Below are 46,625 nucleotides of genomic sequence, written 5' to 3' on the forward strand. Positions count from 1 at the left end.
ATTCCGGCACGCCCGCGGCCCCCACCGCGCCGGCGCCGGCGTCGGCCCCTGCCCCGCGCCCTGCTCCGGTGCCGGAAGCGCCGCCCGAGGAGCCCAGCTTCCTCGACACCCTGCTCGAGAACCCGCTGCTGCCGATCGCGGGCGGCGGGCTGCTGGCACTGCTGCTGGGCTACGGCGTCTACCGCTCGGTGCAGAATCGCCGCAACCGCAGCGCGGTGGACAGCTCCTTCCTCGAGAGCAAGCTCCAGCCCGACTCGTTCTTCGGTGCGAGCGGCGGGCAGCGCGTGGACACGGCCAACAGCCAGATGACCACCGGCTCGTCGTCGATGGTGTATTCGCCCAGCCAGCTCGATGCCGGCGGCGACGTGGATCCGGTGGCCGAAGCGGACGTCTACCTGGCCTATGGCCGCGACCTGCAGGCCGAGGAGATCCTCAAGGAAGCCCTGCGGCACAGCCCCGACCGCATCGCGGTGCATGCGAAGCTGGCGGAGATCTACGCCAAGCGCCAGGACCGCAAGGCGCTGAACGCGGTCGCGCAGGACGTGTTCCGGCTCACCGACGGCCTGGGCCCGGACTGGAACCGCGTGGCGGATCTCGGCCGCGGCATCGATCCGGAGAACCCGCTCTACCAGCCCGGCGGCCGTCCGCCGGTCCTCGGCGACGAGCCGGCCTATCCCGGCGAAGGTTTCGCGAGCACGCTCACCGACGGCCGCACCGCGGGCATCGCGGGAGCCGCCGCGGCGGGCGCTGCCGCGGGTGCCGCAGCGGCCTATGCGGCCGCACCGGCCACCGTGCAGCCGCCGGACCTCGACCTGGACCTGGACCTCGACCTGCCGGACGATGCCCTGACCGAGGCGCCGGCCGCCCCGGGCGCGTTCGCCGCCTCCATCGCGCCGCCGCTCGCACCCGCCGAGGAACCCGATCCGGCCGACGAGCCCCTGGCCTTCGATCCCGAGCCCACGGCACCGACCCCGATGGCGTCCCGCGCGCCCGAGGAGGCACCGCAGGCCCCCGCGCTCGACTTCCCCGATGCGCTGTCGCTCGAAGACTCCACGCGCGCCGGCCTCGAACCCGAGGCGGCCCCGGAATCGGCGCCGGTGCCCCTCGAGTTCGACCTGGGCGATCTCTCGCTGGACCTGGACGCCGACACGGCACGTCCCGGCACGGGCGCAGGCATGGGTGCCGGCGCGGAGCCGCCGGCCTCCTCTTTCGGCGCCGATGCGGGCACGGCGGAAGACACTCCGGACTCCCTGGAGCTGCCGGACGATCCGCTCGCCACCAAGCTCGCGCTGGCGGAAGAGTTCAACGCGATCGGAGATGCCGAAGGCGCCCGCACGCTGGTCGAAGAAGTGATCGCGGAATCCTCCGGGCCGCTGAAGGCCCGGGCGCAGCGCCTGCTGGCCGACCTGGGCTGATGGCCGGCGGGTTCGCGCGCGGCCGGCAGGGCCGTGGGGGGCTCCGGCCATGAGGGTGGCACTGGGCGTCAGCTACAACGGCTCGGCCTACCGCGGCTGGCAGAGCCAGCCCGGGGGCCTCACGGTGCAGGACCGGCTCGAAGCCGCCCTGGCGCGCTTCGCCACGCACGAGGTGTCCACGGTCTGCGCCGGCCGCACCGACGCGGGCGTGCACGGCCTCATGCAGGTGGTGCATTTCGACACGCCGCTGGAACGCACGCCGTTTTCCTGGGTGCGCGGCACCAACACCTTCCTGCCGCCGGACATCGCGGTGCAGTGGGCGCGCACCGTGCCCGACGCCTTCCACTCCCGTGCGTGCGCCACGGCGCGCCGCTACGCCTACGTGCTGCTGCAGTCGCCGGTGCGGCCCAGCGTGGAGGCGGGCCGCGTGGGATGGGTCTTCCATGCCCTGGACGGCGAGGCCATGCGCGACGCGGCGGCCCACCTGCTCGGGGAGCACGATTTCACCTCGTTCCGGGCATCCGCCTGCCAGGCCAAGTCGCCGGTCAAGACCCTGCACCGCATCGACATCACGCGCCGGGGCCTGCCGCAGGCGCCGCGCGCGGAGGGTCCGGCCAGCCGCGACGACGTTCCCACCTGCTACTGGCGCTTCGAGTTCGAGGGCAACGCCTTCCTGCACCACATGGTGCGCAACATCATGGGGTGCCTCGTGGCCGTCGGCCAGGGGCAGCATCCGCCCGGCTGGATGGAGTCGGTGCTGGGCGCCCGCTCGCGCGATGCGGCGGCGCCCACGTTCTCCCCGGACGGCCTGTATTTTCTCGGTCCGGTCTACGATGCCGCGTGGGGACTGCCCACGCGCACGGCTGCGTATGATTGGCTGCCCTGACGGCCCGCGCGGCGGCTGACTCGCGCGGCCCGCCGCGTGGGGCGGGCGGCTCCGCGGGCCTGCGGATTCCGCCGCCTCCCGCGGCGCGGCCCTGCCTTCGTCCACGCTCCAGACATCCCCCACTGCCGCGATGACCACACCTCCCGCTCCCTCCGCCTCCGCCAGCCGGTCCGCCGGCGCCGCCCAGCGCACGCGCATCAAGATCTGCGGACTGACCCGCGAGCAGGACGTGGACGCGGCCGTGCAGGCCGGCGCCGATGCGGTCGGCTTCGTGCTCTATGCGAAAAGCCCGCGGGCCGTTACGCCCGCGCGCGCGGCCGAGCTGGCCCGGCGCCTGCCGCCCTTCGTCACGCCCGTGCTGCTGTTCGTGAATGCCGATGCCGCCGAGGTGCAGGCCGCCTGCGCGCAGGTGCCCGCCGCGCTGCTGCAGTTCCACGGCGACGAAACCCCCGAGGCCTGCCGCGCCGCGGCCGATGCGGGCCGGCGGCCCTTCATGCGGGCGGCCCGCATTCCCCTGGGCGCGCATGCCCCGGCGTTCGACCTCGTACAATTCGCAGAGCAATACTCACACGCCCAGGCCATCCTGCTCGACGCCCACGTCGACGGCTATGGCGGCGGCGGCAAGGCATTCAATTGGTCACTCCTTCCACCAAGCGTCGGCTCTCACCTCGTTTTGTCTGGTGGACTCACGCCTGCAAACGTGACCGATGGCATCTTGCAGGTGCGGCCGCGCGGCCTCTCGCTCGCGGTTGACGTCAGCTCCGGCGTGGAAGCCGAAGGCCCCGACGGCCTTCCGCTGCGGGGTATCAAGGACGCCGGCAAGATCCAACGCTTCATCGCCGCCGTGCGCGCGGCCGATGGGCATTTTGCGAAGAACGATTGATGCTTTCCTACCAACAGCCCGACGCGTCGGGCCACTTCGGCCGCTACGGCGGCAGTTTCGCGAGCGAGACGCTCACGCACGCCCTCACCGAACTGCGCGAGGCCTATGCCCGCTACCAGAACGACCCGGAGTTCCTGAAGGAATTCCACAGCGAACTCGCGCACTTCGTGGGCCGGCCCTCGCCGGTCTACCACGCCGCGCGCATGAGCCGCGAGATGGGCGGCGCGCAGATCTTCCTCAAGCGGGAAGACCTCAACCACACGGGCGCGCACAAGATCAACAACGTGATCGGGCAGGCCATGCTCGCCCGCCGCATGGGCAAGCCGCGCGTGATCGCCGAAACCGGCGCCGGCCAGCACGGCGTGGCGACGGCCACCATCTGCGCGCGCTACGGCCTGGAGTGCGTGGTGTACATGGGCGCCGAAGACGTGAAGCGCCAGAGCCCGAACGTCTACCGCATGAAGCTCCTGGGCGCCACCGTGGTGCCCGTGGAATCCGGCAGCCGCACGCTCAAGGACGCACTCAACGAGGCCATGCGCGACTGGGTCGCGAACGTGGACGACACCTTCTACATCATCGGTACCGTGGCCGGCCCGCACCCCTATCCGATGATGGTGCGCGACTTCCAGAGCGTGATCGGCACCGAATGCCTCGCGCAGATGCCCGGCATGCTGGCCGAGCAGCGCATCGCCGCCGAGCACCCCGATGCGGTGATCGCCTGCGTGGGCGGCGGCAGCAACGCCATGGGCATCTTCCACCCCTACATCCCGCACCAGACAACGCGCCTCATCGGCGTGGAGGCGGCGGGCGAAGGGCTGGACAGCGGCAAGCATTCGGCATCGCTGCAGCGCGGCAGCGCGGGCGTGCTGCACGGCAACCGCACCTTCATCCTGCAGGACCAGAACGGCCAGATCACCGAGACGCACAGCATCAGCGCCGGCCTCGACTACCCCGGCGTCGGCCCCGAGCACGCCTGGCTGCAGGAGATCGGCCGCGCCGAATACGTGGGCATCACCGACAAGGAGGCGCTCGACGCCTTCCACTACCTGTGCCGCACCGAGGGCATCATCCCGGCGCTCGAATCGAGCCATGCCGTGGCCTATGCGATGCAGCTCGCCAGGACGATGCGCACCGACCAGTCCATCCTCGTGAACCTCTCGGGCCGCGGCGACAAGGACATCGGCACCGTGGCGGACCTCTCCGGCGTGGACTTCTACGACCGCCCGTCGATGCGGGGCCACGCCGTGAAGGGAGGGCCTGCGGCATGAGCGCAGTTTCCATGACGACTTCTTCCTCCACCTCTGCCGCTCCTGCCGCTGCGCCGGCCGTGGACACGCCCGCTCCCCGCGGGCGCATCGCCACGGCCTTCGCCGACCTGCAGGCGCGCGGCCGCAAGGCCCTGATTCCCTACGTGACGGCCGGCTTCCCGTTCGCCGACATCACGCCCGCGCTGATGCACGGCATGGTGGAGGCCGGTGCCGACGTGATCGAGCTCGGCGTGCCGTTCTCCGATCCGATGGCCGACGGCCCGGTGATCCAGAAGGCCGGCGAGAAGGCCCTGTCGCTCGGCGTGGGCATGGCCCAGGTGCTGGGCCACGTGCGCGAGTTCCGCCAGCGCAACGCGAAGACGCCCGTGGTGCTGATGGGCTATGCCAACCCGGTGGAGCGCTACGACCAGGTCCACGGCAAGGACGCCTTCGTGCGCGACGCGGCCGAGGCCGGCGTGGACGGCGTGCTGATCGTGGACTACCCGCCCGAGGAGTGCGAGGACTTCGCGGCCCGGCTGCGCGCGCGCGGCATGGACCTGATCTTCCTGCTGGCCCCCACCAGCACGGAGGAGCGCATGCAGCAGGTGGCGCGCGTGGCGAGCGGGTACGTCTACTACGTGTCGCTCAAGGGCGTGACCGGCTCCGGCGCGCTCGACACCACGGCCGTGGAGGCCATGCTGCCGGTGATCCGCCGCCATGTGCACATCCCCGTGGGCGTGGGCTTCGGCATCCGCGACGCGGCCACCGCGCAGGCCATCGGCCGCGTGGCCGACGCCGTGGTGATCGGCAGCCGCATCATCCAGTTGCTGGACGACCAGCCGCACGAGAAGGTGGTGCCCCTGGCCATCGATTTCCTGCGGGGGGTGCGCAAGGCGCTCGACACGTAGAATCAGAGAACATCCCCCTGAGCGGCTTTGCCGCTTCCCCCTTCTCTCGCGCTTCGCGCGGGAAGGGGGACGACGCCTACGGCCCGGCGGAGCCGGTTCCGTGGCGTCCACTGGCGTGGGCCGCGCCGGTTTTGAGGTCGCGGTGCTGCCACCTTTGCCATTCATTCGAGGAATACACCCATGTCCTGGCTCGAAAAACTCCTGCCGTCCAAGATCCAGCAGTCCGACCCGACGGAGCGCCGCCAGGTGCCCGAGGGGCTGTGGATCAAGTGCCCGAGCTGCGAGACGGTGCTCTACAAGACCGATCTGGAGCACAACCAGAACGTCTGCCCGCACTGCAGCCACCACCACCGCATCAACGCCCGCCCGCGGCTGGATGCCTTCCTCGATCCGGAAGGCCGCTACGAGCTGGGCCAGGAAGTGCTGCCGGTGGACGCGCTCAAGTTCAAGGACAGCCGCAAGTACACCGAGCGCCTGAAGGAGGCCCTGGAGAACACGGGCGAGACCGACGCGCTCATCGTCATGGGCGGCTCGGTCAAGAGCATCAACGTGGTGGTCGCCTGCTTCGAGTTCGACTTCATGGGTGGCTCGATGGGCAGCGTGGTGGGCGAGCGCTTCGTGCGCGGCGTCGAGACCGCCATCGAGCAGAAGGTGCCGTTCATCTGCTTCACCGCCACGGGCGGCGCGCGCATGCAGGAGGGCCTGCTCTCGCTCATGCAGATGGCCAAGACCAATGCCGCGCTCACGCGGCTCGCCAAGAAGGGCCTGCCCTACATCAGCGTGCTCACCGACCCGACCATGGGCGGCGTCTCGGCCGGTTTCGCCTTCGTGGGCGACATCGTGATCGCCGAGCCCAAGGCACTGATCGGCTTCGCCGGCCCGCGCGTGATCGAGTCCACCGTGCGCGTGACGCTGCCGGAAGGCTTCCAGCGCGCCGAGTTCCTGCAGACCAAGGGTGCCGTGGACTTCATCTGCGACCGCCGCGAGCTGCGCGACACCGTGGCCCGCAGCCTGGCCATGCTGCAGCGCCTGCCGGCCGACTCCGTGGCCTGAGTCCCAGCGCCGCCGGCTTGCCGCCGACGTCGCCGAGCCGCCGCTCCCCTAGCCCGGGGCCGGCGGCTTTTTCGTGGGAAAGGCTCACATCAGCACCGCGCCCTGCAGATGGCCCAGCACGATCATCACCACTTGCAGCAGCACGATGGCGACCAGGGGCGACAGGTCCACGCCCCCCAGCAGCGGGATCACCCGGCGCAGCGGGCGCAGCACGGGGTCGCAGAGGCGGGAGACCACGTCGGCGATCGGCGAGCGCGTCTGCACCCACGACAGTACCGCCGCCACGATCAACAGGCCCATCATGCCGGAGACCGCCACCCGGGCGAGGCCGAACAGCGCCAGCCACGGCACCCAGGCCAGGCCGGCGCTCGCGCCCAGCAGCAGCCAGAGCAGCAGGTACTGCGCGAGCTGGATCAGCAGGGCCGCCACGAAGCTCGACCAGTCCCACCGCCCCGTGGCGGGAATGATGCGGCGCAGCGGCATCACGAGCCAGTCGCTGAGGGCGAACACCAGCCGGCCGATCGGGTTGCCGAAGGGCACGCGCTGGGCCTGCATGTACAGGCGCAGCAGGCAGGCACCGGTGAGCAGGCCGCCCACCACGTCGAGCAGGAAAGAGGCGATCTGGAAGAACATGGATTCCTGAAAAGGGTGAAGGCCCGGCGCGGGCCTTTTCGCCGTGGGATGATAGCGGGCCCTACCGGCCACGCCCATGACCTTCGCCCCTCCCCCCTCCGAGCCGCCGGCGGCGCCGCCGCTCACGCTCACTTCGCTGCCGCTGTTCCCGCTCGGCACCGTGCTGTTCCCCGGCGGCCTGCTGGCGCTGCGGGTCTTCGAGGTGCGCTACCTCGACATGGTGCGCAAATGCCGCCAGGCCGGCGCGCCGTTCGGCGTGGTGGCGCTCACCGATGGCCATGAAGTGCGCCAGGCGGGCGCCGCGCCCGAGAAATTCCACGACGTCGGCACGATCGCCGCGATCTCGGACCTGGATGACTCCCACCCCGGGCTGATCGCGCTGCGGGCGAGGGGCGCGGAGCGCTTCCGCATCGTCCGCCGCCAGCTGCTGCCGCACGGGCTGTGGATCGCCGACGTCGAACAGCTGCCGCCGGACGTTCCCGTGGCGGTCCCGGAAGACCTCCGCAAGACCGCCACCGCCCTGGAACAGGTGCTGACCCGCCTGCGCGACCGCAGCCCCGACGACGCGAGCCTGCCCGATCCCGGTGCGGAGCAGCTGGAAGATTGCGGCTGGGTGGCCAACCGCTGGTGCGAACTGCTGCCGGTACCGATCGATCTGAAACAGCAGCTGATGCAGCTCGACAGCCCGCTGCTGCGGCTCGAACTGGTGGGCGACGTGCTGGACCGCACGGGCATCGCGCCGTGAACCCCGGCTGCGCCACCGCGCCGCTGCCGTGCGCGGATTTCGCGTGAACGTCCTGCAGGTCATCACCAAGGGCGAGGTCGGGGGGGCGCAGAGCCATGTGCGCACGCTGTGCGCCGAGCTGCAGGGCCGGGGCGTGCACGTCGAGGTCGCCGTCGGAGGAACCCGGCCGGAGCCGCTCGCCATCGACCTGGACGCCCTGGGCCTGCCGGTGCACCGCATCGCCGCGCTCGGCAACCGCCTGCATCCCCTGCCGCTCTGGCGCGCCACGCGCGATCTGCTGCGCGTCGTGCGCGAGCGCCGGCCCGATCTGCTGCACGCGCACAGTGCGATGGCCGGCGTCGCGGCGCGCGTCGCGGGTGCGCTGGCCGGGGTGCCCGTGGTCTACACCGTGCACGGCTTCGCCTTCAAGCCGGGCCATCCGCCATTGCGGCGTGCCATCGCCTGGGCCACCGAATGCCTGCTGGCGCCGTTCACCCGCCGGCTGGTCTGCGTCTCCGCCCACGAACAGGCGCTGGCACGCGCGCTGCCGCTGCCCCGGCGGCGCGTCCGCGTGATCGCGAACGGGGTGGAGGACCTGCCCCGCGCCGCCCCCGGCCCGGAACCCATGGCCCGCACCGCCCCCCTCTCCGCGGTGATGGTGGCGCGCATGGCGCCCCCGAAGCGGCCGGACCTGCTGCTGCAGGCCCTCGCCCGCGTGCGCGACCTGCGCGGCGAAGAGCTGCCCGCCTGCTTCCTCGGCAGCGGGCCCGACCTCGCCGCGCACCGCGCGCTGGCCGAGCGGCTGAAGCTGCAGGCGGTGCGCTTCGAAGGCGACGTGGCCGACGTGCCCGCGCACCTGGCTCGGCACGCGGTGTTCGTGCTGGTGTCGGACCACGAGGGCCTGCCAATCTCGCTCATCGAGGCCATGCGGGCCGGCATGGCCATCGTGGCCAGCGATCTGCCGGGCGTGCGGGAACTGCTGCCGGACGCGGAGTGCGCACTGCATGTTCCACCGGATGCCGGCGCACTCGCGGAGGCGCTGCGGCAACTGATAGAGTCGCCGGCAACCCGCGCCCGCCTCGGTGCGGCCGCCCGGCGGCGCTACGAGCGGCACTACACCGCAGGACGCATGGGCGACGCCGTGCAGGCGCTCTATGCCGACGCGCTGCGCGGCGCCCCTTCCCGGACCCCATGAACACCAGCATCCCGCACCGCGAGCTCGGCTCTTCCACGGCGCACCGGCAGGGCGCGGTCCTGCGCTGGGCGCTCGGCGGCACGGTGACGCTGCTGGCGAGCTACCTCATCGGCCTGGAACTGCAGCGGCGCGGCTGGGCCACCTACCAGTTCCCGCAGACGGTGCTCTGGTGCCTGATCCCCTATGCCGTCACGGCCCACTGGCTCTACAGCGGCGCCTACCTGCCGCAGTTCGAGGGCCGCAGCTTCCTCATCGTGGCCACCGCGGTGCCGTACCTCGCCACGCCACTGGGCTTCGCGCTGCTGCAGCGTCCGTATTCGCGCGGCGCCGTCCTGCTTTCCTACCTGCTGTCGGCGGCCTGGTTCCTCGCGGGGCACTGGCGGCAGCGCCGGTTGCACGCGCTGCGCCTCGCCTGCCTGGACGCCTCCGTCCCCTCGCGCCTGCGGGAACTGCTCGGCACCCCCGCCGGTGCGGGATTGCGCCACATCGCACTGCGGCCCTGGGCGGAATTCACGGCATCCTCGCCCGCGGCCCGTCCGGGGGCCGATGCGCCATGGGCCGGCGTGGTGCTCGACACCCGCACGCCGCCGGACGAGGCGCGCGAGCGCCAGATCTGCGCGCTGCGCCTGCAGCACGTCCGGCTCTACAGCGTGGAAACCGTGGCCGAACTGCTGAGCGGCCGCAAGATGCTGCCGGCCGCATCGGTCCATGACCTGTGGGCGCTGGATGGCCATCCGGCCTACGACAGCGTCAAGCGCCTGCTGGATGCGGCCCTGGTCATCGCCACGCTCCCGCTGTGGCTGCCGCTGTGCCTGCTGGTGGGGCTGGGCGTCAAGCTGGATTCGCCGGGCCCGATGCTGTTCTCGCAGATGCGCGTCGGGCGCAACGGCCGGCCTTTCCGGCTCTGGAAGCTGCGCAGCATGCGCACCGCCACGCCCGGCACGGAATCCGCCCGCTTCGCGAGCGTGGACGACGAACGCGTCACCCGCCTGGGCCGCTTCATCCGCCGCATGCGGCTGGACGAGTTGCCCCAGCTCTGGAACGTGCTGCGCGGCGACATGAGCCTGATCGGCCCGCGGCCCGAACAGGCGCAGTTCGTGGAGGCCTTCGCCGCGCGCATTCCCGCCTACCCGTACCGCCACCTCGTGCGCCCCGGGCTGACCGGCTGGGCGCAGGTGCAGCAGGGCTACGCAGGCAGCGAGGAGGAAACCAGCGTGAAGCTCAGCTACGACCTCTACTACCTGGAGCATTACTCGCTCTCGCTCGATCTGCTGATCGCGTACAAGACGGTGCGCATCGTGCTCACGGGCTTCGGCGCCCGCTGAAAGGCCCGCCTTGGCCCGCACGTCCACCGCACCATTCCCGCCCCCCCCATCGCCACCGTCCCCGCGGCCGCCCCGCGTGTGCCTGCTGCGCGAGGACGGCGCCGTGGGCGGCGTCAACACGGTGATCGACGCGCTGTGCACGGGCCTGCAGCAGCGGGGATGGGGCCATCCCGACGTACAGGCGCTGCGCGGCGGGGGACCGGCGCAGTGGTGGCGCGCCGCGCGCGACTGCGACGTGCTGGTCGCCACGAACGCCTTCCGCACGGCGCACGTCGCACGGCTGCTCGGGGCCGTGCTGCGCAAGCCGGTCGTCACGTGGGTCCACGGCCCGCTGCTGGAAGTGCTCGCGACGGCCGGCACGCCGCGGCTGCAGCGCGCCCGGCTGCGCTGGCTGCACCGCGGCACGGCCCGCTTCGTGTTCGTCTCGGAGGACGCGCGCAGGTCCATGGCCGCATTCCTCGGCACGGCACTGCCCGCGGGGCGGGCCCGCGTCATTCCGAACCCCCTGCCCTTCGATGCGCCCGCGGCCGCGGACCTGCGCCCGCCGAACCCGCCGAACCCGCCGAACCCGTCGCCGGGCGGCGTGGTGGAGATGGGCTTCGTGGGGCGCCTGTCGCCCGAAAAGGAGCCCGCGCGCCTGCTCGCCCTGCTGCGCAGCCTGCCGGAACGCTTCCGCCTCACCGTGGTGGGTGACGGCCCGCTGCGCGCCACGCTCGAAGCCGCGGGTGCCGATCTGGTGGCGCAGGGCCGGCTGGCCTTCGCGGGCGAGCGCCCCCGGGGCCGCACGCTGTCGCCCGAATGGCGGCTGACGGTGCTCACGTCCCGCTACGAAGGCAGCCCCGTGAGCGCGCTCGAATCCGTGGCCGCCGGCATTCCGTTCGTGGCGCCCGCGCTGCCGGCCTTCACGGAGGCCGCGCCCGGACCGGCCGCCTGCCTGCTCGCGCACGACGCCAGTGCAGAGGCGCTGGCCCGCACCGTGCAGGACGTGCTGGCCCTTCCGCCCGCACGGCTGCAGGCCGCGCTGGACAGCGTGCGGGCGCGCCATGCACCGGCCCGTTTCATCGATGCCTGGTGCGCCGCGCTGCAGGAGGCCGCGGACCGATGCTGATCCATTTCATCCACCGCGGCGACGCCTACCTGCCGGAACTCGCCGCATACGCGGCGTTTCTGGAGTCGCGCGGGCATGCCGGCCAGGTGCACCGCCACCTCGACTCCGTGCCGCGCGATGCGCAGGTGCTCTGGTGGATGTGCGGCCGGGTCGCGCCGGCCGAGGCGCAGCGCTTTCCCTCGGCCATGCAGGTGCACGAATACGCATCGGCCTCGGTTCCGCCGCTCGCGTGGATCAAGGACTGCGCCAAGCGCTGGCGGCAACCGCGGCCGCACTACCGCATCTTCCAGAACGACTGGGTGCGCGCGCGCCTGGACCCGGGCGACGGCGTGCCCTGGGAGCTGCGCGACATGGGCATCGACCCTGCGGGGTTCGCGCCCATGCGGCAGGACGCTGCGGCGCCGACGGCCCCGGCGCCGCCATCGCTCCGGCCCCATGATTTCGTCTACCTCGGCGAGATGGGCCGCCTGCGCCACTTCCTGCCGCTGTTCGACGGCCTGGCCCGGGCCGGGCGCAGCGTGCTGCTCGTCGGCGACCTGCCGGCCGGCCTGCGCGAGCGCCTGCTGCGCACGGGCCAGGTGACGGCCACGGGCCGGGTCGCGCACGCGGAAGTCCCCGCCTGGCTGCGGCAGGCACGCTGGGGACTGAACCTCGTACCCGCCCGCGCGCCCTACGACCGGCAGACGTCGACCAAGCTGCTGGAATACTGCGCCGCTGGCCTGCCCGTGGTGAGCACCGACTACGCCTGGGTGCGCGGTTTCGAACGCCGCCAGGGCGCCCGGTTCGCCTACGTCCCCGGTCGGGCGGATGCCGGGCGCTACGCCGCCCTGCTCGGCCCCGCGCTGGAGACCTGCGCCCCGGTGGTGCCGGACGTGCACGCGCTGGCCTGGCCGCACATCCTGGCCTCGCTTGGCATCTGGCGCCAGCTCGGGTTGGAGCCCGGCGCATGAAACTGCCGCGCGCCACGCTCGCGGTGGCCCTGGGCAGCGCGGTCTCGCTGGCGGCCCAGGCGCTGTTCAGCCTCGTCATGCTGCGGTGGTTCACGCCGCAGGCCGTGGGCACGTTCTCCGTCGTGGGCCAGATCGCCTTCTTCTGGATGACGCTCGCCCTGGCACAGAGCCCCCTCACGCTGCTGGCCGATGCGCACGTGCCCGCGCGCCAGGCGCTGCGCTCCGCCCTGGCGGCCAGCCTGCGCCGCATGCTCTGGCTCGCCCCGGCCGTGGTGGCCGCCGTGGCGTGGAGCCGGCTGCCCTCCCCGGCCTGGGCCCTGGCCTGGGCCGGCGGCCTCGCGCTGCTGCAGGGGGGCTGGTACCTCGCCCAGCCCTATGCCCTCAGGACGCGGTCGCCGCAGGCCGCCGCGCTCGCCAAGGCGGCGCCGCCCGTGACCGCGCTCGCGGTGGCCACGCTGGCGGCCCTGGCCTGGCCCGATGAACCGGTGGCGGGACTGCTGTGCGCGGCATTGGCCGGCTACGCCGCCGGGGCGCTCTGGCTGCTGCCGCCGCGCCGGGCCGCGCAAGCCGGTCCCGGCCCCGAGGCCGCGCGCGGCACGGAAGGCCCGGTGGCAGTACCCGCGGGCACGCAGCGCGACGGCCGCAGCATCCGCCTCCGGCTGGCCCACACGGCCGTGGATGCCCTCACCGGCGCGGGCCTGCTGATCGTCTGGCAGCGCACGCACGGCGCGGCCGACGCGGGCTATCTGGCGGTGCTGCTGCGCCTGCTCGGATTCGTGCCGGTGGTCGTGCACGCCTCGTGGGCCCAGGTGCTGCTCGCGGGCGGAAGCGGGCAGGCGGGGTCTCCGCTGCGCGTCGGCCTGGCCGGCGCCGTGGCGACCCTTGCCCTGGGCGCCGCCGGCGCCGGGGCCCTGTACGCAGGGCTGGCGCCCTCCTGGCAGGCTGCCCTGCCCTACGTGGCACCGCTCGCGCTCTGGCAGGCGGCGGCCTGCGTGCACGCCGCCTGCAGCCACCTGCCCTTCCAGCAGGGCCGGGCGACGGCGTTCTCGCGCACCGCCATTGCCGTGGCACTGCTGCAGTGGGCCCTGCTGGCGCTGCCGGCCTGGTGGCCGGGCGCGCCGATCGCGGCGGTGGCGCACGCCTGGTGCCTGGGCGCGGCATCGGCCGCGGCACTGCTCGCCTGGGCCCTGTGGATGGCGGGTTTGGGCAAACGGGGCGGCCAAACTTAAAATCCCCCCTTTTTGTCCGTTCCGTCTTTTCTCCCACCGCGCCTGCCTGCGGACCTCCATGTCTGAAAACCAACCTACCTCCCCGGCCCCTTCCCTCGACGACAACCAACTCATCGCCGAGCGCCGCGAAAAACTCAAGGCCCTGCGGGAGGCCCAGGCACAGGGCAGGGGCGTGGCGTTCCCCAACGACTTCCAGCCCGCGCACCATGCGGCCGACCTGCAGGCGCAGTACGCCGAGACCGGTGCCGAGACGCTCGAGGCCACCCCCGTGCCCGTGCGCGTGGCCGGCCGCATGATGCTCAAGCGCGTGATGGGCAAGGCCAGCTTCGCCACCGTGCAGGACGGCTCGCTCGGCACCACCGGCGGCCGCATCCAGATCTACGTCACGCGCGACGCGATCGGCGAAGAGGCCTACGCCGCCTTCAAGCACTGGGACCTGGGCGACATCGTGGGCGCCGAAGGCACGCTCATGAAGACCAAGACCGGCGAGCTGTCGGTCCGGGTGACCACGCTGCGGCTGCTCACCAAGAGCCTGCGCCCCATGCCCGACAAGTTCCACGGCGTGGCCGACCAGGAGGTCAAGTACCGCCAGCGCTACGTCGACCTGATGACCGACGAGGCCGCCCGCAGGCGCTTCATCGCGCGCAGCAGGGCCGTGAGCGGCATCCGCGAGTTCATGGTGCAGCACGGCTTCCTGGAGGTCGAGACGCCCATGCTCCACCCGATTCCCGGCGGCGCCAACGCCAAGCCGTTCGTGACCCACCACAACGCGCTCGAGCAGGAGATGTACCTGCGCATCGCGCCCGAGCTCTACTTGAAGCGCCTCGTGGTCGGCGGCTTCGAGCGCGTGTTCGAGATCAACCGCAACTTCCGCAACGAAGGCATCTCGGTGCGCCACAACCCCGAGTTCACGATGATGGAGTTCTACGCGGCCTACTGGAACTACCGCGACCTGATGGACTTCACCGAGCAGCTCGTGCGCGACGCCGCCACGAAGGCGGCGGGCAGCCTGCAGCTCACCTACCAGGGCCGGGCGGTGGACCTGTCGCAGCCCTTCGAGCGCCTGACGATCCGCGAGGCCATCCTGCGCCACACCGAGGCCGGCGACGGCGTGGACGATGCCGCCTGGCTGATCGCCGCGCTGCGCAAGCTCGGCCTCTCCGAGGAGAAGAACCGCCTCTCCACCCGCACGCTGGCGGGCCTGCAGGTGCTCTACTTCGAGGAGACCGTGGAGGACAAGCTCTGGCAGCCCACCTTCATCATGGAGCACCCGACCGAGATCAGCCCGCTCGCGCGCGCCAACGACACGCGCCCCGAGGTGACTGAACGCTTCGAGCTCTACATCACGGGCCGCGAGTTCGGCAACGGCTTCTCCGAGCTCAACGACGCGGAAGACCAGGCCGCCCGCTTCCAGTCGCAGGTGGAGGCCAAGGACAGCGGCGACGACGAGGCCATGTACTTCGACCACGACTTCGTGCGCGCGCTCGAATACGGCATGCCGCCCGCCGGCGGCTGCGGCATCGGCATCGACCGGCTCATGATGCTGCTCACGGACAGCCCGAGCATCCGCGACGTGATCCTGTTCCCGGCCCTGCGCCGCGAGCACTGAGCGCCCCGGCGCCGGCCGCGCACCCGCGGACGGCCCGGCAGTCCGCGCCGGCGGCAGGCCGGTGCTACAGTGCTTCCACCGCTGCCGCGCACCGGGGCGGGCGCACCCGGCCGCGCCTGCCCTGCCCCGCTTCCATCCGAGAAAGAGGAAGGCCGATGACCACACTGCCTCCCGCCACGCCCGCGGCTTCCGCGCGGCCTGCAGACCTCCAGCCACCCGCCTCCGGGCCTTTCTCCGTGCTGGTGGTGGAAGACCAGGCCTCGGTGCGCGCGGCGCTGGTGGGCGAGCTGAAGCACGCCGGGGTCTTCGACGTGATGGAGGCCGCCTCGGGCGACGTGGCGCTGCAGCTCTTCAAGCTGCGCCGCCCCGACCTGGTGCTGCTGGACATCCGGCTCTCCGACCACAACGACGGCTACTGGGTCGCGCAACAGATGCGCGAGGCCGAGCCGGGCGGATGGACGCCCATCATCTTCCTGTCCGGGCTGGACAGCGACCTGGATGTCTGGCGCGGCATCGAGGCGGGCGGCGACGACTACCTCGTCAAACCGGTGAAACCGATCGTGCTGGTGGCCAAGCTGCGCGCCATGCGCCGGCTGCTGGACATGCGCCGGCGGCTGGTGACGATGTCCGAAGAGCTCCACCTGGCCAACCAGCGCCTCAACGAGATGGTCGAGGTGGACCCGCTCACCGGCCTCGTCAACCGGCGCGGCTTCGACCGCATCCTGCACAGCGAGATCCTGGCCGCGCGCCGCGACGGCCTGCCGCTCACGCTGATGCTGTGCGACCTGGACCATTTCAAGCGCTTCAACGATACCGTCGGCCACGTGCAGGGCGACGCCTGCCTGCGCGAAGTCGGGCGGATACTGAAGGAAGTGTGCGTGCGTCCGCGCGATGCGGCGGCCCGCTACGGCGGCGAGGAATTCGCGCTCATCCTGCCCAACACGCCCCGCTCGGGCGCCATGACCTTCGCCCGCGCGCTCGGCAGCCTGATGGACCGGCGCGCCATCGCCCACCCGGACTCGCCCCTGGGCGCGAGCCTCACCCTCTCGGGCGGCATCACGACCTGCGTGCCGGACGACAGCACCAGCGCCGAAGGCATGCTGATGCGCGCGGACGAAGCGCTCTATGCGGCGAAGGCCCAGGGCCGCGCTCGCTTCTTCAGCTTCGAGATGCAGATGGATACCATCGAGCAGCTGCGCGGCTGAACGGCCCGGCGGCCGCCCGGGAACCCTCGCGCCCGGGAGCGCTCACCTGAAGGGGTGAGCCTGCCCGAACCGTCCCTTTCCCTTTCCGATCCGCTGAACGCCTTGCATCCCCTGTCCACCGCGCGGCTGCGCACCTACTTCCCCGACTGGATGCAGGAATGGCTCGACATCATCGTGCCGGGCCTGCAGATCATCCTCATCCTGGTGCTGGCGATGCTGCTGCAGCGCACGCTGCGCCGCCTGCTCGAGCGCGCCGGCCGGCACTACCAGTGGCCGATCGAACTCATGGTGCCGGTCACCGGGCTCGTGCGCTGGGTCATCATGGGCAGCGCGATCCTGCTGGTGCTGGAGCGGCTGGGCGTCTCGGCCACCGTGCTGTGGACCGCGTTCACCGGCTTCGCGGCCGTGGGTGCGGTCGCATTCTTCGCGGCCTGGAGCGTGCTCTCCAACCTGTTCTGCGCACTGCTGATCTTCACCGTGGGACCGTTCCGGCTGGGCGACTACATCGAGGTGCTGGACACCGCGGAGAAGCCCGGGGCCAAGGGCCGCGTGGTGGACATCAACCTGCTCTACACCACGCTGGAGGATTTCCACGGCACGGCCGAGGTGCCGATGCTGCTGCAGATTCCCAATGCCCTGATCTTCCAGAGGGTGGTGCGGCGCTGGAAGGTGGCGCCGCCCATTCCGGACGCCGTCCACCATGCCGCCACCGAAGCCGGCGCGGCCACGCCGGCGGCGGCGACACCGAGTCCCGCGCCCGCGCCCGCTCCGGCCGCGGCCGCCATGGTGCAGCCCTCCGCGGCGCCGGGCGCGCCGAACGCCTGAGCGGCGCCTGCGGCAGACGAAGGCCTCCCTCCGCTTCAGCGGCCCTCGCCGTGCGGCCTGTGGCCGCCGTCCTGGCCGTGCGGCGGATGCGGGGGCTCGTGCGGCATGCGGGCAGGCGGCGGGGCCTGCAGGGCGCCCCGCAGGCTCTCGTGCATGGCCGCGGGGCGCGGCTCGGGCCGGGCTTCCGCCCGCGGGAAGGACTGCTGCTGCGGCGGCGGGGCCGGTTGCAGCGCCGCCACGGGTGCCTCGCGCGGCGCGGCATGGACCGGAGACACCGGCTCCGCCATGCGCGGCGCCGGCACCGCACGGGCGGGGGGCGACTGCAGCGCATGGGCCATCGACGCCTCTCTCGGCATCTGCGCCTGGGCGGGGGCATCGCCCCGGAACGAGGGCCGCGGGCCTTCCCCGCGCATCGGCTCCGCCAGGCCGCGAGGCTCCTGGAAGGGGCGGGCCTGGAGCGCGGCCTGTGCCGGAAGAACGTCGGCGCGGGCCGGTTCGGGCCGGTTCCATCCCCGGTCCGCGGCGGATGGAGAGTGCACCGCCGCCAACGGTGCCGGAGACAGGGCCTGCCGCGGCGGCGCCCCGGCAGCAGGCGCGGCGCGGCCTTCGCGGTCGGGACCGCTGCGCTGCAGCGCCGCCCCGAGGCCCTGCTCCGGTGCGCCGCGGTGCGCGGCATCCACCGGCCGCGCCAGGGCCTGCACCGGCAGCGTGGGCGCCAAGGCCCGGCCCTGCGGCTCCTGGAGCTGCGGCTGCGGCGCCCCGCCGGACGACGGCAGGCGCATCCGCGCCATCCGCTCGCCCGGCGGCAGCATCCCGACGCCGGGATGGCCCGGGGCTGCGTGGCCTTCGTGCAGCGCCGCAGCGAGCGGCCGCGCATCCGGCAGCGCGGCAACGGCCTGCGGCGGCCGGCCGGGCGCCATGGCCCCTGGAGGCGGCAGCCCTGCCTGCAGGCCGGCGCCGGAACCACCGCCCGGCAGCATTCCCGCCACCGGCGAGGCCGCCCCCGGCGCACCGGCCGGCTGCCCCCCCGGCGCGTTCACATAGACGTTGCGGTTGTTCACGGTGATGCGGTTGTGGATGTTCTCGATCACCGTGGGCGAGTTCGACACGTAGGTGGCGCCGCGGTAGAGCACGGCGGGGCCCCAGGCGGGCGGCGGCGGTGCGGGCCCCCAGGCCACCGGCGCGGGCGGAGGCGGCGGGCCCCAGTGCAGGTTCCAGGCGTCCCAGCCCCAGGCATGGTGGTGGCTCGCGACCGCGCCCACCAGCACGCCCGCGCCGAAGGCCAGCGCACCCACCGCCACCGGGTCGGGGCCGGTGGACACCGCCACGGGCGCCGGCGCGGGCACGGCCCAGCGGTAGCTCGGGTACACCGGCACCGGCGTGCCGTACACCACGGCCGGGTCGTAGCGCGGCACGTAGACGGTCTGCACCTCCGTGGGCTGGATGGTGATCACCGTAGGCGGCGGCGCGATCACCGCCGGCCCCTGGTAGAGCGCCACGGGCGGCTGCGCAGGTGCCGGCGGCGGAGGCAGGCTGCGCGCCTCCACCGTGGCGACGCGCAGGTGGGGCGACGCCTTCAGGGTACCGGCCTTCGCGGCACGCGCCCGCATCACCTGGATCGCGTTCATCACGTCGGAGGGGTCGTGGTAGTAGGCCTTGCCCAGCGCGGTCGTCCACGGCAGGTTGGCGGCCATCTGCTCCAGCACGTTCGGGAACGCCGTGAGCGATTTCACGCTCGGGTCCCAGGGTTGCGGGTCCACCGCCGCGGCCAGCGCGCCGCCCCGGGCGGACGGGTTCTGCGCGAGCCAGGTTTCGGCGGCGCCGATCTGGTCGGGATAGGTCGCGCCCGCGAGGATCTGGGCCACCAGCCGGTCCGGATAGAGCGCGATCGGCGCCACCATCTGGTAGAGCGCATCCGCGGACGGCGGCGTGTAGGCCACCGGCACGGCGGGGGCCGCGGCGGCCGGTGCGGCGGCCGGCTCCACGGCAGGTGCCGCCGCCTCCGCCTTCGGCGTGGGAGATCCAGAGGGCTGGCAGCCGGCGAGCGCGCAGGCGGCCGCCAGCAGGGCGAGCGTTGCGCCGTGCCGCCGCGCTGGCGTGCGCCGTGGCGGGGTGGAAGCGTTGAGCGGGATGGGAGCGAACACCATGGAGACCTCCGGCGGAGGCCCCGCGCCATCGGGGCGGCAGCTTCCGCATGGAGGCCTAACGCGGAGTCGCTCCGGCCGTTGACGGCACCTGTATGCCGATGTGTCCGGCGCCGGCGGGCGGCGCGGCATTTCCCCTTCCGATTCTTCAACGCCACCGTGCAGTTACGGCATCCGGAGGCTCCCCGCGCCGAAACACTCGATTACACCTGCGCGCCGTATCGCTCGGCCCAGCCCTACATGCCGCGCCTTGCCCGGGCAAGACCTCAGGGCAGGCATTCCAGCGCACGCAGGTACGCCGGCTCGAGCATGAGTTCGTCCCAGGGATGCGGCAGCGTCTGCGGCAGCAGGGCCAGGCGCCGGGCCTCGCTGTCGGCAGAGGGCCGCCAGCGGCCCTGGGTGCGTGCCAGCTCCAGCCCATCGAGCAGATCGTCCAGCACCCGGCCCTGCGCGGCGCCCTCGCCCACCAGGCTCTGGTTGCACAGCAGCACCAGGTCGCAACCGGCATCCAGCGCGGCCAGCGAAGCGTCCGCATAGCCGACCACCTGCCCGTCGATGCGGCGCGCGCCTTCCATGCTCAGGTCGTCGCTGAAGATCGCACCGCCGAAGCGCAGGCGCTCGCGCAGGATCTCCTGCAGCCACTTGCGCGAGAAGCCGGCCGGGCGCCCATCCACGCGCGGATAGATCACGTGCGCGGGCATCACGGCCGACAGCGTGTTGGACAGCCAGGCATACGGCGCGGCATCGTCCGCCAGGATCGCGCGCAGGCCGCGCCGGTCCACGGGAACGTCGGTGTGCGAATCCGCCGCCACGAAGCCATGGCCGGGGAAGTGTTTGCCGCAGTGCGCCATGCCCGCCTGCAGCATGCCGTGCGCCACGCTCTTGGCCAGCAGGGCCACGACGCGCGGATCACGGTGGAAGGCCCGGTCGCCGATCACGCGGCTCACCGAAGCCGCCCCGGCGCCGGCCTGCCAGTCAAGGTCCAGCACGGGCGCGAACGCGAAATCCACGCCGCAGGCCCGCAGCTCGCTCGCCAGCACGTAGCCCACGGCGGTGGCGGCATCGGTGGCGCGCAGGGCGCCGCTGCCGGCACCCTGGCGGCCGTCGTCCATCCACAGAGTGCCCAGCGCCCGCATGGGCGGCAGGTGCGTGAAGCCGTCGGTGCGGAAGCGCTGCACGCGGCCGCCTTCGTGGTCCACGCAGATCAGCAGGTCGGCGCGCACGGCCTTGATCGCGGCGGTGAGTTCCAGCAGTTGCGCGCGGTCCTGCCAGTTGCGCGCGAACAGGATCACGCCGCCCGTGAGCGGGTGCGCCAGCCGGCGGCGATCGGCCGCGGTGAGCGCCGTGTCGGCGACGTCGAGGATGACGGGGGAATGTTCGGTATCGGAGGTCATGCAGCAAGGTCCCGGCACGCCGGGTGTTGAAGAAATCGAAGGCCCGGGGCCGGCTCAGGCCTGGGCGGGCGCGGTGGCGGGCAAGGCCGGCGCCGCGCGCTCCACCACGCAGAAGCTCGCCGCATAGTCGCTCTCGTCGGTGACGCTCAGGTGGCAGTGCAGCCCACGCTCCTCGAACCACGTCTTGAGCGCACCGTGCAGCACGATGACGGGCTGGCCGCTCGGCAGCTTGGCGACCTCGCAGGAGCGCCACGTCATCGGCATGCGCATGCCCATGCCGATCGCCTTGCTGAAGGCCTCCTTGGCGGAGAAGCGCGTGGCCAGGTAGCGCACGCCGCGTTCGGGCCAGCGCGCGCTGCGCGCGCGCCACGCCGCCAGCTCGCCTTCCGCGAGCACCTTCTCGGCGAAGCGGTCGCCGTGGCGCTCCAGGCTCGCCCGGATGCGGCGCACGTCGCAGATGTCGGTGCCGATGCCGTAGATCATACGCCGGCCCGCGCCGCCATGCCACCCTCGATGCAGCGCTGGTAGGCCTGCACGGTGGCGGCGTAGCCCCGCTCCAGCGCATCGGCGATGAAGGCGTGCCCGATCGACACCTCCAGCACGCCCGGCACGCCGGCGACGAAGGCCGCGAGGTTGTCGCGGTTCAGATCGTGCCCGGCGTTCACGCCCAGGCCGGCGTCCAGCGCGGCGCGGGCGGCCGCGGCATAGCGCGCGAGCTGCGCGGACTGCGCCTGCGTGCCCCAGGCGGCCGCGTACGGCTCGGTGTAGAGCTCCACCCGGTCGGCACCCACGGCCCGCGCGGCGGCCATCTGGCCGGGCTCCGGGTCCATGAACAGGCTCACGCGCACGCCCAGGCTCCGGCATTCGGCCACGAGGGGCGCCAAGCGCTCGGCGTCCTGCGGAAAGCTCCAGCCGTGGTCGCTGGTGAACTGGTCCTCGCCGTCCGGCACGAACGTCGCCTGGTGCGGGCGCACCGTGCGGATGAACTCCATCAGGTTCTGCGACGGATTGCCCTCGATGTTGAATTCGCGGTCGGGCCATTCGCGCAGGAGGGCGGCGAGCGCATGCACGTCGTCCGCCCGGATGTGGCGGCCGTCGGGGCGCGGATGGACCGTGATGCCCTGCGCGCCGGCCGCGAGGCACTGCTGCGCGGCGCGCTCCACGCTGGGAATGCCGAGGTGCCGCGTATTGCGCACCAGGGCCACCTTGTTCACGTTCACCGACAGCGCGGTGCGCAGGAGGGAATGCTGGGTCATAGGGACTGAAGATCGATCATGAGCTGCCGGGTCCGCAGCAAAGGGCTTCCGCAATGGTATTGCAGCAGCGTACGCAGCTGCGGCTTGAGTTCGGCGGCCAGCGACGCGCCCCCGGGCACGCCCGTGACGATCGCGCGCAGCGTGGCCGTGTACGGCTGCGCCTCGCCCAGCGTGCGCTCGAGCAGCCGCCATTGCGCGCCATCCAGCGTGCTGCGGTCCGCGGCCACGGCGGCCCTCAGGCCCCCTTCGGGCACCAGCGCGTAGCGCGTGCCGGCCTCCAGCGGCGCGAGCGTGGCCGTCTCCGCATCCAGCGCGGGCAGCAGCCCGATCTCGCGCAACAGCAGCAGCTCGAAGCTGCGCAGCACTGGCTCCAGCGCATCGCCATGCTCGCTGGCCAGCACCCGCACCACGCCGGCATAGGCATCGAACAGCGCCGCATGCGTGTCCTCGCGCGCCAGCAGCCGCATCAGCAACTCGTTCAGGTACAGGCCCGACAGCAGCGCATCGCCCGTCGGCATCACGTGTCCCCCCACCCACTCGGCCCCCTTCAGCCCGTGCACCTCTTCCCGCCCCTCGCTGCTCGCCGCGTAGGTCACGCGCAGCGGCTGCAGCGGCAGCAGCACCGGCCGGAAGTTGGACGTCGGCTTCTTCGCCCCCCGCGCCACCAGCGCCACCCGCCCATGGTGGCGCGTGAACACGTCCAGGATCAGGCTCGACTCGCTCCAGTCGTAGCGGTGCAGCACATAGGCGGGTTCGTCGGAAATGCGGCGTGCGGCCATGGAGGGCTATGCAATCAATGGCTGCTTTGCGTCGATGGACACTGACAAGCGGGAAACCGTTTTACCCGGAATCAAGGCGCCAGCATCCCGGCTGCGGGCTGGCAATCGCCAGCGGCCCGGGTGCCGCCACGGGACGAAAGGCCGCGGAGCAGGCCAAGCCAGCAGACGCCGCGGAACGGGCTTCGCCCGGCCGCTGGCGTCGTCCCCCTGGGGGGAAGGCGCCGCAGGCGACTCAGGGGGGAGTCATTCATACCCGAAGGACCGAACCCGCGCCTCGTCGTCGGCCCAGCCCGAACGCACCTTCACCCAGACCTCGAGGAACACTTTCGCATCCATCAGCCGCTCCATTTCCTGCCGCGCCTCGGTGCTGATGCGCTTCAGGCGCTCGCCCTTGTCGCCGATCACCATGGCCTTGTGGCTGTCGCGCTCCACCACGATGGTGGCCGCCACGCGGATGAAGCGCTTGTGGGTCTTGCTGGGCTCTTCCTCCATCTTGTCGATGACGACGGTGGAGGTGTAGGGCAGTTCGTCGCCGGTGAAGCGGAAGAGCTTCTCGCGCACCGTCTCGCTGGCGAGGAACTTCTCGCTGCGGTCCGTCAGCTCGTCTTCGCCGTAGAACCAGGGCTGCTCGGGCAGGTATTTCCCGCAGATGCCGAACAGCCGCTCGATGTCGCCCTTGTTCTTGGCGGACATGGGCACGAACTCGGCGAACGGATGGCGCTCCTGCATGCCCTTGAGCCAGGGCGCGATCTCGGCGCGGCGGTGCACCTCGTCGAGCTTGTTGGCGATCAGCAGCGTCGGAATGCCGGGCTTGAAGAGCGACAGCACCTTGGCGTCGGCCAGCGTGAAGCTGCCCGCCTCGACCACGAAGAGGATCAGGTCCACGTCGCCGATCGCGCCCATCACCGTCTTGTTGAGCGACTTGTTGAGCGCCGTGCTGTGCCGCGTCTGGAAGCCGGGCGTGTCGACGAAGACGAACTGCGTGCCTTCGCGCGTGCGGATGCCGGTGATGCGGTGGCGCGTGGTCTGCGCCTTGCGCGAGGTGATACTGATCTTCTGCCCGACCAGCGCGTTCATGAGCGTGGACTTGCCGACGTTTGGCTTGCCCACGATGGCGATGAGGCCACAGCGCTGCGGGCCCTGCGCGGCGGTGGCCTCCGCAGCGGTGCCGGCGCCAGCACCGGACTTGGCGGGCGCAGCGCCCGGACGCGCCGCGGCCAGCATGGCCTCCAGGTCGTCCTGGGGGGCGGCAGGGCTGCCGGGCTGGCCGGAAGCGGGAGGGACGGAGGAATTCATGGGTGTTTCGCTTTCAGGGTGGCCAGCATGGCGGCGGCGGCGGCCTGTTCGCCCGCCCTGCGCGATCCGCCGATGCCGCGCTCGGTCAGGCCCAGTTCCGGGATGTCGCATTCCACGTCGAAGGTCTGCCGGTGGGCGGCTCCCACCGTGGCGACGACCCGGTACTGCGGCACTTTCATTTTGCGGCCCTGCAGCCACTCCTGCAATGCGGTCTTCGCATCCTTCTCGGCCGCCTGCATGCGCGGATTGATCTCCACGTCCTGGTAGAGCCGGTGCACCAGGGCCTCGGCCGGCTGGTAGCCGGCGTCCAGGTACACGGCACCGATCAGCGCCTCGAGCGCGTCGGCCAGGATGGAGGGCCGCTGCTTGCCGCCGGACTTCGTTTCTCCCTCGCCCAGCCGCAGCACCTGGGGCAGCTGCAGGCCCAGGGCGATGCCGTGCAGCGTCTCCTGGCGCACGAGGTTGGCCCGCACGCGCGAGAGATCGCCCTCGGGCAGGTCGCGCAGGCGCCGGTAGAGCAGGCTGGAGACGGCCAGGTTCAGCACCGAATCGCCGAGAAACTCCAGGCGCTCGTTGTGGTCGGCCGAGAAGCTGCGGTGGGTGGTGGCCCGCTGCAGCAGGGACGGATCGGAGAAGGCATGCTGCAGGCGGTCCTGCAGCGCGGAAAGAAGACTGGGTGAAACCAAAACGGAGGGGAAAGGAAGAGGAAAGAAAAAAGAAGGACGTCAGTTCGTCTGTTCGCGGAAGCGATAGACCAGGTACGCGGGGCCGACCAGCGCGATCTCGCGCGAGTACGCGAAGGTCACGACGATCTTGTCGTTGCGCTTCGTCACCTCGAGGTCGTTGCCGCTGATCGAGCTGATGTTGTCGATGGCGGCCGCGCGGTCGAACGCGGCGCGCACCTCGGGAACCGTGGTGGCCTCGCGCGACGCCTTGGTGGCGGCCTTGCGGATGGCCTGGTATTCCAGGAAGACCGGCACCGACTGGCCGCCGATCGCGAACACCGCCACCGCGATCACGGCGAGGAACACGAGGCCGATGAAGGACAGTCCCCGCTGCCGCGAGCGGCGGGCAGCCTGGCAGGCCGGGATGGTGCCCGCGGCGGAGCGATCCGGTGGGAGTTGGTGCGCGTGCATGCCCATGGTCCTGGCCCTCGTCTTTCTTGTGTTGCCGTGCGGCGCCGCCCGGCGGCCGCCGCCGCCGTTCACTGGAATCCGCCGATGCGTTTCGGGTTGCTGAAGTTCATCCACACGAAGAAGGCCTTGCCGACGATGTTCGCGTCGGGCACGAAGCCCCAGTAGCGGGAATCGAGCGAATTATCGCGGTTGTCGCCCATCATGAAGTAGTGGCCCTCGGGCACCTTGCACACGACGCCCTCCACGCTGTAGCGGCAGTTCTCGCGGAAGGCGTAGTCGCTGGCGCCCTGGATGTACGCCGGCACGTCCGGGTTGTTGATCATGCGGTGCGGCTTCTCGCCCAGCGATTCGTCGTACTGCTTGAAGTAGCGCATCGTGTCCTCGTCGAGGAAGTCGGGCAGCGCCGTGGTCGCCACCGGCTTGCCGTTCACCGTGAGGCGCTTGTTCAGGTAGGCAATCTCGTCGCCCGGCACCCCGACCACCCGCTTGATGTAGTCCATGCTGGGCTGCGGCGGATAGCGGAACACCATCACGTCGCCGCGCTGCGGTGGCGTGCCCTGGGTGATCTTCTTGTTGATCACCGGCAGGCGGATGCCGTAGGTGAACTTGTTCACCAGGATCAGGTCGCCCACGAGCAGCGTCGGGATCATCGAGCCCGAGGGGATCTTGAACGGCTCGAAGAGGAAGGAGCGCAGCACGAAGACGATGGCGATCACCGGGAACAGCCCGGCCGTCCAGTCCAGCCACCACGGCTGCATGAGGATGCGTTCCTTGGCCTCCTGCACGTCGCCGTCCACCTTGGCGATGCCCATGCGGTCGAGTTCGGCCCGCCGCTCGGCTGCCGCGTTCTCGATGGCCTGGGCCGCACGCCGGCGGCGGGGCAGGAAGACCAGGCGCTCGGCCAGCCAGTAGGCCCCCGTCACCACGGTCGCGAGGAACAGCAGCAGCGCGAAGTTGCCTTCGATCGCGCCCACGTACCAGGCGCCCACGTAGCCCACGAAGGCCGCCAGGATCACGGCGGTCACATATTGCATGGCTTGCATCGGATCAATCCTCCACTTGCAGGATCGCCAGGAAGGCTTCCTGCGGCACCTCGACCGAGCCGATCTGCTTCATGCGCTTCTTGCCCGCCTTCTGCTTCTCGAGCAGCTTGCGCTTGCGGGTGATGTCGCCGCCGTAGCACTTGGCCAGCACGTTCTTGCGCAGCGCCTTGATGGTCTCGCGCGCGATGATGTTGGCGCCGATGGCGGCCTGGATGGCCACGTCGAACATCTGCCGGCTGATGATCTCGCGCATCTTGGCGGCCACGGCGCGGCCGCGGTACTGCGACTGCGAGCGGTGCACGATGATCGACAGCGCATCGACCTTCTCGCCGTTGAGCAGGATGTCCACCTTCACCACGTCGGATGCACGGTATTCCTTGAACTCGTAGTCCATCGAGGCATAGCCGCGCGAGACCGACTTGAGCTTGTCGAAGAAGTCCAGCACGATCTCGCCGAGCGGGAGCTCGTAGGTGAGCATCACCTGCCGGCCGTGGTAGGCCATGTTGAGCTGCACGCCGCGCTTCTGGTTGGCCAGCGTCATCACGGGACCCACGTATTCCTGCGGCATGTAGAGGTGCACCGTCACGATCGGCTCGCGGATCTCCTGGATGCGGCCCTGCTCGGGCATCTTGGAGGGGTTCTCCACCATGATGACCTCGCCGTCGCCCTTGACCACTTCGTACACCACGCTGGGCGCGGTGGTGATCAGGTCCTGGTCGAACTCGCGCTCCAGGCGCTCCTGCACGATCTCCATGTGCAGCAGGCCCAGGAAGCCGCAGCGGAAGCCGAAGCCCAGCGCCTGCGACACCTCGGGCTCGAAGTGCAGCGAGGCATCGTTGAGCTGCAGCTTCTCCAGCGCGTCGCGCAGCTGGTCGTATTCGCTGGCTTCCGTCGGGTACAGGCCCGCGAACACCTGCGGCTGGATTTCCTTGAAGCCGGGCAGCGCCTGCTCGGCCGGGCCCAGGTTGTTGGGCAGCTTCTTCTCCAGCGTGATGGTGTCGCCCACCTTCGCGGCCTTCAGCTCCTTGATGCCCGCGATGATGTAGCCCACCTCGCCCGCGCTCAAGGCCGTGCGCGCCTCGTTGGCCGGCGTGAACACGCCCAGGTTGTCGGCGTTGTAGGCCGCGCCCGAGGCCATCATCTTGAAGCGCTCGCCCTTGAGCAGACGGCCGTCGACCACGCGCACCAGCATGACCACGCCCACGTAGGGATCGAACCAGCTGTCGATGATCATCGCGCGCAGCGGCGCGTCCGGGTTGCCGCGCGGCGCCGGCACGCGGGCGACGATCAGCTCGAGGATCTCGTCGATGCCCATGCCGGTCTTGGCGGAACAGGGAATCGCGTCGGTCGCGTCGATGCCGATCACGTCCTCGATCTCGGCCTTCGCGTTGTCCGGATCGGCCTGCGGCAGGTCCATCTTGTTGAGCACCGGCAGCACCTCGACGCCGAGGTCGAGCGCCGTGTAGCAGTTGGCCACCGTCTGCGCCTCGACGCCCTGCGATGCATCGACCACCAGCAGCGCGCCTTCACAGGCCGAGAGGGAACGGGACACCTCGTACGAGAAGTCCACGTGGCCCGGCGTGTCGATGAGGTTGAGGTTGTAGACCTGCCCGTCCTTCGCCTTGTACTGCAGTGCGGCCGTCTGGGCCTTGATGGTTATCCCACGCTCTTTCTCGATGTCCATCGAGTCGAGCACCTGGGCTTCCATCTCGCGGTCGGCCAAGCCGCCGCACCGCTGGATCAGCCGGTCAGCCAGCGTCGATTTGCCGTGATCGATGTGCGCAATGATCGAGAAATTTCTGATGTGATTCATCAACGAGAAGCGACAAGTAATTGAATTAAAACGGCGCGCACAAGAAAAAAGGGCGCGTCAAGAGGTGACGCGCCCTGAACCAACAATCTTTGGCAACTGCGATGGTTGGAACTTCATTGTAGGCAAAAAGGCCGAGAGGGAAAGCCCGTGCCCGGGGCGCCGGGACACGTTGCCACCCTGCAACGTGCTGCTTATACACAGCTTATTCACAAATCCGGCGCACATCCTGAGAACAACATGTGGGTGATCTGTGGAACACCTGTGCATGGAAGGTGACGATCCCATATCGTGATGTTACAGGGTTTGCTTATTCCAAATAGGGCAGGAAATCGGGTCGCATTCTATCCATATCTGTAGATAGAACTTTTTTTATGCGTTTCATGGGCGCCCAGGGCTTCCCCAGGGAAGCCGCTGGGCGGGAAAAAGCCCCACTCCCTAGTGCGGGATGGGGCTTTTCCGTGGCCTGGGCCTCAGCGCGCCGGGCGGATCACCAGGTACTGCGTCCACTCGCCCCGGCGGAAGAGCACGTTGATCGGCTTGGTCTTGTCCACCTTCGCCAGGACGGCATCGAAGTCCTTCATGCCGGCGATTTCGGTGTTGGCGATGCCCAGGATGATGTCGCCCTCGCGCAGCCCGGCCCGCGCCGCGGCCTCGGCCGCCGACACCACGCGCACCCCGCCCTTCACCTTCAGCTCCTTCTTCTGGGCATCGGTGAGCTCGACCACGGCCAGGCCCAGCTGCTGGGCGGCCGCCGACGCCTTGGGCTTGGGCGGGGCGTTGCGCTCGCCCGCGGCCGCGCCGGGCTTCTCGTCGGGCTCGATCTCCGCCACGGTGATCGGCAGGTCCTTCGTCGCGCCGCGCCGGAACACCGTCACGGTGCTCTTGTTGCCCGGCCTGGTGTTGCCCACCATGCGCGGCAGATCGGAAATCTTGTCGATGGCCTTGCCGTCGAAGCGCGTGATGATGTCGCCCGCTTCCACGCCGGCCTTCTCGGCCGGGGAGCCGGCTTCCACGCCGGTCACGAGCGCGCCCTGCGTCTTGCCCAGGCCGATCGACTCCGCCACGTCCTTGGTCACCTGCCCGATCTGCACGCCGATGCGGCCGCGCGTCACGCGGCCCGTGGCGCGCAGCTGGTCGCTCACGCGGATCGCCTCGTCGATCGGGATAGCGAACGAGATGCCCATGAAGCCGCCGGAGCGCGAGTAGATCTGGCTGTTGATGCCCACCACCTCGCCGCGCATGTTGATGAGCGGGCCGCCGGAGTTGCCGGGGTTGATCGCCACGTCCGTCTGGATGAACGGCAGGTAGTCGCCCGTATCGCGCTGCTTGGCGCTCACGATGCCGGCCGTGACGGTGTTCTCGAGGCCGAACGGCGAGCCGATGGCCATCACCCATTCGCCGACGCGCAGGCGGTTCATGTCGCCCACCTTCACCGCGGGCAGCCCCGTGGCGTCGATCTTCACCACGGCCACGTCGGTGCGCTTGTCCGAGCCCACGATCTTGGCCTTGAACTCGCGCTTGTCCGTCAGGGTGACGAGCACTTCCTGCGCGCCCTCCACCACGTGCGCGTTGGTCATCACGTAGCCGTCGGGCGTGAGGATGAACCCGGAGCCGACGCCGCGCGGCTGCTCTTCGTCCGGGCGCTGCGGCCGCTGCTGGCGCGGACCGCCCGGCATGGGCAGGCCGAAGCGCTTGAAGAACTCCAGCATTTCCTCGTCCATGCCGTTGGTGGCGGAACGGTCCGGCGCCTTTTCGAGCGTGCGGATGTTCACCACGGCCGGGCCGACCTGGTCCACCAGGTCCGTGAAGTCCGGCAGTCCCTGCACCAGGGCGGGCGCACCCGCCGGCGCGGCCTGTGCGTGCAGCACCCCGGCGGGAGCCAGGGCGATGGCACCCGCGGCGGCCAGCGAACGAACGAGCATCCGGAGACGCGATGGTTCATGCGGGAACGTGAACATGGAAGGCCTTTCTTTCTTTTCGAGCAAATCGCACATCGTCTGTAAAAAACCGGGCGGTGGTGTGAAGGACAAGGCCGTGTTCGGCTCCCCGCGACGCCGCGGACCGCACGCCGCCGGGCGGCCGGCAGCGTTCACCGCGCCGGTTCGATCTGGTCCGCCAGCATCCGCAGGGTTTCCTGCGGCACCTCGCCCACCGCCGTCAGCCAGGCGGCACCGCCCGCCGCCCGCAGGGCCAGCGTCTGGGTGGCGCCCATGTCCATGCGCCGCGGCTCGCCGCCATGGCGGGCGGCATCGTAGGGTTCGAAAAACAGCGACACCGTGGCCAGGCCATCGGAGAAGATGCACTGCAGGGGCGGCATCGGCACCTTGTCCTGCGCGGCAGCGCCGCGCCTGTAGCAGTCGCCGGGCTGGAAGCCCGCCACGGGCCGGCGCAGCTGCCAGCCGGCCTCGCGCGCGGTGGTCTTCACGAGCGGGACGGCCAGCAGGCGGAAGCCGTGCAGTTCGTCCATCTGCGCGGCCAGTTGCGGCACCGTCGGCGGCGCTTCGAAATCGATCTGGGAAAACGCGGCCTGCTCCAGCACCTGCCCGCGCAGGCCCAGCGTCTGCAGCTTGACCACCAGCCCGCTGGGCCGCGCCATCCAGAGGCGGTAGCCGAAGCGCAGCGCGTCGCGCGGTGCGAGCCAGACCACGTCCGCTTCCTGGCCCGCCACCCGGTCGCGCCCGATGAGGCGGGCGCGGTAGTGGCGCTGCACGGCTTCGCTGTCGGCCTGCGACAGGTGCGGGAAGAGGCCCGGCATGTCCCGGCGCTCTTCCTTCACGACCCGCGCCTGGGGCAGGAAGGTACGCACGAGCTCACCCCGCTGGAAGACCGTGCGCGGCGAGCCGTCCAGCGCCTCGATGCGCTCGATCTGCACCGTGCCGTCGGTGGCGTGCCAGATGCGCGAACTGGTCATGCCGCCGGTGGAGGACCACACCACGAAGCTGCCCTGGTAGCTCTGCGCGAGCGCCGCGCGGTGGATGCGCTCCACCCAATCGCGCACCTCGACGGCGGCCGAGGCGGCGGACGCGGGTGCAGCGGCGGCCGCCCCGGCCGCCGGGGGCCGGCCCTCGGGCGCTCCTCCGGGCGTCGCTGCCGCGTCGGGCCCCGCCCAGGCCGCGGGCGCCAGCACGGCGGCCAGCAGGGCCGCGGTGCCTGCCAGGCGCCGTGCGCTCCAGGATGTCCGATCGCCTCGTGTCCGTGGTGTGCGTTCCATGCGCTCCATGCCGTCCAATTCCGGTCTCCGGTCGCGGCAGTGTCAGCGCTGGGGCGTCTCGAACGTGGCGTTGCGCAGGAACCCCGCCGGCATCTGCAGCGCGGACGCGCCGCCGTACTGCCGGTGGGCCGCCAGCAGTTCGTCGAGGCGCGGATCCCGGATCATGACCTGCGGCGCGCCGCTGGCGTCGGTGGACGACACCAGCGTGGACACCGGCGCTTCCGCGCGCACCGGGGCGGGGGCCGCTGCGGAAGCGACCTGCGCACCGGAACCCGCGGACGGCTGCACCCCGGCCAGGCCGCTCCAGCCGAGCACACCGACGGCGGCCAGGGACGCGAAGCCGGCGACCATCTTCCAGCGGAACACCGCGGCATTCGCGGCCTCGTCCTTCACGGGCACCGCGGCCACGATCGGCTGGGCAGGCTCGGGCAGGGACACCGCCGCGGCGGAGATGCGTTCCTGCTCCAGCCGCGCAGTGACGCGGGCCGCCAGGGACATGTCGGCGCCGCGATCGGCGCCACGGGCCAGTTCCGGCGAGCGCAGCACGTCGCCGATGAGGTGGTAGACGGCCCACGTCTCCCGGCCTTCTCCGGTCTGAGCGTACGCGAAGGTCTCGCCCCACTCCGCCGTGCCGAGGCCGCCGTCGGCCAGGGCGGAAAGCTGCTCACGCTGTGTCAGATCGTCTTTCATGCTGCTCACCTGTATCGTCCTGGGAGGCCGGCGCGCACGCCGATGCCTCCACACATTGCCGTCCCGTCACCAGCGCTTGCCGGTCTGCTTCTCGAGAAGCGGGCGCACGCGGGCGGAAATCGCCTCGCGGGCCCGGAAGATGCGCGACCGCACCGTGCCGATGGGACACTGCATGGCCTCCGCGATCTCCTCGTACGTCAGCCCTTCGATCTCGCGCAGCGTGACCGCCTGGCGCAGATCTTCCGGCAGTGCTTCCATGGCCGTGTTCACGGCTTCCGCAATCTCCTGCGCAGCCAGTACCGTTTCGGGGGTTTCGTCCGTGGTTAGTTCGTGCCCGATACGGGAAGTTTCATCTTCCTCATCATTGCCACGCAATGCATTCTCGGAAATCACCGGATTGCGCTTCATGTCCATCAACGCCTTCTTGGCGGTGTTGACGGCGATGCGGTAGAGCCAGGTATAGAACTGCGCTTCGCCGCGGAACTGGTGCAACGCGCGGTAGGCGCGCAGGAACGTTTCCTGCGCGATGTCCTGCACCAGGTCTGCGTCGCGCACCATGCGGCCGATCAGGCGCTCGATGCGGCGCTGGTATTTGATGACCAGCAGCTCATAGGCCCGCTGGTCGCCGGCAACGGTGCGCTCCACGAGCTGGAGGTCGCTGTCGGGGGGGGAAGGCGGGGGCAGAGAGGCGTTCATGGTGTGATGGGCTCATGCATCGGGGCGATGAGCGGCAGGGGTCTTGTCCCCCTCGACAGTGGGCTCCCGTCCGGGGCGCGAATATACCGCACGGCGCAGCGCCATCCAGTCGGCCGCGGAGCGGCCGGGTTCCAGGGCCAGCCACCAGGCGCGGCCCTGGGCATCCACGAGCCGCACCAGCAGGAAGCGCTGCAGATCGAGTGCCACCTCCAGGCGCCCCCGAAGGTCCGGCAGCACCCTTCCGCGGTCCAGGCACCAGTCCAGCCCGTCCCAGTCCAGCAGGCCGGACGGCCACCGGGCCAGGGAACGCCAGGCCACGGCCATGCACACGGCCCACAGCAGGCCGCCGTAGGCCGCGTTCCGGGTGGAAAAGCCGCTCCCCGTGGCGGCCCAGCCCGCCCAGGCCGCCAGGCCGGCGAGTCCCGCCGCGGCCGCCATCGCGGGCACCCACCGGCCGGCGCCGGCAGGGTGGCACACGGCGGGCGCATGCAGATCCCGGGTGGAGTGCGCCATGGGTCTCGGGCAGGGCGGCAGGCCCGCCGGCGTCGCGCGGGCCGGCCGTCAGACGCGCCGGAAGACCAGCGTGCCGTTCGTGCCGCCGAACCCGAAATTGTTCTTCACGGCCACGTCCATCTTCATGTCGCGGGCCGCATTGGCGCAGTAATCCAGATCGCACTCCGGATCCTGCTCGAAGATGTTGATCGTCGGGGGCACCTTCTGGTCGCGCAGCGCCAGCACCGTGAACACGCTCTCGATGCCGCCGGCACCGCCCAGCAGGTGGCCCGTCATCGACTTGGTGGAGCTGACCACCATGCGCTTGGCGTGGTCTCCGAGCGCCGCCTTGATGGCTTTCGTCTCGTTGAGGTCGCCCAGCGGGGTGGAGGTGCCGTGCGCGTTCAGGTAGTCCACCTGATCGGCGTTGATGCCGGCATTGCGCAGCGCAGCGAGCATGGCGCGCCGCGGACCGTCCATGTTGGGCGCGGTCATGTGGCCGGCGTCCGCGCTCATGCCGTAGCCCGAGAGCTCGGCGTAGATCTTCGCGCCGCGGGCCTTGGCGTGTTCGTACTCTTCGAGGACCAGCACGCCGGCGCCCTCGCCCAGCACGAAGCCGTCGCGGTCCTTGTCCCAGGGGCGGGACGCGGTGGCCGGATCGTCGTTGCGCGTGGACAGCGCCCGCATGGCCGCGAAGCCGCCGACGCCCAGGGGCGAGACCGTGGATTCCGTGCCGCCCGCGACGATCACGTCGGCATCGCCGTACTCGATCTTGCGCGCGGCCTCGCCGATGCAGTGCAGGCCGGTGGTGCACGCCGTGACGACCGACAGGTTCGGCCCCTTGAAGCCGAAGCGCATCGACACATGCCCCGCCACCATGTTGATGATGGAGGCTGGAACGAAGAAGGGCGTGATGCGGCGGGGGCCGCGGTTCTCCAGCTCCGCGTGCGTGTTCTCGATCAGCGGCAGGCCGCCGATGCCCGAGCCGATGATGCAGCCGATACGGCTCGCCAATTCCTCATCCAGCGCCTCGCCCACGGGCAGGCCCGCGTCGCGCACGGCCTGGTCTGCCGCGGCGATGCCGTAATGGATGAAGCTGTCCATCGTGCGCGCATCCTTGGCGCTGATGTAGGCGTTCAGGTCGAAATCCTTGACCTCGCCCGCGATCTTGCAGGCGAAGTTCGAAGCATCGAACTTGGTGATGAGGCCAATGCCGGACTGGCCGGCCAGGATTCGGGCCCAGGCTTCCGCCACCGTGTTACCGACGGGGGTGATGCAACCCAGGCCGGTCACGACGACGCGACGACGGCTCATGCGCTAAGACTCTTTCGTGCTGATGCGGGACCGCTGGGAGCGATCCGCGGGTGAGGCGAGACCGGACGGTCAGGCCTTCTGGTGGGTGTTCGCGTAGTCGATGGCGTTCTGCACCGTCGTGATCTTCTCTGCGTCTTCGTCAGGGATCTCGATGCCGAACTCGTCTTCCAGCGCCATCACCAGCTCCACCGTGTCGAGGGAGTCGGCGCCCAGGTCGGCCACGAAGGCCTTTTCATTGGTGACTTGCGACTCTTCCACGCCGAGTTGTTCGGCGATGATTTTTTTGACACGTGCTTCGATATCGCTCATGGTTTCCCTTTGGGGGTTGTGAATGAATCCGCGATTCTAGCCGGATCGAGATACACCTCGAAATGGCCTGCCGGGCGGAACAACCGGCGTCAACTTCCATCAATTACATGTACATGCCGCCATTGACATGCAACTCCTGGCCGGTCACGTAGCCCGCGTCGTCCGAGGCGAGGTAGGCGACGGCCTTGGCGATGTCCGACGGCTGGCCCATGTGGCCCAGCGGGATCTGCGCCTGCAGGGCCTTGTGCTGCTCTTCGGAGAGTTCGGCGGTCATGTCGGTGCGGATGAATCCGGGCGCCACGCAGTTCACCGTGATGCTCCGGCTACCCAGCTCACGGGCCAGCGCGCGCGTCATGCCGGCGACGCCCGCCTTGGCCGCAGCGTAGTTCGCCTGGCCCGGATTGCCCGAGGCGCCGACCACGCTCGTGATGTTCACGATGCGGCCGTAGCGCTGCTTCATCATCGGCCGCATCACGGCCCGGCAGGCACGGAAGACCGCCTTGAGGTTCGTGTCCAGCACGGCGTCCCAGTCGTCGTCCTTCATGCGCATGGCGAGCTGGTCGCGCGTAATGCCGGCGTTGTTGACCAGCACGTGCAGGCCGCCCTGCTCCTTCACGATGCCGTCGATCAGCGCGTCGAGCGCCGCGGCGTCGTTCACGTCGAGGGCGGCGCCCCGGCAGCCCGCGTGCGGGGACAGGGCCTGGGTGATGCGCTGCGCGCCGTCTTCGGTGGTGGCCGTGCCGATGACGCGGAAGCCCCGCGCGGCCAGTTCGGCGGCGATGGCGGCACCGATGCCGCGGGAGGCGCCCGTCACCAGGGCGATGCGGGCGGCGTTGTCAGGGGATGTCGAAAGGGTCATGGGGTCTCTTTGAGCCGTCTCAGGCCAGCAGTTCGCGGGTTTCCTGCAGCGAAGCGGGGTCGTACACGGAGCCCGCCGCCAGCGTCGCATCGATGCGCTTGCACATGCCCGTCAGCACCTTGCCGGGGCCGCACTCGATGATATGGGTGGCGCCGCGCGCCTTGAGCGCACCGATGCACTCCACCCAGCGCACGGGACCGAACGCCTGCCGGTAGAGCGCATCGCGGATCGCGTCGGCATCCTGCTCCACGGCCACGTCGATGTTATTGACCACGGGAATCCGGGGGGCCGCCAGGGACAGTCCGGCGAGCGCCTCGCGCAGCTTCTCGGCCGCGGGCTTCATGAGACTGGAGTGGAACGGCGCGGACACGGGCAGCGGCAGCGCGCGCTTGGCGCCCATGGCCTTGAGCATTTCGCAGGCCTTCTCGACACCGGCCTTGGTGCCGGCGATCACGGTCTGGGCCGGGTCGTTGAAGTTCACGGCCTCGACGACGTCGGTGCTGCCCGCGCCGAAGGCGGCGGTGACCTGGGCACAGCCCTCGATCACCTTCGCGGATTCGAGCCCGAGGATGGCCGCCATGGCGCCCGCGCCCACGGGCACGGCCTCCTGCATGGCCGCGGCACGCAGCCGCACGAGCGGTGCCGCCTGCGACAGCGTGAGCACGCCGGAGGCCACCAGGGCGGAATACTCGCCCAGCGAATGGCCGGCCACCGCGGCGGGTTGCGCACCGCCTTCGGCGAGCCACGCGCGCCAGGCCGCCACGCCGGCGACCAGCATCACCGGCTGGGTGTTGGTGGTCAGCGCCAGGGCTTCCTTGGGGCCTTCCTGGATCAGGCGGCCGACGTCCTCGCCGAGCGCGCCGGAGGCTTCCCGGACGGCTTCGGCCACGGCAGGGTGGTCACCCCAGGCGTCGAGCATGCCGACGGATTGCGATCCCTGTCCGGGAAAGACGAATGCGAAATTCTTCGTGGTCATGGAGGGAGATTCAGTTCAGGAGAGGGACCGGGCCCGCGCTGCGGCGCGGACCGCGGCAGTCCTCAGAGCGTGAGCAGGACGGCGCCCCAGGTGAAGCCGCCACCGACGCCTTCGAGCAGCAGGTTCTGGCCGGGACGGACCTGGCCGGTGCGCACGGCGTGGTCGAGCGCCAGCGGAATGGACGCGGCCGACGTATTGCCGTGCTGGTCCACGGTGACGACCACCTTCTCCATCGGCAGGCCGAGCTTCCTGGCCGTGCCCTGCATGATGCGGATGTTGGCCTGGTGGGGAATCAGCCAGTCGACGTCGGACTCCTTCAGGCCGGCCTTGTCCAGCACGGCGCGGGCCGCCTTGTCGAGCACGCCCACGGCCAGCTTGAAGACGGCCTGGCCGTCCATCTTGAGCAGCGGATCGCCGAGGACCTGGCCGCCGTACACGTTGCCGGGCACGCACAGGATGCCGACGTGCCTGCCGTCGGCATGCAGGTCGCTCGCCAGGATGCCCGGCGTCTCGGACGCCTCCAGCACCACCGCGCCGGCGCCGTCGCCGAACAGCACGCAGGTGGTGCGGTCATTGAAATCGAGCAGCCGGCTGAACACTTCGGAACCCACGACCAGGGCGCGCCGGGCGCCGCCCGAGCGGATCATGGAATCCGCCACCGCCAGGGCGTAGATGAAGCCGCTGCACACCGCCTGCACGTCGAACGCGGGACAGCCGTTGGCGCCCAGCTTGTTCTGCAGGATGCACGCCGTGGACGGGAACACCATGTCCGGCGTGGAGGTGGCCACGATGATGAGGTCGATGTCGGCGGGCTGCACGCCCGCGGCATCGAGCGCCTTGCGCGCCGCCTCCAGGCCCAGATCGCTGCTGCCCACGTCGCGCTCGGCGAAATGCCGCGCGCGGATGCCGGTGCGCTCCACGATCCACTGGTCCGAGGTCTCCACGCCGCGGTCGGCCAGTTCGGCCACGAGGTCGGCGTTGGTCAGGCGGCGCGGCGGCAGGCTGCTGCCGGTGCCTGTGATGCGGGAATAACGGCTCATTCAATGGGGCCCGAAAAATGGTCGCTCAGGGCGCCGGCTGCGCAGCGGCAGGCCCCAGCAGGGGCGCGGCATGCGCAACCCGCGACCGGACCCGGTCGAGCAGGTTGTTGCGGGCCGCATCATACGCGCGGTTCAACGCCTGCTCGAAAGCCAATATGTCTGCCGAACCGTGGCTTTTGAAGACAAGGCCCCGCAGGCCGAGCAGCGCGGCGCCGTTGTATCGGCGATGGTCCATCCGCTTCATGAGCGCAGATAGCACCGGATAGGCGACAACTGCCGCCAGTTTGGTGAAGATGTTGCGCTTGAACTCCTGCTTGAGCCCGCCAACGATCATCGAGGCGACACCCTCGCTGGCCTTGAGCGCCACATTGCCCACGAAACCGTCACAGACGACGATGTCCACAGTGCCTTTGAATATGTCATTGCCTTCCACGTTGCCGTAGAAGTTCAGGTCGCCCGACTGGGAGGCAGAGCGCAGCAGTTCTCCGGTGCGCTTGATGACCTCGTTGCCCTTGATGACTTCCTCGCCGATGTTCAGCAGGCCGACCGTCGGCTCCTGCGTGCTTTCGTTGAGCGCGGTCACGAGCGCGGCGCCCATGACGGCGAACTGCAGCAGGTGCTCCGCGGTGCAGTCCACGTTGGCCCCGAGGTCGAGCACCGTGGTCGCCCCACCCTGGGCGTTGGGCATCTGCGTGGCGATGGCCGGGCGGTCGATGCCGTCCAGGGTCTTCAGCAGGTAGCGGGCGATCGCCATGAGCGCGCCCGTGTTGCCGGCGGACACCGCCACCTGGGCCGTGCCGTCCTTCACCTGCTGGATGGCCACGCGCATGGAGGAGTCCTTCTTGCGGCGCAGGGCCACCTCCACCGGGTCGTCCATCGCGACGACCTCGGTGGCCGGGACGGTCCGGGCGCGCGCGTGCGCGAACCCGCCGAGGTCGTCCGGGCGGCCGACCAGCAGCAGTTGCGCCTGCGGATGGTTGTCGAGGAATTGGCGGCAGGCCGCCAGCGTGACGCGGGGGCCGTGGTCGCCCCCCATGCAGTCAACAGCCAGTGTGATCATGGGCGACATGACGGATCGCACGCGGGTGCGGTCCGGAAAATTGATGCAGCGGACAAAACAAAGGCCCGCGCTACCATTTCCGTAGCGGCGGGCCTGAGCGCGCAGGCGAAGATCAGGCTTCGGACTTGTTCTTCAGCACCTGGCGGCCACGGTAGAAGCCGTTGGGGCTGATGTGATGGCGCAGGTGGGTTTCGCCGGTGGTGGGTTCGACAGCGATGCCGGGCACCGTCAGCGCATTGTGCGAGCGGTGCATGCCGCGCTTGGAGGGGGACTTTTTGTTCTGTTGAACAGCCATGATGGATCCTGGTCTCGAAAGGGTGGGTTGGTAAAAACGCGATCAGCCCATTGAAGACACGAGGGGATTCGCGCGAAGCCCACGATTATATCCGAAATGGATTTTCAGCTTCCAGGCTTACCGGTCTTGAGGGACGCGAGGGCAGCGAACGGGTTCGGCTTCCCGGCGCTGGCCTCTTCGAAATCCTCGTCGCTGGAGGCCATCCGCACGGGAGCGGGGCATTCCTCGTGGCGAGGCACCAGCGGCAGCGCCATGAGAAGTTCATCCTCGATCAGCTCGCGCAGGTTGAACTCGCGGCTCAGGGCCAGCAGGTCTTCCTCGCTCTCGTCGTCGAGCGCCTCGGCCGTGGCCTCGTCGGCGACGAAGCGGAACTCGCGGTCCACTTCCAGGGGCACGTCCACCGGGGTGAGGCAGCGCTGGCAGGTCATGGGGAAGGTGGCCCGCACCGCCAGCCGCAGCCAGATCTGCCCGCCGATGCCGTGCGTGGTGCGCAATTCGCCGTCGGCCTGCCAGTCGACGATCAGGTCGGGATGCAGGCCCTTGGCTTCCTGCGCGAGCCGCTCGTACTTGAGGAGCGAATCGTGGCCGGACAGGTGACCGCCCGCCTGCGCGAATGCCTTGACGTCGAGGCGCTGGGGAGAGAATTCCTTGGTCATGGCGGCAGTGTAAGAGAATCCCCGCCATGCTCGACCCTGCCTCTCCTCCCCGCCCGCTGGTACTGGGCTCCACCTCCCGCTACCGGCGCGAACTGCTGGACCGCCTGGGCCTGCCCTTCGACGTCGCGGCGCCCGACGTGGACGAAACCCCGCACGCCGGCGAAGCCCCGCGCGAACTGGCCCTGCGGCTCGCGCGCGCCAAGGCCCTTGCCGTGGCGCGGCACCATCCCGGCGCCATCGTGATCGGCTCCGACCAGGTGGCGGACCTGGCGGGCACGCCGCTCGGCAAGCCGGGCACCCATGGGCGCGCCGTGGAGCAGCTGCAGCGCATGCGCGGCCAGACCGTGGTCTTCCAGACGGCGGTGACGGTGGCGTGCCTGGAGACGGGCTTCGAGGCGACCGACCTCGCCCCCGTCGAAGTGCGGTTCCGGGACCTGTCGGACGCCGAGATCGAGCGCTACCTGCGGGCGGAGCAGCCCTACGACTGCGCGGGCAGCGCCAAGAGCGAAGGCCTGGGCATCAGCCTGCTGGACGCGATCGTGAGCGACGACCCCACGGCACTCGTGGGCCTGCCGCTGATCCGCACCTGCCGCATGCTGCGCGCCGCCGGGCTGGTGCTGCCATGACGCAGGACACCACCCCGCCCTCCCCCGCTGGCGGCGCCGCCGCGGCGCGCGCCACCCTGTTCCTGGTGCCCGCACCGCTCGACTTCGGCTGCGATGCGCAGGTGCCGCTGCAGGGTGTGGTGCCGGACGGCACGCTGCAGACCGCGGCACGCCTCACGCACTGGATCTGCGAGAACGCCAAGAGCACGCGCGCCTATCTGAAGCGCATCGACGCGCTGCACCCGCTGGCGGCACCGCTGCAGGAGCAGCGGATCACCGAACTGCCGCGCGAGGTCCACAAGAAGGGCGACCACCCTGGCGCCCAGGGCGCCGGAGCGCCGGCCTTCGATGCGAAACAATTGCTGGCCCCGGCGCTCGCGGGCCACGACATGGGGCTGGTGAGCGAGGCCGGCATGCCGGCGGTGGCGGACCCCGGCAGCTCGGTGGTGCGCGCCGCCCACGACCTGGGCTTGCGCGTGGTGCCGCTCACGGGCCCGGTGTCGCTGCTGCTGGCCCTGGCGGCCAGCGGGCTCAACGGCCAGAACTTCGCGTTCAACGGCTACCTGCCGCAGGATGCCGCACAGCGCACGCAGCGCATCCGCGAGCTGGAGGCCCTGGCGCTGCGCACGGGCCAGACCCAGCTGTTCATCGAGACGCCCTACCGCAATGCCGCGCTCTGGCAGGCACTGGTGCAGACGCTGCAGGCCAACACGCGCCTGGCGATCGCCAGCGGCCTCACGCTGGACCATGCCCGCACGGCCAGCCGCCTGGTGCGGCAATGGAAGCAGCAGCCGGAAGCCCCGGACAACCGCACGCCCGCGGTGTTCTCCATCGGGCGGTGACGCACGAGGACGAAGAAAAAGGCGCCTCGGCGCCTTTTTCTTCGCATGCCCGCCGCTGCAGCGAGCGGCCGGCCGCTCAGCGCACCGCCGGCAGGTGGGAGTTCAGGGCCTTCACCGCCGTCTCGCCCATCGCCGCGCCGAACTTCTTGACGAGGCGCTCGGCCACGTTGTCGCGGCGGGTGTAGTCGACGATGTCTTCGGCCTTCACCACTTCGCGGGCCACGTAGTCGAGGTTGCCGAGGTGGTCGGCCAGGCCCATCTCGACGGCCTGCTGGCCCGTCCAGAACAGGCCGCTGAAGGTGTCCGGCGTGATCTTGAGGCGATCGCCCCGGCCCTGCTTCACCACCTGGATGAACTGCTGGTGGATCTGGTCGAGCATGGTCTGCGCGAAGGCGCGCTGCTTGTCCGACAGCGGGCTGAAGGGATCGAGGAAGCCCTTGTTCTCGCCGGCCGTGAGCAGGCGGCGCTCCACGCCGAGCTTCTCCATGGTGCCGGTGAATCCGAAGCCGTCCATGAGCACGCCGATGCTGCCCACGATGCTGGCCTTGTCCACGAAGATCTGGTCCGCGCCCGAGGCGATGTAGTAGGCGGCGGATGCGCAGGTCTCCTCGACCACGGCATACACCGGCTTGTTGTACTTGGCCTTCAGCCGAACGATCTCGTCGTTGATGATGCCGGCCTGCACCGGGCTGCCGCCGGGCGAGTTGATCAGCAGCACCACGGCCTGCGAGCCCGCATCCTCGAAGGCGCTGCGCATGGCGGCGACCACGAACTCCGCGCTCGCCTCCGCGCCGGCGGCGATCTCGCCCTTGATGTCGACCACCGCGGTGTGCGGCGTGGTCTTGCTGGGCGCCGCAACGTCGCGCGCAAGCAACACCCAGGCCACGGCGACCAGGAATACCAGCCACGCCAGCCGGGTGAAAACCCGCCAGCGGCGCGCGGAACGCTGTTCGGACAGGGTGGCGAAGACGAGTTTTTCCAGCACGTCGCGCTCCCAGCCCGGAATTTTCCCGGACGGTACATCGGCGTGATCCGCTATCTTTTCAGGAGCAGGCTGGGCCCACAGATCGGGAGTGGGCGACGGATCAGCTTCCAGGCCGGAGGGGTCTTTCCGGGTCGGATCGGTCATGTGATTTCTCAGAATTCCACGGGTTGCAAGTGGGGACCAGTATGCCAGCGCACCACTCCGGACTCTTCCGAAATCGCGATCTTCACCAGCCCGCCGCGGCAGGGCCCGCCCGCGCACTCGCCCGAGTCGGGTCGGTAGGCGGCCCCATGCGTGGCGCACAGCAGCCACCGGCCCGTGTCGTCGAAGAAGCGGTTGGGCTGGTAATCCATCTCCATGGGGACATGGGTGCAGCGGTTCAGGTAGGCGTGGGGCCGCCCCTGGTAGCGCACGGCGAAGGCGCGGCAGGTCTGGCCGGCGTGGACGACGTCGAACGGGACGGCATCGCCGCCCTCCTGCAGTTCGCTGCTGGCGCAGAGGTGGACGGACCGGCTGGCGATGTCAGGCATGGAGTGGCTCCGGAAGGCGGCCCGCGACCGCGGCTCAGCCGTTCTGCAGCAGCCAGCCGTGCAGATCGGCGACGGAATGCGCGACGTGCAGGGGCTCCAGCACGGCGAACCCCGACGGCTCGTGCGCGCCGTAGCTCACGCCGACGCTCGCGCAGCCCGCGGACCGGGCCATCTGCAGGTCGTGCGTGGTGTCGCCGATCATGAGCAGGCGCTCGGGCGGCACGCCGAACTCCGCCATCAGCTCCTGGAGCATCAGCGGATGGGGCTTGCCGGCGGTCTCGTCGGCCGTGCGGGAGCCGTCGAACATGCCGCGCAGGGACACGGTGTGCAGGACCTCGTCGAGCCCCCGGCGGCTTTTCCCCGTGGCCACGGCCAGCAGGTGGCCGCGCGCGCGCAGGTCTTCCAGCATCGGCAGCACCCCTTCGAAGAGGCTCAGGTCGTTCTGGTGTCGCGCGTAGTGGTAGCCGTAGCGGCGGCGCAGTTCCGGATGCTTCTCGGGGGGCACGTGCGGGGCCGCGTGCGCGAGCGCTTCCATCAGCCCCATGCCGATCACCCAGGCAGCGTCGCGGTCGCTGGGCGCCGTGCCGCCCACGTCGCGCACGGCGTCCTGGATGCAGCGCACGATGATGGCGGTGGAATCGAACAGCGTTCCGTCCCAGTCGAAGGCGATGAGGTCGAAGCGGCGGGGTCGGGAAGCGGACATGGGCGGCAGATCAGGCGGGGACGGCGGGAGACAGGAATCCGGAGAGTTCCGGCGGCAGTTCGGCATGCAGCGTGACGCGCTCGCCGCTGGCGGGGTGGCCGAACTGTAACCGCCATGCATGAAGGAACATGCGGCGCAGCCCGTGCTTCTGCACGCGGCGGTTCAGGTCGAAATCACCGTATTTGTCGTCGCCGACGATCGGATGCCCCTGGCTGGCGAGGTGGACCCGGATCTGGTGCGTGCGGCCGGTCTTGATGGTGACTTCCAGCAGCGACATCGCGGGCAGCCCCTCGGCCGGGCGGGCCGGCAGCCGGGTGCGCACCTTCACCAGCGTGATGGAGCGCATGCCATCGGGGTCTTCCGCCGTGGTCACGCGCACGCGGCGTTCGCCGTCCGCCTGCAAATACTTGTGCAGGGGCGCATCGATCACCTTGAGGCGCTCGGGCCAGTCGCCCGAGGCGAGCGCCAGGTAGGTCTTGCCGGTCTCGCGCTCGCGGAACTGGTCCTGCAGATGGGTGAGCGCCGAGCGTTTCTTGGCGACGAGCAGGATGCCGGAGGTCTCCCGGTCCAGCCGGTGCACGAGTTCCAGGAAGCGCGCCTGCGGCCGGGCCTGGCGCAGCTGCTCGATGACGCCGAAGCTCACGCCGCTGCCGCCGTGCACGGCCACGCCGGCGGGCTTGTCGAGTGCGATCAGGTGCTCGTCTTCGAGCAGCAGCGGGAATTCGCGCGCCGGCGCCGGCCGTTCGGCCTTTGCGGCGACCTTCTCGGAGATCCGCACCGGCGGCACGCGGACGACGTCGCCGGCCTCGATGCGGGTGTCGGCCGCGGCGCGCCCCTTGTTGATGCGGACTTCGCCGCTGCGGATGATGCGGTAGACGTGGGTCTTGGGCACGCCCTTGAGTTCGCGGATCAGGAAGTTGTCCAGCCGCTGGCCCGCGGACTCGGCATCGACTTCCACCCAGCGCACGGCCACGGCACCCGGTTCGGATTCGGCGGGGGAACGGCCGGGTACCGGTTTGGCCCCTATAATGTGTTTCACCTGTGCGACGTTGTGTAAGTGGTTGATTTGTCTGGAGTTTAGTCCACCCGACCCGGCATGCTGCACAGGAAGGTCGATGCCAACGGGCGTCGTGCGCGCAGATTGCAGGCCGATTGCCTGCGAAGGCCCGCACGCCGCACGGCCCGGCTGACGAATTGAAACACCCAAACGGAATCCCCAACCGGCAGGCCGCCTCTCCACCGAGATCGCCCCTGCCGCGGATCAAAGCGAAATACATGTTGGCGCTGATGGCTTGGATCATGGCACTGTGGCAGGGGCGCAAGCCCCTGGCGCTCGCTGCCGTCCGCATGCCCGACGCGCCCGCATGGCGTGCCCTGCCGGCGACATTCTTCCCGGCCAGGAAACACGCTTCCTGCATCGCCCCCATCCACGCCCCACCACCCCGGCTGCCGAGCTAGTACCCAGCTTCGCGGCCGCCTGGCTTTCAGCGGCAATTCCCTTCGTTTCAGTGCGTCGGCCCTGGCATCCATGGCTCCTGAAGAGCCTGTGTCAACGGTTGAACCGGGACGCATGCAGCAGCTCCTGCGCTGCGCGGCGTCCCGCACCCAAAACGAAGAAGGAAACGCATCATGAAGCGGATGCTCATCAACGCCACGCAGCCCGAGGAACGCCGTCTCGCCATCGTCGACGGCCAGAAGCTGCTGGACTACGAGATCGAGATCGAGGGACGCGAACAGCGCAAGGGCAACATCTACAAGGCGGTCGTCACCCGCGTCGAGCCGAGCCTGGAGGCCTGCTTCGTGGATTACGGCGAGGACCGCCACGGCTTCCTGCCCTTCAAGGAAATCTCCCGCCAGTATTTCGCCGAGGGCGTGTCGCCCAGCCAGGCCCGCATCAACGACGTGATCCGCGAAGGCCAGGAACTGCTGGTCCAGGTCGAGAAGGAAGAGCGCGGCAACAAGGGCGCGGCCCTGACCACCTTCGTGTCCCTGGCCGGCCGCTACGTGGTGCTGATGCCCAACAACCCGCGCGGCGGCGGCGTGTCGCGCCGCATCGAGGGCGAGGACCGCGCCGAGCTGAAGGAGGCGATGGACCAGCTCGAGTACCCGAAGGGCATGAGCATCATCGCGCGCACCGCCGGCATCGGCCGCTCGGCGCCCGAACTGCAGTGGGACCTGAACTACCTGCTCAAGCTCTGGACCGCCATCGACGGCGCGGCCAAGGGCGGCAAGGGCGCCTTCCTGATCTACCAGGAGTCCTCGCTGGTGATCCGCGCGATCCGCGATTACTTCAACAACGACATCGGCGACATCCTCATCGATACGGACGACATCTATGAACAGGCGCAGCAGTTCATGTCGCACGTCATGCCCGAGCATGCCGCCAAGGTCAAGCGCTACCGTGACGACGCGGCGCTGTTCAGCCGCTTCCAGATCGAGCACCAGATCGAATCCGCCTACGCCCGCACGGTGACCCTGCCCTCCGGCGGCGCGATCGTGATCGACCACACGGAAGCGCTGGTGTCGGTCGACGTGAACTCGGCCCGCGCGATCAAGGGCGGCGACATCGAGGAAACCGCCACCCGCACCAACCTGGAGGCCGCCGACGAAGTCGCCCGCCAGATGCGCCTGCGCGACCTGGGCGGCCTGATCGTGATCGACTTCATCGACATGGAGGAGAGCAAGAACCGCCGCGAGGTCGAGAACCGCCTGCGCGACGCGCTGCGCCACGACCGCGCCCGCGTGCAGTTCGGCACGATCAGCAAGTTCGGCCTCATGGAGATGAGCCGCCAGCGCCTGAAGCCGTCGCTCAGCGAAGGCGCGCACATCCGCTGCCCGCGCTGCGACGGCACCGGGCACGTGCGCGACACGGAAGGCTTCTCGCTGCAGATCCTGCGCATGATCCAGGAAGAGTCCATGAAGGACAACACGGCCGCCGTGCACTGCCAGGTGCCGGTGGAAGTGGCCTCGTTCCTGCTGAACGAGAAGCGCACCGAGATCGCCAAGATCGAACTCAAGCAGCGCGTGAACGTGCTCATGGTGCCCAACAAGACCATGGAGACGCCGAAGTACAAGCTCGAGCGCCTCAAGCACGACGATCCGCGCCTGGACCACATCGCCGCGAGCTACAAGCTGGCCGAGGAGATGGAAGATCCCACCACCGTGACGCGCCGCTCGCAGGAGCCCACGAACAAGCAGACCCCGGTGATCAAGGGCGTGCTGCCGGACGCGCCCGCCCCGATCGCCGAGCCGCGTCCCGAAACGCCGCGCACGGCCCATGCCCGTGGCGGCGCGCACGCGCACGGC

At 70.4% G+C, this 46,625-nt stretch carries 46 protein-coding genes; 18 read left to right on the forward strand and 28 right to left on the reverse strand.

The window, feature by feature from the left end; genetic code table 11:
• From Q9R47_RS22210 to accD, 6 genes are all read left to right on the forward strand, one after another.
• The coding region (locus tag Q9R47_RS22210) for a FimV/HubP family polar landmark protein (protein ID WP_311235291.1) at positions 1-1,415 on the forward strand (1,415 nt) is incomplete at its 5' end.
• A gap of 49 nt (positions 1,416-1,464) precedes the next feature.
• Positions 1,465-2,301, forward strand: coding sequence for a tRNA pseudouridine(38-40) synthase TruA (truA, locus tag Q9R47_RS22215; protein WP_311235292.1), 837 nt, complete (start codon positions 1,465-1,467; stop codon positions 2,299-2,301).
• Positions 2,302-2,431: 130 nt separating this feature from the next.
• The gene (locus Q9R47_RS22220) at positions 2,432-3,184 is read left to right on the forward strand and encodes a phosphoribosylanthranilate isomerase (RefSeq protein ID WP_311235293.1); all 753 of its coding nucleotides are present in this window, start codon (positions 2,432-2,434) and stop codon (positions 3,182-3,184) included.
• Complete coding sequence (trpB, locus tag Q9R47_RS22225; RefSeq protein WP_311235294.1) at positions 3,184-4,452, forward strand: tryptophan synthase subunit beta; 1,269 nt, start codon at positions 3,184-3,186, stop codon at positions 4,450-4,452. Before Q9R47_RS22220 ends, trpB begins: the two co-directional genes overlap by 1 nt.
• A gap of 11 nt (positions 4,453-4,463) precedes the next feature.
• Complete coding sequence (gene trpA / locus Q9R47_RS22230) at positions 4,464-5,339, forward strand: tryptophan synthase subunit alpha (protein WP_311235295.1); 876 nt, start codon at positions 4,464-4,466, stop codon at positions 5,337-5,339.
• 180 nt (positions 5,340-5,519) lie between these two features.
• A complete protein-coding gene (gene accD, locus Q9R47_RS22235; RefSeq protein ID WP_311235296.1) occupies positions 5,520-6,392 on the forward strand; it encodes an acetyl-CoA carboxylase, carboxyltransferase subunit beta in 873 nt (290 codons plus the stop codon).
• A gap of 84 nt (positions 6,393-6,476) precedes the next feature.
• Here accD and Q9R47_RS22240 read toward each other — a convergent pair whose 3' ends face one another.
• On the reverse strand, positions 6,477-7,025 hold the full coding sequence (locus Q9R47_RS22240) for a YggT family protein (RefSeq protein WP_311235297.1): 549 nt from the start codon (positions 7,023-7,025) through the stop codon (positions 6,477-6,479).
• Positions 7,026-7,101: 76 nt separating this feature from the next.
• Between Q9R47_RS22240 and Q9R47_RS22245 the strand changes: the two genes are divergently transcribed.
• From Q9R47_RS22245 to Q9R47_RS22285, 9 genes are all read left to right on the forward strand, one after another.
• Complete coding sequence (locus Q9R47_RS22245) at positions 7,102-7,770, forward strand: LON peptidase substrate-binding domain-containing protein (protein WP_311235298.1); 669 nt, start codon at positions 7,102-7,104, stop codon at positions 7,768-7,770.
• A gap of 43 nt (positions 7,771-7,813) precedes the next feature.
• Entirely contained in the window at positions 7,814-8,944 is a 1,131-nt protein-coding gene (locus Q9R47_RS22250; RefSeq protein ID WP_311235299.1) for a glycosyltransferase, read from the forward strand.
• Positions 8,941-10,269 (forward strand): sugar transferase, encoded by a 1,329-nt coding sequence (locus tag Q9R47_RS22255; protein WP_311235300.1) that lies wholly within the window; start codon positions 8,941-8,943, stop codon positions 10,267-10,269. The genes Q9R47_RS22250 and Q9R47_RS22255 overlap by 4 nt, the downstream gene beginning before the upstream one ends.
• Positions 10,270-10,279: 10 nt before the next feature.
• Positions 10,280-11,377 carry a glycosyltransferase gene (locus Q9R47_RS22260; RefSeq protein WP_311235301.1) on the forward strand — a complete coding sequence of 366 codons (1,098 nt, stop codon included), beginning with the start codon at positions 10,280-10,282 and terminating at the stop codon, positions 11,375-11,377.
• Entirely contained in the window at positions 11,371-12,327 is a 957-nt protein-coding gene (locus tag Q9R47_RS22265; RefSeq protein ID WP_311235302.1) for a glycosyltransferase, read from the forward strand. Before Q9R47_RS22260 ends, Q9R47_RS22265 begins: the two co-directional genes overlap by 7 nt.
• Positions 12,324-13,556, forward strand: a complete 1,233-nt coding sequence (locus tag Q9R47_RS22270; protein ID WP_311235303.1) for a hypothetical protein — start codon at positions 12,324-12,326, stop codon at positions 13,554-13,556. The genes Q9R47_RS22265 and Q9R47_RS22270 overlap by 4 nt, the downstream gene beginning before the upstream one ends.
• Before the next feature lie 58 nt (positions 13,557-13,614).
• Positions 13,615-15,165 carry a lysine--tRNA ligase gene (lysS, locus tag Q9R47_RS22275; RefSeq protein WP_311235304.1) on the forward strand — a complete coding sequence of 517 codons (1,551 nt, stop codon included), beginning with the start codon at positions 13,615-13,617 and terminating at the stop codon, positions 15,163-15,165.
• 155 nt (positions 15,166-15,320) lie between these two features.
• Entirely contained in the window at positions 15,321-16,370 is a 1,050-nt protein-coding gene (locus Q9R47_RS22280) for a diguanylate cyclase domain-containing protein (RefSeq protein ID WP_311235305.1), read from the forward strand.
• Positions 16,371-16,520: 150 nt separating this feature from the next.
• On the forward strand, positions 16,521-17,195 hold the full coding sequence (locus Q9R47_RS22285; RefSeq protein ID WP_311235334.1) for a mechanosensitive ion channel family protein: 675 nt from the start codon (positions 16,521-16,523) through the stop codon (positions 17,193-17,195).
• Between the two features lie 35 nt (positions 17,196-17,230).
• Here Q9R47_RS22285 and Q9R47_RS22290 read toward each other — a convergent pair whose 3' ends face one another.
• From Q9R47_RS22290 to Q9R47_RS22400, 23 genes are all read right to left on the reverse strand, one after another.
• A complete protein-coding gene (locus tag Q9R47_RS22290) occupies positions 17,231-19,342 on the reverse strand; it encodes a DUF3300 domain-containing protein (RefSeq protein WP_311235306.1) in 2,112 nt (703 codons plus the stop codon).
• Positions 19,343-19,605: 263 nt separating this feature from the next.
• Positions 19,606-20,733 carry a beta-N-acetylhexosaminidase gene (gene nagZ / locus Q9R47_RS22295; protein ID WP_311235307.1) on the reverse strand — a complete coding sequence of 376 codons (1,128 nt, stop codon included), beginning with the start codon at positions 20,731-20,733 and terminating at the stop codon, positions 19,606-19,608.
• Between the two features lie 54 nt (positions 20,734-20,787).
• The gene (gene acpS, locus Q9R47_RS22300) at positions 20,788-21,216 is read right to left on the reverse strand and encodes a holo-ACP synthase (RefSeq protein WP_311235308.1); all 429 of its coding nucleotides are present in this window, start codon (positions 21,214-21,216) and stop codon (positions 20,788-20,790) included.
• Complete coding sequence (locus tag Q9R47_RS22305; protein ID WP_311235309.1) at positions 21,213-21,989, reverse strand: pyridoxine 5'-phosphate synthase; 777 nt, start codon at positions 21,987-21,989, stop codon at positions 21,213-21,215. The genes acpS and Q9R47_RS22305 overlap by 4 nt, the downstream gene beginning before the upstream one ends.
• Complete coding sequence (gene recO, locus Q9R47_RS22310) at positions 21,986-22,768, reverse strand: DNA repair protein RecO (RefSeq protein ID WP_311235310.1); 783 nt, start codon at positions 22,766-22,768, stop codon at positions 21,986-21,988. Before recO ends, Q9R47_RS22305 begins: the two co-directional genes overlap by 4 nt.
• A gap of 243 nt (positions 22,769-23,011) precedes the next feature.
• Entirely contained in the window at positions 23,012-24,064 is a 1,053-nt protein-coding gene (gene era / locus Q9R47_RS22315) for a GTPase Era (protein ID WP_311235311.1), read from the reverse strand.
• Positions 24,061-24,750, reverse strand: a complete 690-nt coding sequence (gene rnc / locus Q9R47_RS22320) for a ribonuclease III (RefSeq protein WP_311235312.1) — start codon at positions 24,748-24,750, stop codon at positions 24,061-24,063. The genes era and rnc overlap by 4 nt, the downstream gene beginning before the upstream one ends.
• A 39-nt stretch (positions 24,751-24,789) precedes the next feature.
• On the reverse strand, positions 24,790-25,206 hold the full coding sequence (locus Q9R47_RS22325) for a DUF4845 domain-containing protein (RefSeq protein ID WP_311235313.1): 417 nt from the start codon (positions 25,204-25,206) through the stop codon (positions 24,790-24,792).
• Positions 25,207-25,268: 62 nt separating this feature from the next.
• A complete protein-coding gene (gene lepB, locus Q9R47_RS22330; protein WP_311235314.1) occupies positions 25,269-26,243 on the reverse strand; it encodes a signal peptidase I in 975 nt (324 codons plus the stop codon).
• Positions 26,244-26,247: 4 nt separating this feature from the next.
• The gene (lepA, locus tag Q9R47_RS22335; RefSeq protein ID WP_311235315.1) at positions 26,248-28,056 is read right to left on the reverse strand and encodes a translation elongation factor 4; all 1,809 of its coding nucleotides are present in this window, start codon (positions 28,054-28,056) and stop codon (positions 26,248-26,250) included.
• Positions 28,057-28,526: 470 nt separating this feature from the next.
• On the reverse strand, positions 28,527-30,014 hold the full coding sequence (locus tag Q9R47_RS22340) for a DegQ family serine endoprotease (protein ID WP_311235316.1): 1,488 nt from the start codon (positions 30,012-30,014) through the stop codon (positions 28,527-28,529).
• A 131-nt stretch (positions 30,015-30,145) separates the two neighbouring features.
• Entirely contained in the window at positions 30,146-31,267 is a 1,122-nt protein-coding gene (locus Q9R47_RS22345) for a MucB/RseB C-terminal domain-containing protein (protein ID WP_311235317.1), read from the reverse strand.
• Between the two features lie 42 nt (positions 31,268-31,309).
• The gene (locus tag Q9R47_RS22350; RefSeq protein ID WP_311235318.1) at positions 31,310-31,957 is read right to left on the reverse strand and encodes an RseA family anti-sigma factor; all 648 of its coding nucleotides are present in this window, start codon (positions 31,955-31,957) and stop codon (positions 31,310-31,312) included.
• Between the two features lie 66 nt (positions 31,958-32,023).
• Entirely contained in the window at positions 32,024-32,653 is a 630-nt protein-coding gene (rpoE, locus tag Q9R47_RS22355) for an RNA polymerase sigma factor RpoE (RefSeq protein ID WP_311235319.1), read from the reverse strand.
• Between the two features lie 12 nt (positions 32,654-32,665).
• Entirely contained in the window at positions 32,666-33,166 is a 501-nt protein-coding gene (locus tag Q9R47_RS22360; protein WP_311235320.1) for a hypothetical protein, read from the reverse strand.
• A 48-nt stretch (positions 33,167-33,214) separates the two neighbouring features.
• Positions 33,215-34,459, reverse strand: a complete 1,245-nt coding sequence (gene fabF / locus Q9R47_RS22365) for a beta-ketoacyl-ACP synthase II (RefSeq protein ID WP_311235321.1) — start codon at positions 34,457-34,459, stop codon at positions 33,215-33,217.
• Between the two features lie 69 nt (positions 34,460-34,528).
• Positions 34,529-34,768 (reverse strand): acyl carrier protein, encoded by a 240-nt coding sequence (acpP, locus tag Q9R47_RS22370; protein ID WP_003058049.1) that lies wholly within the window; start codon positions 34,766-34,768, stop codon positions 34,529-34,531.
• A 103-nt stretch (positions 34,769-34,871) separates the two neighbouring features.
• A complete protein-coding gene (gene fabG, locus Q9R47_RS22375) occupies positions 34,872-35,627 on the reverse strand; it encodes a 3-oxoacyl-ACP reductase FabG (protein ID WP_311235322.1) in 756 nt (251 codons plus the stop codon).
• A gap of 19 nt (positions 35,628-35,646) precedes the next feature.
• Positions 35,647-36,603 (reverse strand): ACP S-malonyltransferase, encoded by a 957-nt coding sequence (gene fabD, locus Q9R47_RS22380; protein WP_311235323.1) that lies wholly within the window; start codon positions 36,601-36,603, stop codon positions 35,647-35,649.
• A 62-nt stretch (positions 36,604-36,665) separates the two neighbouring features.
• Positions 36,666-37,643, reverse strand: coding sequence for a beta-ketoacyl-ACP synthase III (locus tag Q9R47_RS22385; protein WP_311235324.1), 978 nt, complete (start codon positions 37,641-37,643; stop codon positions 36,666-36,668).
• Positions 37,644-37,668: 25 nt separating this feature from the next.
• The gene (plsX, locus tag Q9R47_RS22390; RefSeq protein WP_311235325.1) at positions 37,669-38,703 is read right to left on the reverse strand and encodes a phosphate acyltransferase PlsX; all 1,035 of its coding nucleotides are present in this window, start codon (positions 38,701-38,703) and stop codon (positions 37,669-37,671) included.
• Between the two features lie 112 nt (positions 38,704-38,815).
• Complete coding sequence (gene rpmF, locus Q9R47_RS22395) at positions 38,816-38,998, reverse strand: 50S ribosomal protein L32 (RefSeq protein ID WP_011794326.1); 183 nt, start codon at positions 38,996-38,998, stop codon at positions 38,816-38,818.
• A 104-nt stretch (positions 38,999-39,102) separates the two neighbouring features.
• Positions 39,103-39,654 carry a YceD family protein gene (locus tag Q9R47_RS22400; protein WP_311235326.1) on the reverse strand — a complete coding sequence of 184 codons (552 nt, stop codon included), beginning with the start codon at positions 39,652-39,654 and terminating at the stop codon, positions 39,103-39,105.
• A 26-nt stretch (positions 39,655-39,680) separates the two neighbouring features.
• On the opposite strand from Q9R47_RS22400, the gene Q9R47_RS22405 reads away from it, so the two are divergent.
• On the forward strand, positions 39,681-40,280 hold the full coding sequence (locus tag Q9R47_RS22405) for a Maf family nucleotide pyrophosphatase (RefSeq protein ID WP_311235327.1): 600 nt from the start codon (positions 39,681-39,683) through the stop codon (positions 40,278-40,280).
• Complete coding sequence (locus tag Q9R47_RS22410; RefSeq protein WP_311235328.1) at positions 40,277-41,101, forward strand: SAM-dependent methyltransferase; 825 nt, start codon at positions 40,277-40,279, stop codon at positions 41,099-41,101. Before Q9R47_RS22405 ends, Q9R47_RS22410 begins: the two co-directional genes overlap by 4 nt.
• Before the next feature lie 76 nt (positions 41,102-41,177).
• On the opposite strand, the gene Q9R47_RS22415 is transcribed toward Q9R47_RS22410, so the two are convergent.
• From Q9R47_RS22415 to Q9R47_RS22430, 4 genes are read right to left on the reverse strand one after another with little or no spacing between them, the layout of a single operon-like run.
• Positions 41,178-42,230, reverse strand: a complete 1,053-nt coding sequence (locus Q9R47_RS22415) for a S49 family peptidase (protein WP_311235329.1) — start codon at positions 42,228-42,230, stop codon at positions 41,178-41,180.
• Positions 42,231-42,238: 8 nt separating this feature from the next.
• Positions 42,239-42,616 carry a Rieske 2Fe-2S domain-containing protein gene (locus Q9R47_RS22420; RefSeq protein WP_311235330.1) on the reverse strand — a complete coding sequence of 126 codons (378 nt, stop codon included), beginning with the start codon at positions 42,614-42,616 and terminating at the stop codon, positions 42,239-42,241.
• Positions 42,617-42,650: 34 nt separating this feature from the next.
• Positions 42,651-43,319 (reverse strand): HAD-IA family hydrolase, encoded by a 669-nt coding sequence (locus tag Q9R47_RS22425; protein ID WP_311235331.1) that lies wholly within the window; start codon positions 43,317-43,319, stop codon positions 42,651-42,653.
• Between the two features lie 10 nt (positions 43,320-43,329).
• A complete protein-coding gene (locus Q9R47_RS22430) occupies positions 43,330-44,358 on the reverse strand; it encodes an RluA family pseudouridine synthase (RefSeq protein ID WP_311235332.1) in 1,029 nt (342 codons plus the stop codon).
• A gap of 590 nt (positions 44,359-44,948) precedes the next feature.
• On the opposite strand from Q9R47_RS22430, the gene Q9R47_RS22435 reads away from it, so the two are divergent.
• Positions 44,949-46,625, forward strand: a 1,677-nt coding sequence (locus tag Q9R47_RS22435; protein WP_311235333.1) for an Rne/Rng family ribonuclease, incomplete at its 3' end; no start/stop codon positions are given.

Origin of the sequence: Acidovorax sp. PRC11 (assembly GCF_031844105.1) — a bacterium.
Lineage (GTDB): Bacteria > Pseudomonadota > Gammaproteobacteria > Burkholderiales > Burkholderiaceae_C > Paracidovorax.

Coding starts and splice junctions, on each gene's coding strand:
- trpA (WP_311235295.1), top strand. CDS start 4,464: ATGACGACTTCTTCCTCCACCTCTGCCGCTCCTGCCGCTGCGCCGGCC.
- recO (WP_311235310.1), bottom strand. CDS start 22,768: ATGGCCGCACGCCGCATTTCCGACGAACCCGCCTATGTGCTGCACCGC.
- Q9R47_RS22420 (WP_311235330.1), bottom strand. CDS start 42,616: ATGCCTGACATCGCCAGCCGGTCCGTCCACCTCTGCGCCAGCAGCGAA.
- Q9R47_RS22360 (WP_311235320.1), bottom strand. CDS start 33,166: ATGGCGCACTCCACCCGGGATCTGCATGCGCCCGCCGTGTGCCACCCT.
- Q9R47_RS22285 (WP_311235334.1), top strand. CDS start 16,521: ATGCAGGAATGGCTCGACATCATCGTGCCGGGCCTGCAGATCATCCTC.
- Q9R47_RS22240 (WP_311235297.1), bottom strand. CDS start 7,025: ATGTTCTTCCAGATCGCCTCTTTCCTGCTCGACGTGGTGGGCGGCCTG.
- Q9R47_RS22255 (WP_311235300.1), top strand. CDS start 8,941: ATGAACACCAGCATCCCGCACCGCGAGCTCGGCTCTTCCACGGCGCAC.
- truA (WP_311235292.1), top strand. CDS start 1,465: ATGAGGGTGGCACTGGGCGTCAGCTACAACGGCTCGGCCTACCGCGGC.
- era (WP_311235311.1), bottom strand. CDS start 24,064: ATGAATTCCTCCGTCCCTCCCGCTTCCGGCCAGCCCGGCAGCCCTGCC.
- Q9R47_RS22405 (WP_311235327.1), top strand. CDS start 39,681: ATGCTCGACCCTGCCTCTCCTCCCCGCCCGCTGGTACTGGGCTCCACC.
- Q9R47_RS22425 (WP_311235331.1), bottom strand. CDS start 43,319: ATGTCCGCTTCCCGACCCCGCCGCTTCGACCTCATCGCCTTCGACTGG.
- Q9R47_RS22270 (WP_311235303.1), top strand. CDS start 12,324: ATGAAACTGCCGCGCGCCACGCTCGCGGTGGCCCTGGGCAGCGCGGTC.
- Q9R47_RS22280 (WP_311235305.1), top strand. CDS start 15,321: ATGACCACACTGCCTCCCGCCACGCCCGCGGCTTCCGCGCGGCCTGCA.
- Q9R47_RS22245 (WP_311235298.1), top strand. CDS start 7,102: ATGACCTTCGCCCCTCCCCCCTCCGAGCCGCCGGCGGCGCCGCCGCTC.
- Q9R47_RS22290 (WP_311235306.1), bottom strand. CDS start 19,342: ATGGTGTTCGCTCCCATCCCGCTCAACGCTTCCACCCCGCCACGGCGC.
- Q9R47_RS22345 (WP_311235317.1), bottom strand. CDS start 31,267: ATGGAACGCACACCACGGACACGAGGCGATCGGACATCCTGGAGCGCA.
- Q9R47_RS22265 (WP_311235302.1), top strand. CDS start 11,371: ATGCTGATCCATTTCATCCACCGCGGCGACGCCTACCTGCCGGAACTC.
- fabD (WP_311235323.1), bottom strand. CDS start 36,603: ATGACCACGAAGAATTTCGCATTCGTCTTTCCCGGACAGGGATCGCAA.
- lepB (WP_311235314.1), bottom strand. CDS start 26,243: ATGCAAGCCATGCAATATGTGACCGCCGTGATCCTGGCGGCCTTCGTG.
- accD (WP_311235296.1), top strand. CDS start 5,520: ATGTCCTGGCTCGAAAAACTCCTGCCGTCCAAGATCCAGCAGTCCGAC.
- Q9R47_RS22220 (WP_311235293.1), top strand. CDS start 2,432: ATGACCACACCTCCCGCTCCCTCCGCCTCCGCCAGCCGGTCCGCCGGC.
- Q9R47_RS22340 (WP_311235316.1), bottom strand. CDS start 30,014: ATGTTCACGTTCCCGCATGAACCATCGCGTCTCCGGATGCTCGTTCGT.
- rpoE (WP_311235319.1), bottom strand. CDS start 32,653: ATGAACGCCTCTCTGCCCCCGCCTTCCCCCCCCGACAGCGACCTCCAG.
- plsX (WP_311235325.1), bottom strand. CDS start 38,703: ATGATCACACTGGCTGTTGACTGCATGGGGGGCGACCACGGCCCCCGC.
- lysS (WP_311235304.1), top strand. CDS start 13,615: ATGTCTGAAAACCAACCTACCTCCCCGGCCCCTTCCCTCGACGACAAC.
- Q9R47_RS22410 (WP_311235328.1), top strand. CDS start 40,277: ATGACGCAGGACACCACCCCGCCCTCCCCCGCTGGCGGCGCCGCCGCG.
- rpmF (WP_011794326.1), bottom strand. CDS start 38,998: ATGGCTGTTCAACAGAACAAAAAGTCCCCCTCCAAGCGCGGCATGCAC.
- Q9R47_RS22350 (WP_311235318.1), bottom strand. CDS start 31,957: ATGAAAGACGATCTGACACAGCGTGAGCAGCTTTCCGCCCTGGCCGAC.
- lepA (WP_311235315.1), bottom strand. CDS start 28,056: ATGAATCACATCAGAAATTTCTCGATCATTGCGCACATCGATCACGGC.
- Q9R47_RS22325 (WP_311235313.1), bottom strand. CDS start 25,206: ATGGGCATGCACGCGCACCAACTCCCACCGGATCGCTCCGCCGCGGGC.
- trpB (WP_311235294.1), top strand. CDS start 3,184: ATGCTTTCCTACCAACAGCCCGACGCGTCGGGCCACTTCGGCCGCTAC.
- Q9R47_RS22385 (WP_311235324.1), bottom strand. CDS start 37,643: ATGAGCCGTTATTCCCGCATCACAGGCACCGGCAGCAGCCTGCCGCCG.
- nagZ (WP_311235307.1), bottom strand. CDS start 20,733: ATGACCTCCGATACCGAACATTCCCCCGTCATCCTCGACGTCGCCGAC.
- acpP (WP_003058049.1), bottom strand. CDS start 34,768: ATGAGCGATATCGAAGCACGTGTCAAAAAAATCATCGCCGAACAACTC.
- acpS (WP_311235308.1), bottom strand. CDS start 21,216: ATGATCTACGGCATCGGCACCGACATCTGCGACGTGCGCCGCATCCGG.
- Q9R47_RS22415 (WP_311235329.1), bottom strand. CDS start 42,230: ATGACCGATCCGACCCGGAAAGACCCCTCCGGCCTGGAAGCTGATCCG.
- fabF (WP_311235321.1), bottom strand. CDS start 34,459: ATGAGCCGTCGTCGCGTCGTCGTGACCGGCCTGGGTTGCATCACCCCC.
- Q9R47_RS22305 (WP_311235309.1), bottom strand. CDS start 21,989: ATGACCCAGCATTCCCTCCTGCGCACCGCGCTGTCGGTGAACGTGAAC.
- Q9R47_RS22400 (WP_311235326.1), bottom strand. CDS start 39,654: ATGACCAAGGAATTCTCTCCCCAGCGCCTCGACGTCAAGGCATTCGCG.
- fabG (WP_311235322.1), bottom strand. CDS start 35,627: ATGACCCTTTCGACATCCCCTGACAACGCCGCCCGCATCGCCCTGGTG.